Below are 44,074 nucleotides of genomic sequence, written 5' to 3'. Positions count from 1 at the left end.
TCCCCTGTGGGAGCTGTCGAGCCCCGGCGAGGCTGCGAAGGCGGTGGGTCAGGCGACATCTCTGTCGACTGTGCCGCCGTCATCATTGGCAAGCCCCGCCCCCACACAAGCCGGGTCCCACATTAGGTTGGTATAGCGCTCAACCGCGCTGCGCTTCTGCCTCTTCATGGGCATGGCGCAGTCGTTCGCGGCTGTTGGTCAGGTGCAGGCGCATGGCCGCGCGTGCCGCGTCCGAATCCTGGCGGGCAATCGCTTCGTAGATTTCTTCGTGCTCCCGGCTCAGGCGCCCCATGTAGTGTTGCTGGTCGTCGTGGGCCAGGCGCGCTGAATTCAGCCGGGTACGGGGAATGATGCTGGTGCCCAGGTGCGTCATGATGTCGGTGAAATAGCGATTGCCGGTGGACAGCGCAATTTCCAGGTGGAAGGCGAAGTCCGATGCCACGGCATCGCCGGCGTGGGCCGCACTTTCGTTCAAGGCATCGAGGGCTGCGCGCATGGCCGCCAGTTGTTCGTCGCTGCGGCGCAAGGCAGCCAGGCCTGCCGACTCCACTTCAAGGCTGATCCGCAGTTCCAGGATCGCCAGCACATCACGCAGTGTCACGACCGTGGCCGGATCAATCCGGAAACCGCTCGGGCTGGGCGTGTCCAACACGAAGGTGCCGATACCATGACGGGTTTCCACTTGCCCTGCCGCCTGCAAGCGCGAGATCGCTTCACGCACCACCGTGCGGCTGACCCCATGGGCATCCATGATCGCCGACTCCGTGGGCAGTTTGTCGCCCCGCTTGAGCTGGCCGTCGCGGATCTGCTCGGACAACACCGTGACCAATTCCTGGGCAAGGCTGCGGCGCTTGCGGGGAAGACGTGGGGCGGCGTTGGCGTTTTCCATGATGAATCATCTTTCTCGGTGAGCGTGAACACGCATCATAGCCCATGGCGGTTGTACGATCACCGTCCCGTCACGACTTTCATCCTTATCCTGCGCGCAAAAAAATGCCCCGACGCAGGTCGAGGCACGTTTACGGCCAGCGTGATGCGACAGCCTGTTACTTCACCACTTTCAGACTCGGCCGACCGCTCGGGCGCGGCGGTTCGGAATCCGGTGGCGGCACGTCATCGCCATCTTCGCCTTCGACCGTTTCGTCGTCCTCGAAAGGCGACTCCAGATCAAAGACCATGCCCTGACCGTTTTCCCGGGCGTAAATCCCCAGGATGGCGCCAATCGGCACGTATAGCGTATGGGGCACGCCCCCAAAACGCCCTTCGAAGCTTACCGCTTCGTTGTCCATGTGCAGGTGGCGCACGGCGCTGGGCGACACGTTCAGGACGATCTGCCCGTCGCTGGCAAAACCCTGCGGCACCTGAACCGCAGGAAATTCGGAATTGACCAGCACGTGCGGGGTGCAATCGTTGTCCACAATCCACTCATAGAGCGCGCGGACCAGGTAGGGTCGACTGGAGTTCATCAACGGCTCCTTAAGCCTTAGCGCATATCGCGTTCGACACCAGACAGACTCGCCTGGAAAGCCTCACGCGCAAACTGGCGCTCCATGTAATCAAGCAGCGGCTTGGCTGGCCGCGGCAGTTCAATGCCCAGTATCGGCAAGCGCCAGAGTATGGGTAATAGGCAGCAATCCACCAGGCTTTGTTCCTCACTGAGGAAAAAAGGTTTATCGGCGAACAGCGGCGAAACGCCGGTCAGGCTCTCGCGCAATTCCTTGCGCGCCTGCACGCGAACGGCTTCTTTTGTACGTGTATCCAGAATCACATCCACCAGCCCGCACCAGTCACGCTGGATCCTGTGGATCAGCAGACGGCTGTTGGCACGCGCCACCGGGTACACCGGCAGCAAAGGCGGATGCGGGTAACGCTCATCCAGGTATTCCATCACCACGGTCGACTCCCACAATGCCAGGTCACGATCGACCAGGGTGGGCAGGCTGCCGTAAGGGTTCACTTCGATCAGTTTCGGCGGCTGACGGCCCGCCTCCACACTGATGATCTCGGCGCTGACACCCTTCTCTGCAAGCACGATACGTACCCGGTGGGAATAGTGGTCGGCGGGGTCGGAGTAACAGGCCAACCGATTGGTCACGCCCATGGCGGTCCTCCTCGCTTGAAATTATCGAAAGCTCAAAAACGAGCGCGCCCAGGGAGCATCTCGGTAACGCCTGGTACAACCAGACTGCTACGTATTCAGAGATGCCGCTGGGCGCGCAAGATTAACAGCAATTGCCTTACGTTTGGATCAATGCACGTCCTTCCAGTATTCGCGTTTGAGCAGATAGGCGAATACGAAGAAGAACGCCAGGTACAGCAGCACATAAGTACCGATGCGCTGATGTTGCAGTTTGACCGGGTTGGCCGAGTAGGCCAGGAAGGTCACGAGATTTTTTACCTTCTCGTCGAACTGCTCTTCGTTCAGCGTACCGGTCTTGGGCACGATGGTCAGCTGGTCACACGCTTCGTGGGTCAACGGCGTACCGGTCAGCGGATCATATTGCTTCTTGCCATCTTCCACGACTTGAACCTGCTTGCACCCTACCACTTGACGTCCTTGCAGGCCGACCAGAACGTTAGGCATGCCGACGTTCGGGAAAACCTTGTTGTTCACACCCCATGGGCGCGTCGGGTCTTCGTAGAAGGACTTGAGGTAGCCGTAGAGCCAGTCGGTGCCACGCACGCGGGCCACCAGGGTCAAGTCGGGTGGCGCAGCACCGAACCAGACCTTGGCGTCAGCCGGCTGCATGCCGATGCTCATGTGGTCGCCGATCTTGGCACCGGTGAACACCAGCTTCTCCAGCATTACTTCATGGGGGATGCCCAGGTCATCGGCCACCCGCTCATAACGCTGGAACTTGGCGCTGTGGCACCCCATGCAATAGTTGGCGAATGTCCGCGCACCGTCTTGCATGGCGGCCTTGTCAGACACGTCGATGTCGACTTTTTCCAACTCGGGGCCACCATGCTCGGCAGCGAAGGACAGTAGCGGCAGGGCCGCAAGCATCAATGCAACGAATAATTTTTTCATCAGCCAGTCACCCTTTCCGGAACCGGTTTGGTCTTCTCGAGCCGGGTGTAGAACGGCATCAGAATGAAGTAGGCGAAGTACAGGAAGGTGCAGACCTGCGACAGCAACGTGCGCTCGGGGGTCGGCGCCAATACGCCCAGCACGCCCAGGATCACGAAGGAAATGCAGAACACCCACAGCCAGATCTTGCTCAGCCAGCCCTTGTAGCGCATGGATTTGACCGGGCTTCGGTCGAGCCAGGGCAGCACGAACAGCACCGCAATGGCCGCACCCATGGCCATCACGCCCATGAGCTTGTCGGGAATCGCCCGCAGGATTGCGTAGAACGGCGTGAAGTACCAGACCGGCGCAATGTGCTCAGGGGTCTTGAAAGCGTTGGCTTGCTCGAAGTTGGGCTTCTCCAGGAAATACCCACCCATCTCCGGGAAAAAGAACACGATCGAGCAGAACACGAACAGGAAGACCACCACGCCGACGATGTCTTTCACGGTGTAGTAAGGGTGGAACGGAATGCCGTCCAGCGGTACGCCGTTTTCGTCTTTATGCTTCTTGATGTCCACGCCATCCGGGTTGTTCGAACCCACTTCGTGGAGCGCCAGGATGTGTAGCACCACCAATCCCAGGATCACGATGGGCAGGGCCACGACGTGCAAGGCAAAAAAGCGGTTCAGGGTGATGCCGGAGATCAGGTAGTCGCCCCGGATCCACTGCGTCAGGTCGTTACCGATCACCGGAATCGCACCGAACAGCGAGATGATCACCTGTGCCCCCCAGTACGACATCTGGCCCCATGGCAGCAGGTAGCCCATAAAGGCTTCGGCCATCAGCGCCAGGTAGATCAGCATGCCGAAGATCCACACCAGTTCCCGCGGCTTCTGGTACGAACCGTAGAGCAGGCCACGGAACATGTGCAGGTAGACGACGATAAAGAACGCCGATGCGCCGGTGGAGTGCAACAGGCGCAGGATCGAGCCGTACTCGACGTCGCGCATGATGTATTCGACGGAGGCGAAGGCCTCTTCGGCCGACGGGGTGTAGCTCATGGTCAGCCAGACGCCGGTGACGATCTGGTTGACCAGCACCAGAAGTGCCAGGGAGCCGAAGAAGTAGAAGAAGTTGAAGTTCTTCGGGGCGTAGTACTTGCTGAGATGGTCTTCCCACATTTTGGTGGCGGGAAAGCGCGCATCGACCCAATCCATGAACTTGCTCATCAGGCTTTCTCCCCCTCGTCGACGCCAATGACAATGACACTGTCAGTCTCGTAGTGATGTGGCGGAACTGGCAGGTTCAAAGGTGCGGGTTGTGACTTGTAGACGCGACCGGCCAGGTCGTAATGGGAGCCGTGGCAAGGGCAGAAGTAGCCACCGACCCAGTCCTTGCCCAGGTCGGCAGGGGCGACTTCGGGACGGAAGGTAGGCGAGCAGCCCAGGTGGGTGCAGATACCGATCAGCAGCAGGATCTCTGGCTTGATCGAACGGATTTCCTTATCGACGTAGGCGGGTTGGTCGGAATTCTTCGAGTCGGGGTCGGACAGCTGACCTTCGATTTTCTTGAGATTTCCCAGGATTTCCTCGGTACGACGAACGATGAAGACGGGCTGGCCGCGCCATTCAGCAACCATCTGCTGCCCTGGCTCGATCTTGCTGACATTCACCTTCACCGGTGCACCTGCGGCTTTCGCCTTGGCACTGGGAAACCATGACCCCACGAACGGGACCGCAGCCCCCACCGCTCCTGCAGCACCCACCACGGATGTGGCTGCTACCAAGAAGCGACGCCGGCCTGCATTCACGCCGTCATTGCTCATTCAGTCCTCTCCCATCAGCTTTTTGGCCTGTTAAATCAGGCGTCTACTAAGTATTGAAGCTTTGCTTATAAAAATTTTGTCGGATGGTAATGAAAAGCCCCACGTCTGACAAGGGAATTGCCCGGCGCTCAGCCCCCAGGCCTTGTAGTATAGGGGGTCTACGGATGTGGCAAGTTGTCACGGCGAAATTTGTGCATAAATCGCAGGCAATAAAAAACGCCCAGCTCCATAAGGAGGCTGGGCGTTTTTGTGAAACGTAAAGCGAATTAACGCTTCGAGTACTGCGGACGCTTACGCGCTTTACGCAGACCGACTTTCTTACGTTCAACTTCACGGGCATCGCGAGTAACGAAGCCAGCTTTACGCAGGGTGCTGCGCAGGCCTTCGTCGTAGCTCATCAGTGCGCGAGTGATGCCGTGGCGGATTGCGCCAGCCTGGCCACTTACGCCGCCACCGATAACGGTGACGTAGATGTCGAACTTTTCAACGGTCTCGGTCAGTTCCAGCGGCTGACGAACTACCATGCGGGCAGTTTCGCGACCGAAGAAGTTGTCCAGGGAGCGGTTGTTGATCGAGATGTTACCAGTGCCCGGACGCAGGAAAACGCGTGCGGTTGCGGTTTTGCGACGGCCAGTGCCGTAATTTTGAGTCGCCGACATAATGAACTATTCCGTTAAAACTTCAGTTCTTGGGGCTGCTGAGCAGCATGAGGGTGGACAGCGCCCGCATAGACTTTCAGCTTGCGAAACATATCGCGACCCAGTGGGCCCTTCGGCAGCATGCCTTTGACCGCGATTTCGATCGGGGCTTCAGGCTTCTTGGCAATCAGGCCTTCGAAGTTGGAAGACTTGATACCGCCAGGGAAACCGGAGTGACGGTAGTACATTTTGTCGCTTGCTTTGTTGCCGGTTACACGAACCTGCTCAGCGTTGATGATCACGATGTAGTCACCGGTATCAACGTGCGGGGTGTACTCAGGCTTGTGCTTGCCACGCAGACGGCTGGCGACTTCAGTGGCCAGACGACCCAGGGTCTGACCAGCGGCGTCGACGACAAACCAGTCGCGCTGAACTGTTTCCGGTTTTGCAGTAAAAGTTGTCATTCTTTAATAGCCTCAGGGGCCGCCTGTAAAATAGACGGCGGATCTTACTGAATAGTGCGTACTTTGACAAGGTCAAAGGCAGCCGGATACAGACGCTATCGGGGGCTCGGGTCGGCGCGTCCGTTCAACGGCAAGATTCTTCGGCAGGCGGCGCATCACTTCCACTGCAGAAAGAGGTGGGCAATTATGCAGATTGCGAAAAAAAATTCAACCTGCTTTTATGAATGATTTCCCGGTAAGGAGTACTCGATGGACTACCGACAGTTGGGCCGTACCGACCTTGAAGTCAGCGCGATTGCCTTGGGCACCATGACCTGGGGCGAGCAGAACAGCGAGGCAGAGGCCTTCGCACAAATCGAGCGCGCCAAGGCCGCTGGAGTCAACTTCCTGGACACCGCCGAGATGTACCCCGTGCCACCCAAGGGCGAAACCTACGGCGACACCGAGCGCTGCATCGGCAATTACTTCAAGCGCAGCGGCGACCGAGCCGACTGGGTCCTCGCCACCAAGATCGCCAGCCCCGGCAACAATATCGGTCACATTCGCGGCGGCCATCTCAAGCTCAACCGCCAGCACATCGTCGAAGCCCTGGACGCCAGCCTCAAGCGCCTGCAAACCGACTATATCGACCTTTATCAACTGCACGCCCCCGAGCGCAGCACCAACTTTTTCGGGCAATTGGGGTATGTGCATAAAGTCGAAGATGATCTGACGCCGCTGGAAGAAACCCTTGAAGTACTGGACGAGCAGGTCCGCGCCGGCAAGATCCGCCACATCGGCCTGTCCAACGAAACCCCGTGGGGCGCGATGAAGTTCCTGGCCCTGGCCGAAGCCCGTGGCTGGCCGCGCGCGGTGTCGGTACAGAACCCCTACAGCCTGCTCAACCGCAGCTTCGAAGTGGGCCTGGCGGAAGTCGCCATGCGTGAACAGTGCGGGTTGCTGGCCTATTCGCCCCTGGCATTCGGGATGCTCAGCGGCAAGTACGAGGGCGGCGCCCGCCCGGCCAATGCGCGCTTGAGCCTGTTCAGCCGCTTCAGCCGTTACTTCAACCCGCAATCGGAGGCCGCGTGCAGCCGTTATGTGGCGCTGGCTCGGGAACACGGCCTGGATCCGGCACAAATGGCCCTGGCGTTCGTGACGCAGCAGCCGTTCGTGACCAGCAACATCATTGGCGCCACGACCCTGGAACAACTGGAGAGCAACTTGGCGAGCGCCGAGCTGAAGCTCGCGAAAGAGGTGCTGGACGGGATCGAGGCAATCCAGAAGGATCATCCGAACCCTGCGCCTTGATGGATCTTTAGGCCCCCATCGCAGGCAAGCCAGCTCCCACACTTGAAAGTGTTCACAAATCAAAATGTGGGAGGGGGCTTGCCCCCGATGAGGCCCTCAGCAACACCACAAGATCAGAGCGCTCGCGCAATAATCTCCTTCATGATCTCGTTGGTCCCCGCATAAATCCGCTGCACCCGCGCATCCGCCCAGGCCCGGGCAATCGGGTATTCCCACATGAAGCCGTAACCCCCGTGCAACTGCACGCACTCGTCGAGCACCTTGCATTGCAGGTCCGTGGCCCAGTACTTGGCCATCGCCGCCGTGGGCACATCCAGCTTGCCCTCCAGGTGCAACGCGATGCACTTATCCACGAACACACGCCCGATCTGAATCTCGGTCGCCATCTCCGCCAGCTTGAAGCGGGTGTTCTGGAAGTCGGCGATCGCCTGGCCGAACGCCTTGCGCTCGCGGGTGTACGCCAGCGTCCACTCCAACGCGGCCTCGGCGGAAGACACCGCGCCGATCGCCACGGTCAGCCGCTCTTGTGGCAGCTCCTGCATCAGGTACGCGAACCCCATCCCCGCCTGGCCCAGCAGGTTTTCCCGGGGCACTCGCACATCCTGGAAGAACAGCTCCGAGGTGTCCTGGGCCTTCATGCCAACCTTGTCCAGGCGCTTGCCCTTGGCGAAGCCCGGGGTGTCAGCCTCCACCAGAAACAGGCTGGTGCCTTTGGCGCCGGCCTTGGGGTCGGTCTTGGCCACCACGATTACCAGTTCGGCCAGGTAACCGTTGGTGATGAACGTCTTGGAGCCATTGATCACATACTCATCACCGTCCAGCACGGCAGTGGTCTTCACTCCTTGCAGGTCGGAGCCGGCGCCCGGCTCGGTCATCGCGATGGCCGTGACCCGCTCGCCGGAGATCAACTTGGGCAGGTACTTGTGCTTCAACGCCTCGCTGCCGTAATGCAGGATATAAGGCGCGACGATATCCGAATGCAGCGAAAAACCGATGCCGGTCAAGCCCAGGCGGCTGATCTCCTCGATCACCACCGCGCTGTAGAGAAAGTCCGCACCGAGCCCGCCATACGCTTCCGGCAGGTGCGAGCAGAGCATCCCCGCCTCGCCTGCCTTGCGCCATAAATCGCGGTCGATATAGCCCTGTTTCTCCCATTGCCCATGAAACGGCGCAGCGTCTCTTTCAAGGAAGGTGCGCACGCTCTCGCGAAAGAGCTCGTGCTCCGGGCTGTACAAGGTTCTGGGGATCATGGGTCACCTGCGTGGCGTGTCGGACAAGGGCTAACCCACAGAGCCTATGCCGCGAAGGTGTCACGGGACACTGGACACATGCGACAAAAAATAAGACGATCCAGCCGTCTGGTGACCACTTTCCCCTATAAGAATAAATGAAATTATGTCTAACCAAATCTCCACGCCGTTGCGGCGCGTCAGCATTTTGGCCATTGATCGGGTATTCGCTTCCACCCTCATGCAAGCCAAGGATTTCTTCCACCTCGCCAGCCTGCGTTACGGCAAACAACAAGGCCTGGGCCTGACGCCGGCGTTCGAAACACGCCTGGTCAGCCCCGACGGGCAATCGGTGCGCAGCTTCAGTGACGTGATCGTGCCGGTGGATGGCGGCCTGGAAAACGCCGACATCATCGTACTGCCCGCTTTCTGGGATGACTTCGACGCCCTCTGCACTCGCTACCCCCAAGTACTACCGTGGCTGCGTGAACAGCATGCGCGCGGCGCCGTGCTCTGCGGCGAAGCCACCGGCGTGTTCTGGCTGGCCGAAGCCGGGCTGCTCGATGGCAAGGAAGCGACCACCTATTGGCGCTTCTTCAACGCCTTCAGCGAACGTTTCCCCAAGGTCCAGCTCAACCAGGACAAACACCTCACCGACGCCGACAACCTGTATTGCGCGGGTGGCACCACCTCGGCGTGCGACCTCTACATCTATTTGATCGAACGCTTCTGCGGTGCCAACATCGCCCAGGCCGTGGCCCGGGACATCCTTTACGAAGTGCAGCGCAGCTATTCACCTGGGCGCATCGGGTTTGGCGGGCAGAAGCTGCATCAGGATGTGATCATCCTGCAGATCCAGCATTGGCTCGAAGAACACTTCGCCGACAAGTTCCGCTTCGAGGACGTCGCGCGGGAACACGGCATGAGCATTCGCAACTTCATGCGCCGTTTCCAGACCGCCACCGGCGACAAGCCTTTGCATTACCTGCAACGCCTGCGCATCGAAACGGCCAAGGGCCTGCTCTCGGGCAGCCGCAAGAGCATCAAGACCATCAGTTATGAGGTGGGCTACGACGATGCGAGCTTCTTTGCGCGGTTGTTCAGGCAGCACACAGAGCTGTCGCCGAACCAGTATCGGCAGCAGTTTCAGCAAGCGGCATAACCCCAGGCACACACAAACCTAATGTGGGAGCTGGCTTGCCTGCTCCCACAGTTTGATCTCCATTGTTCTGGAGATTGGCTTACGGCTTGTGCCCGCGCGACAGGAACTCGTGGGACTGCATTTCCAGCAGACGGCTCAGGGTGCGCTGGAACTCGAAGGTCAGGCGACCGCCGGTGTAGAGATCCTTGAGCTCGACTTCCGCCGAGATGATCAGCTTGACGTTACGGTCGTAGAACTCGTCGACCATGTTGATAAAGCGCCGGGCGATGTCGTCGGTGGTGACGCTCATCTGCTCCACACCGCTCAGGATCACCGCGTGGAAGATCTTGCCCAGTTCGATGTAGTCGTTCTGGCTGCGCGGACCGTCGCACAAGGCACGGAAGTCGAACCAGGCGACGTCATCGCAGGTACGCAAGGCAATGATTTCGCGGTTTTCGATCACCAACCTGTCGTTTTCCACCGCCTTCGTGCATTCCGGCGTCAAGGCGCGGAAGCTTTTCTTGAGGCTTTCGTGGGCCGCTTCGTTCAGCGGGAAGTGGAACAGCTCCGCCTGCTCCAGGTGACGCAGGCGGTAGTCGACGCCGCTGTCGACGTTGACGATCTCGGTATTCTGCTTGATCAGCGCAATGGCCGGCAGGAAGCGCGCGCGTTGCAGGCCGTCTTTGTACAGGCCGTCGGGCACGATGTTCGAGGTGGCGACCAGGGTCACACCGTTCTTGAACAGCTCTTCCATCAGGGTGCCGAGGATCATTGCGTCGGTGATGTCGGAAACGAAAAACTCATCGAAGCAGATCACCCGCGCCTCTTCGGAGAAACGCTTGGCGATGATGGTCAGCGGGTTTTTCTCGCCCGGAAGGGTCTTCATCTCTTCGTGCACACGCTTCATGAAGCGGTGGAAGTGCGTCCGGACCTTTTCCTTGAACGGCAGCGCTTCGAAGAAAGTGTCCACCAGGTAAGTCTTGCCCCGGCCCACGCCGCCCCAGAAATACAGGCCTTTGACCGGGGTGTGGTCTTTCTTGCCAAACAGTTTGCTGAACATCCCTGGCTTGTTTTGCGAGGCCGCGATCAGGTCGTCATACAGGCGCTGCAAATGACGCACTGCATTTTCCTGGGCCGCATCATGGAAGAATTCCGGGCGTTTCAGATCAGCTTGATATCGTTCTAGGGGCGTCATAATTCGTTAGCAAGGCAACAAAAACGGGCCGTCACTGTAACGACGGCCCTGGATAATGGCAATCAACCCTTGGTCGGGTTAATCCTCGGTGGGTGTCAACGCAACACGCAAGGCGGCGATGGCGGCGTCGCGCGACACTTCGTCGGCAAACGCAGCGCTGTCGGCCACTGCGGCACCGTCCAGCCATACGCTGAAACTCAAGGCATCGGTATGTACGTCCAGCGCATCACCGCTTTGCAGTTGCTTGGTCACCGCGCCGGCCGCCTTGCCATCGGCGAAGTTGCGCGAGAGCAGCAATTGCTCGCCGTCAGCGGCCAGCAGGCGGAAGCGGAAACTGCCATCGTCTTCGCGGAAGCTCACGAAGCGCGCGATTTTTGCGGCTTTTTTCTTGGCCGCGACCGGCGCCGTGGCCTGCTCGACGAACGAACGCAGGCCAACCGCTTCACGCAGCTCTGCCAGGAACGGCGCCGCCGACGCGCGAGCCTTCCTGGCACCGACCTGCAGCAGGTCTTCCATGTCCGACGGACGCGACATCAATTGGTGATAACGCTCGCGCGCTTCGCCCAACTGGCCGTCCAGCAGTTGGAACAGACGGTTCTTCGCCTCGCCCCAGCCCAGGCCTTGCAGCAGCTCGTCGCGGAACTCGGCTTCCTGGGCCTTGCTGGCGAACGCCTGGTACAGGGTGAACAGGTGCGAGTTGTCCGGGTCCTTGGCTTCGCCCGGCGCTCGGGAGTCGGTGACGATCCGCGAGATTGCGTCTTTCATGTCCTTGGCGCTGGTGAACAACGGGATGGTGTTGTCGTAGCTTTTGGACATCTTGCGGCCATCCAGGCCCGGCAAGGTGGCGACGCTTTCTTCGATCAGCGCCTCGGGCATGGTGAAAAATTCTTTACCCTTGCCGAACAGGTGGTTGAAGCGCTGGCCAATGTCGCGAGCCATTTCGACGTGCTGGATCTGGTCGCGGCCGACCGGCACCTTGTGCGCGTTGAACATCAGGATGTCCGCCGCCATCAGCACGGGGTAGCTGTACAGGCCCATGCTGATGCCCGCATCGGGGTCTTCGCCGGCTTCCACGTTCTTGTCCACCGACGCCTTGTAGGCATGCGCGCGGTTGAGCAAGCCCTTGGCCGCGACGCAGGTGAGCAGCCAGGTCAGCTCGGGAATTTCCGGAATGTCGGACTGGCGGTAGAAAGTCACCCGGTTCACATCGAGGCCACCGGCCAGCCAGGTCGCGGCGATTTCCATGCGCGAGCGCTGGATGCGCTGCGGGTCATCACACTTGATCAGGGCGTGGTAGTCGGCCAGGAAGTAGAAGGAGTCGGCATTGGCATCCTGGCTGGCGAGGATCGCCGGGCGGATCGCACCGGCGTAGTTGCCCAGGTGCGGCGTGCCGGTGGTAGTGATGCCGGTGAGGATACGGGTACGAGTCGTCATGGGTAATCGCTTGTCAGACTGCTATCAATTCGAAAGGCGCGGCAACACCAGATCCTTCAGATCGGTGAGCTTGCCATGAAAAAAGTGCCCGCATTCTGCCACTTTCAGCAGCTCATGGGGGCGATTCAAGGCGCCAGACCAGTCGTAAACCAGCTGCGGGTCAACCACTTCGTCGGTTTCCGGCTGGATCAGGGTCAGCGGACAGCCTTGGGGCAGCACGTCGGTATCGCGCAGGCGCATCACCGCAGCGGCCACCATGAACAGGTGCGCGAGTTGTTCGCCCTTGGCTTCCAGGCGGCCGCCGAGGCTGGCTGCGACATAGCCACCGAAGGAAAAGCCAAGCAACGTGATCGGCAAATCCGGGTGTTTTTCCCGCAGCCAGGTGGCGGCCGCTTCGGCGTCGTCCACTTCACCGGTGCCCATGTCGTGGGTGCCGGCACTGGCGCCCACACCCCGGTAATTGAAACGCAGCGTGATCAAACCGGCATCACGGGCAGTACGTTGCAAGGTCGAAACGACTTTGTTGAGCATGGTTCCGCCCTGCACCGGGTTAGGGTGGCAGATCAGCGCCAGGCCACGTGGCTCGGGGTGATCCAGGTACAGGGCTTCCAGTTGGCCTACCGGGCCATCGATCAAAACAGGGGTTTCACGCATGAGCAAGAGATGAACTCCGTGACCTCTCAAAGGGTCGACTCGTCTAGCTAAAAGTCTGTGCTTGGCATCATTGCGAGCTTAATCGCGGTATACAGCGCAGGTCCGAGCCGTTAACGTAAAGCAAAGCCGTTTATAGAGGAAGGACTCGTGGAACACTCGCTCTTAGTTTGGTTGTTGCCGACTCTTGCCCTGGTTGCCGGTGTCGCCATTGGATTCCTGGTTGCCCGCTTGCTGCCGAATGCCGCGCCTAACCGCACGCAGCGTCAGCTGGATGACATTCAGGAACGTTTTGACAGTTATCAGAACGAGGTTGTTACCCACTTCAACAGCACCGCGACCCTGGTCAAGAAACTCACCCAGAGTTACCAGGAAGTACAGGACCATCTCGCCGATGGCGCCAACCGCCTGGCCCTCGACGACATCACTCGTCAACGCCTGCTGGCTGCGCTGCATTCCGATGCGCCGCAAACCCCACGGGAACGCCTGACCCCACCTCGGGAAAATCAGGAGCCACCAAGGGACTACGCGCCAAAAACGCCGAACGCCCCCGGTATGCTGGATGAGCATTACGGCTTGAAGAAGTAAGTTTTCTTCATCCAACCAAAAGCCCGGCTGATCGATGATCAGCCGGGCTTTTTATTGGTCGGATGCAAACGACACCGCTGGTCGTCACTGTCACTTCTGACAGTAGACCACGCGACTCGAACTCAAGAAGCTTGGAGGTGCAGTCGTACCTAAACCAGACATTGGATTCGAGGACATGGAAATGCAAACACCAAAACGTGCATCGCTTTTGCCCCCTACCAGCAGCGACGTGCAGGAAGGTGGAGAATTGAAAGTCAGCCAGTTGAACCCAAACTTTCATCTCACCATTCAGAATTTGAAAAATGGCGACTTCATCCAATACACCTTTGACATCAAGGCAGATCGCTTCTCGCCATCACAACGTTGGGTCGGCGAACTGAAGGCGAGCCAGGATGGTCGCCAAACGTTTGAGTTTCCGCCAAAGCCCATATTCGGCTACAACTTCAACAACGGCTCCGCAGTGATTGCCTACGCCATTCAAAACGAAGCATCCGACCCGTTAACCTTCACCATCAATAACTAATGCAAAAAGCCCGGCTGATCGCCGATCAGCCGGGCTTTTTGTTACCTGCTCATTCTCAAGAATACTGGAGACCCACAGTTTTGACCGCATACGACCTTAAGCCACGGGTTGCTCCTGCAACAACCCGCTCTCGATCCGCACATGCCGCCCATGGAAGCGCTTGAGGCTGCTGCGATGGCCGACGCTGACGATACTCAGCCCCGGCAACTCATCGATCAGCGCTTGATACAGCGTTGCCTCATCCTCTTCATCCATGGCCGAGGTGGCTTCGTCCATGTACAGCCATTGCGGCGCGAACAGCAACGCGCGAGCAAACGCCAGGCGCTGTTGCTCACCTGGCGAAAGCATGCGCTGCCAGTGATTGGCTTCGTCCAGGCGTGCGACCAGATGCGGCAAGCGACAGGTTTCCAGGACCTGTGCATAACGTTCTGCCGGGTAAACGCTGTCGTCCTGTGGATAGCTCAACACTGCCTTGAGGGTGCCGATCGGCAGATAAGGTTTCTGCGGCAGGAACAGGTAACGCGCCGCCGGCAAACGAATGCTGCCATGCCCCGCCGGCCACAACTGGCCCATCGCCCGCAGCAGCGTACTTTTGCCGCTGCCGGAGCGCCCGCTCAGCATCACACGCTGGCCCGGTTCCACGGTCATGTCCGCATCGGTGAGCAAGTGGCGACCATCGGCCAGGTCCATGCCCAGGTTCTGCACCACCAGCCGCTCGCCCTCGGGACGCACATCGATAGCCGGCGCACGTTGCTCGTTTTCGCCCATGGCCTGATGAAAGCTCAACAGACGGTCACTGGTCGCACGCCATGACGCCAGTTCCGAATACGCGCTGATGAACCAACTGAAGTTCTCTTGCACGTTGCCGAATGCCGAGTTGATTTGCATCAGCTCGCCCAGTTCGATCTTGCCGGTAAAGTAGCGCGGTGCAGCAACGATAAACGGGAAGATGATAGCGATCTGGCTGTAACCGGCAGTGAAGAAAGTCAGGCGCTTGGACACTTTCATGATGTCCCAGAAGTTGTGCCAGACCTTGCCGAAGCGGGCGCTCAATCGATGGTTTTCGTTGGGTTCGCCGTTGTACAGGGCGATGCTTTCGGCATTTTCGCGCACCCGTACCATGGAGAAACGCAGGTCCGCCTCAAAGCGTTGTTGTTGGTTGCTCAGGCCGATCAAACGTCGGCCAATCAGATGCGTCAACCAACTGCCGACGGCGGCGTACAGCAGCGCGCACCAGAACATGTAGCCGGGGATGGTGATGCCAAACACTTCGATGCTGCCCGACACGCCCCACAGGATGATGGAGAACGACACCAGGCTGACCACATTGCGCAGCAACCCGAGCCCCAGGCTCAAGGTGCTGGAAGTGAAGTTGTTGAGGTCTTCGGAAATCCGCTGGTCCGGGTTATCCGTGTAGCCGCCCTGCTCCAGCTGGTAGTAGTTCTTGTGGGCGAGCCAGCGCGCGAAATGCCGCTCGGTGAGCCAGGCCCGCCAGCGAATGGTCAGCATCTGGGTCAGGTACAGGCGGTACACGGCGCCGAGGATGGCCACGGCGGCAATACCGCCGAAATAGCCGATCAACTGCCAGAACGCCTCGGTGTCCTTCTTCTCCAGGGCGTTGTAGAAGTCCTTGTACCAGTGGTTGATCCACACGGAGATCGCCACGCTGAACAGCGACAGGCCAATCACTGCCAACAGCAGCAACCAGGCCTTGCCCTTCTCCTCACTGCGCCAATAGGGCGTGATCATTGCCCAGGTTCGTCGAAAGAATTGCCCACGCACCGCGTCGTTGACCGCGGAGTACTCAGCGTTCTGATTCATCGTTCAGGCTCGGTAGGGAAAGAATCACGGGTTTGAGCCGATCATAGACGATCGGGTCAGCGCGTCGTACACCCCCGGGCAGATTATTCAGACATTGTTCAGCCCCGTAGCGGGTGCTGTTGCAAACGGACGGTACACCCAGTGAGGCACTTGTCTTACTCAGAAAAAAAGGGCGGCACAAGCAATGGAACGTTACCTACACCCTCACCACACAAGAGACCGCCAATAAACGTTCCTGTCCGAGACTTGCCCTATGCAGATTGCCACCCAACGTTTCAGCCTGTATCCCGCGCCTGACGCCCCCCTTTCGCAGCAGGAAAACAACAATGTTCGTCAGAAACGCTCGATTGACGCCAGCGAACCGAAAGACCAAGAGGTCGTGCAGACAGTCAAATCGACACCCTCAGGGGATGGCTATGAAGAAGTGAGCGTCAATCCTGACCCGGGCAAGCGGGTCGGTGTGGGTGAAAAAACACCCGCGTCGGTCGACCTGGGTGTCAACATCAATATCGACCCCATCGCGCAAGACATCAGTAACTCGTTCAACAGCGCCGAGCAGGAAGCTTCAAGCTTCTTAAAGACTCTATTCGCGAGTCTTGTACAAAAGGCCCTATCCCCCGAAGACAAAAAAAAGTGGGGCGTCGACCCCGATAACACTTACCTGGTGACGTTCGAATACAACACCACCGGAGAAAAACCTTACCCCGCGAAAGTCATTCAACGCATCTCGTTGCCCCAGGCGCTTATACAGAACACGCAGGAGGCGCCCTCGGGACAAGGTTTTTCAGTGCCCTACTTCGCGGGAGGCCCGGACGTCATCGTCAAACCGGACCTGGATATCCGCACACCAGGCACGTTCGACTTTTCCAGCCGGCTCAATCCCGGCACGGAAAAGGCCGACATCACCCATACCTTTCAAGGCATTTATAAAGAGTCCCCCGGAGAGCCTGCAAAAGCCTACAACGCAAGCAACGAAAGCGGCATCAGGCCGGCAGAGCTCAGGCAACTGATCAAAACGGCTGATTATCAAAAGCCGTACAAAGAGTATCTGGACGACTTCTGGAGCCGGCACCGGGAAAAATACCCCGTGCTGGCCAAAGCCTCTTTCGTCAAATCCGCCATGGCCCAACACCAGGAAGGCACGCTGACAGAGCAAGGTCGCGAGCTGATCATGCGGGCTGCGGGGTTGTCCGGTCATCAGGAATCGTGGCCGGACGTGAAATATGAGGACTTGCAGAAGAATCCGCCCAAGGACCCCAACATTGAAATGGGCTTGCTCAAAGTCGGTCATTATCAGTCCACCGACCTCATGTACATCACGGATACCAAGAGCACGCCGGCGTTGACCTTGCTCTACATCCCCGGAAATTCCTCGCCGCTGCACAGCTTCAACAGCCAGGCCGAGATGAAGACCTGGCTGGCAGAGCAAATGGCCGACCCGGCCAAACGTGATGCCATGGCGTTGCACTTTGCCTTGAAAGACAAACCCAACGGGTTGGCCAGGGCCGGTGTCGACGAAACCCTGGCAGGGCTCGGCACCTGGCCGCAAAAGCGTGAAACCCCGGGCGGGCTGTTCAACTACGATCACCGGGCCTTTTCCGGCTTCTGGGACCCGCAAACCTACATCACCACAGAGCCCAGTAACCTGCCGTTCGATGAAATCACGAAGCGCCAGAAAGATCGCTCTTATGCCGATGCCGATGTCGAGATCACCAGTAATGCGGATGTCGCCAAAAACAGCATTCTGTCGGGCCTGGACAAAACCAAGAAATTCGCCTTGTTTCTAACCCCGTTGGCGTTGGTGATGCCCGAGGTTGGCTTGGCGCTGGATCTGTTCTCCCTGGCTGACGGGGGTACTACCACCATCATCGGTATTGACGACAAGGCACACGGAAAACCCCAGGGCACTGAACGAATCGTGTTCGGGACTTTCAATGCCGCCACCGCTGTGATTCCTCATATTGCGAGAGCGGGCAAGGCAACGGAAGGCGCCGCCGGCAATATCGAGTCAGAGACCGTAACCATCAACGACAAGCCCGCGATGAACCGCCCCGAAGTGTCATATACACAGCTCTCCAGCGCAGAATCCCGCGTACCGGCGCCTCGCCAGCCGCTGCCTGACTTCAGCGCCCACGCGCTGCCTGACTCACTGCTTGAAGGTCGCGCTCTGAGAGGGGACGGTACGTATCAAGTAGGGGAAAAGTTCTATGTTCACTACACCGACGGCACCGGCATCAGCCGCGTATTTGAAATAGACCGCAACTATAAAATCGCGAATGGATACGTTCGGGTCATTGATCCCGCTACCCAGAAAACCGTGATGTTTTTGGAATCGGCTGGTCACGGCGAATGGCGATTAAACACGCTGAAAGGCGGTGGCAAGAAAGTCATCAAATCCGCGCAACCAAAAGGCCCGTTCGCAAAGGAAAATGCGGCGCCGGGCATTTCAGCAAAAGCGCCATTGATCAACCATCAGGATTGGCAATCCATCCTGGATTCGGGCACTTACAATGGGCAGCCCGTTTACATTCACTACACCGACAAGGCCGGCGCGGAGGCGATCGCCCAAGGGCAAGCCATTACGGATGCGACACGAGGCGCAACGCGTGCAGGCTCGAAGGGCGGTATCTACGTGAACCCTCCAGGCCAGCAGTTCAATGGTGAAAACGTCGAAGACCTGTTGTTTCTGGGGAACGAACGCTACGTGGGCAGGGGGGATTACATGGTGATATTCAGCACTGACCAGGCTCCCGAGGAGCTCGGCGCCATCACCGCCGGCAGCCCGTTCGTCGAGCTGAGGATGCCAAAGGAGATCAAGCTGAAACCGTCGAACTTCCTGTACCTTGGCCCTAACACATTTCCCAACTACTTCAGTTGAGGACCTCTCGAAATAGCCGGGTCCCCCGGCTATTTCGCTTTGTATCAGGCAACCCGATCAGCGCCGTACCGGACGCTTCTGCAATTTACGTTGCAACGTACGGCGGTGCATGCCCAGGGCACGGGCAGTGGCGGAGATATTGCCCTCATGTTCGGTCAACACCCGCTGGATGTGTTCCCATTGCAGGCGGTCCACCGACATCGGGTTTTCCGGCACCAGCGTATCGAGGTCAGCATGCTCGGAGAGCAAGGCGGCCAGCACGTCGTCGGCATCCGCCGGCTTGCACAGGTAGTTGCAGGCACCGCGCTTGATGGCCTCGACGGCGGTGGCGATGCTGGAATAACCGGTGAGGATCACCACCCGCATTTCCGGGTCGAGTTCCAGCAGCTTGGGCAACAGCACCAGGCCCGAGTCGCCGTCCATTTTCAGATCAAGCGCGGCATAGTCCGGCAAGTCCTGCTGAGCCAGGATCAAGCCTTCTTCGGCGGAGCCAGCGGTGCTCACGCGGAAACCGCGACGGCTCATGGCTCGCGCCATCACGCGGGTAAAGGTGGCGTCGTCATCTACCAGCAACAGGTGCGGCAGTTCTTCGCCTTCGACTTGGATCTCGTCACTCATCGATATCTCCTCGTGCGACACGGGGCAGGCGCAGCTCGGTGAGCGTGCCGCCTTCCTCATGACTATAGAGCTTCACTGAGCCGCCCGCGCGGGTCACGCTGGCCTTGCTCAAGAACAGGCCCAGGCCGAAGCCTTTGCCCTTGGTGGTAAAGAAGGGTTTGCCAATCTGCTCGGCAATGGCCAGTGGCACGCCCGCGCCGTGGTCGCGAATACTGATGGTCACATTTTCCGCGTCCCAGTCCAGCTGTACGCCCAACCCTTCGGGACAGGCGTCGGCAGCATTGTTCAGCAGGTTGAGTAATGCCTGGGTCAGATCCGGCGGCGGCGCCAGACGCGGCACGCTGCCTTGGCCCACTAGATGAAAACGGTAACTGGCTTCAGGACGCATCAGGTGCCAGCGGTTCAGGGCTTCGTCGAGCCACCGGGTCACGTCCTGCATTTCCACGGCCAGGCGGCGATTGGCTTCGGCGGCACGCACCAGCTGTTGCAAAGTCTGTTTGCACTGCTTGACCTGTTCCTGCAACACACTCAGATCGTCCTGCAAGGCCGGGTCGTGGTGGTCCTGGGTCATTTCCTTGAGCAACACGCTCATGGTCGCCAGCGGTGTGCCCAACTCATGGGCCGCGCCGGCAGCCTGGGTGGCAACGGCAAGCAACTGCTGATCGCGCAGGCCTTCTTCGCGGCGGATGGCGCGCAACTCTTCCTGGCGGCGCAGCTCTTCGGCCATGCGCGCGGCAAAGAACGTGATGACCGCCGCGGACAGAGCAAAGCTCAGCCACATCCCGTAGATCTGCAGGTTTTCCCGCGCGATGGGAAAGGTCTGCAACGGGTAGAAGCGCGCTAGCAACAAGGTGTAGAGCGTCAGGGCGATGCCCGAGAGCACCACCGAATAACGCCACGGCAAAGTCACGGCGGCGATGGTCAGCGGCACCAGGTAATACGAAACGAACGGGTTGGTGGAACCGCCGGAGAAATACAGCAACACACTGTGGATAAACAGGTCGCAGGCCAGTTGCAGGGCATATTCCAACTCGGTCACCGGCCAGGTCGTGCGCAGGCGGATGGCCGTGAACACACAGAGCACGATGGAGAAACCGAGGGTCACGGCCAGTTGCAGCCAGGGCAGCGGCAACAGGTCGAACCAATAGGCAAGCCCGACAGAACCAGCCTGGGCGGCCAGTACCAGGGTGCGGATGAACGTCAGGCGCCAGAGGTTCTGGCGAGTGGCGGAAGTCAGTTTTACGGCGGCGAGCATGGGCTCTCCCGATGAGCGCTGCAGGCGGATCGGCAGGAGTATAAACGAAGCAGCCCCCTTCCCACGGCCTGTGTGGCTCTTTGCCGCAGGCTAGGCGGATGACCGTTCGTCGGGCCCACCAAAACTTGTTGGTAATGTGTAAACCCGAAGAACCCGACACCACCGTCTACAGTCATACCGAACACGCACAACCCCAAGGAGCTTCCATGTCTCGTTTCACTCGCAGTGCAGCCGTTATCACCCTCGGTGTCGCCACCCTCGCCAGCCTCCCGGCGCTGGCTGCCGATGCACTGAATTACAACCAGATTTCCCTGCGGGCCGAGGTCAGCCAGGAGGTGGCTCGCGACAAGATGATCGTCACCCTCTACACCGAATCCCAGAACAGCGACCCGGCCAAGCTCGCTGCCGAAATCACCAATACCATGAACAAAGCCCTCGCTGAAGCCCGCGAAGTCAAAGGCGTGACCCTGCGCCAGGGCAGCCGCAACAGTTACCCGATCTACGACAGCAAGAATCAGAAGATCACCGGCTGGCGCGAACGGGCCGAACTGCGCCTGGAAAGCGCGGACTTCCCGGCGCTGTCCAAGCTCACCGGCGAACTGCTGAACACCCTGAAAATGGAAAACATGGACTTCGCCATCGCCGACGCCACGCGCAAGGCCAGCGAAGATGCGCTGCTCAAGGACGCCGTCGCTGCCTTCAAGGCCCGCGCGCAACTGGCCACCGACGCACTGGGCGGCAAGGGTTACAAGATCGTCAACCTGAACTTCAACACCAACGGTTACCCGATGCCCTACGCGCGTAATGGCGGGATGATGATGAAAGCCGCCATGGCCGATTCGGCGCCCACGCCTGAAGTGGAGGCCGGCACCAGCCAGGTGAACATGAGTGCCGACGGCGTGATTGAAGTCCTGCAATAATTTCCGAATCCTGCGGTGAAAAAGGCGCACTCCGAAAAGGACTGCGCCTTTTTTGTAGGAAGCTTTACCTTTCGAAGTAATGCTTCGCAGCATATCGGCTGGAATCAATCATCGGGTTTTCGCGACACACACAACGGAGCAGTCACAGGGAGTGCTGCATAGACGTTGTTTACTTCACGAGAACCCGCTTTATGCTTATTCCCCCTTATTACACAGACGCCAACCAACCGCGCTCTGCCATCGGTTTGCCCAACCAACCTGCTACGGTAAAGGCGCCAACAACCGACTCCGCCCCTTCATCTCCCCATGAGACCGCGTTGCTCAACGCCTATCTTGAAGCAGTGCAAAACAAAACCCAGAACAAAACGCCCGGCCTGATCACGGTTCCTGCGCAGAGCACGTTGGGGCAATGGCTGGAACTGTATCGGGCCCAAGTGGAGCACCCAGTGGTTAAGTCCTGGTTGCGCGATCAAAAGATCGGCGCATCCACCGTGCTTACAGTTGACCCGTTCAAAGGCACGCTTTCGGTCGAAGAGGATGGAAAAACCAGAACCTTTACCCTGTCGGACACATCGGGCTGGGGCCAGATTTCAGGCCCGTTGCTGGCCGCTGCAAAAGTGATTGCCCCCGAAAACAGAGACCCTCTGCGCGTGAGGCTAGCGGATGGTTCAACCCGGGTCAGCGCGAAGGTGGTCGCCAACTTCCAGGGAATACCGCTGCCTGAAACCCCCTCCCAGGCCAACGAGCAAATCAAGCATCTGCGGCTCCAGAACGCCTTCGACCCCATTCCAGCCGATGACCCCATACGCCCGGCCAGCAAGCGCTCGACTCACGCGCTGGCGGTACAAAGACAAGATGCCGCCAGGTTCTACCTCGGCGCACCCCACGCCCTGGAATACAAACGCTTGGCGGTCAACGTTGCCACCCAACTGCCCAATACTCGGGAAGAAGCCAAGAAATGGGCAGAAAAGCTTATTTTCCAATTGACCGGCAAGCACGTCGATGCAGATACGATCTTCCTGAACCGCTTCAAGACCGCCAGCACGCCCCTCAGCGCAGACTCGGCCACCGTGACCGGCTGGGAGCATCCCGGTGAAGAGCCTTACTCTTCGCTGCGCCTGCCCGATGCACTGCTGAAAAACTTCAACGAACATGACGGGGTGCCGGGCAACCTGGACCTGGACGCCGGTTTATACCTGGATGGCCCCGGTCAAAGCACAAAAGGCGGGTACGGCGCTCACAACCAGTTCCCGCTGGCGCCATCCGCCCTCATGCACGCGAGCTGGAAAACCGACTTCCAGGCCGAGATGACCCAGAAAATCGATCATTTCTGGAGCACCCAATCCGAGAACTACGAAGTCGCAATCAAGGGCGAATTCGTTTACCAGGCTCGCAAGCAACTCAAGGCCAACGACGCCAGGTCGCCTGCCGAGCGAGCACTGCAAGCCCCCGAGCATAAATTCACCCGCGACGACTACCGCCTGGTGATGGGCGCCGCGTCCAATCTGCCAGTCGATGAGTATGCACCGCTCACTATCGAGCAACTCAAGGCCGGCAATCCCGACAAAGGCACCACCCGGGCACATGCCTTCAGCCTCCATGGTTTTACCTCCAGCGACATGGTCCGATTCAGCGCTGCCGATGGCCGGCAGGTACTGTCCATGCCAGGTGCCGAACCCGCTTTTTTGAGGTTTGACTCCCTGGAAAAGCTGAACCAATGGGTCGTGGACCAAACCAAAGATCCCAAGAAACGCGAAGACTTGCTCTCCCATTTCCCGCTGATTTATCGCCAGGACCATGAAGCCGGCTTCGGCGCGCGCGCGGCCAAAGTACTCATGCCCATCCTTTGGTTTACCCACGTTGGTGAGAAAACCGAGGGTTTGAGTACGTTGTTCGACAAAATGTCGACCGGAAAACTGAAAGACCCGGCGATCGATGACAGCCACTCGAAAATCGAAGGGGACGTGTTCCACACCGTCACGACCAGCACCAAAGAACGCATGAAAAGCGATGCCGACACGGTGATCAAGTCCAACAGCGAAGTGATCAGGGACACGTGGCTGAACGACATTACCGTGGCGGCGGGCCTGTTGGCGAAACTTGCGCCCATCGCGCCGCCGGTAGCAGTTGCAGCCGTCATCACCGGGTTGACCGAACTGACACTGGGCGCGGAAAAGGCATCGTCCGGCGACACCGAGGCCGAGCGCAAGGACGGTGCGTCCAAGGCGTTCGATGGCGTGCTGAATACGTTGTTTTCGGTCGGGGCCAGCGGGCGCGTGGAGGATCCTTTCAAACTATCGGAGGAAAACCCGGCCGCCCCACCCCCTGGTGAGTCCCCTCAGGTAGAAAATCCGCAGCCCAGAGGCCCAAAATCGCTCTCTGACGCAAACCGGTTGCAACCCAGCCAGGCGGGCAACATCAGCGCATACGCGGTGCCGGATGGCGAAAGCCTCATTGAAAACGCCACACGCAATGGCAAAGGCATTTATCAGGTTAAAGATGATGTGTCCGGAGAGGACCATTGGTTTATTCGCTATACCGATACCAGCGGTATTCGCCAGGTATTCGAGATCAAAGGCGACTTCAAGCTGAGTAATGACTATGTACAGATCATCAACCGTGATACGGGTAAGCCGGTGATGACCGTACACGCCACACCTGACGGAGAATGGGCACGCGGCCTCGGCCCGGGTGGAAAGTGGCCTTGGACGCGGCTTTCGGCATCGCCGACAGAAACGGCCAAGCCAGCGCCAAAAATTTCCGACGCATTTATTGATTTGGAGGGCAAAAAACTCGACGGTGCCGAACAGATCGATGAATTCCTGTCCGTGGACGACCGCGTCAGCTACGAGTACTCCATACGCAATATCGAAGAGAGCGGTGTCATAAAAGCCAAACTCGGTATTTCATGGGTCTTGCCAGAGGACAACTTCGAGGTCGGCCTGACGGAAACTGCCGGACCATCAGATTTCAGCTCGAGCCAATACTCGGAACAATTTACCAAGGACCTGTCCCGCTTCAATTATTCAGTCGTCGTCAGGGACGGCACGAATGAAACGCGCACCGTACTCAAGAGCACCGCAAACGATGGCCTTGAAATAACGGCGGAAAGACTTCGCCAATTTGAGGCGCTCATCCCTGACCCGGTATTGCGGGCACGTATTTCCGAAGTGGCTCACCAAGGCTCTCTGGCGCCGGCCTCGAACTACCTGAACCAGGACTCAGGCGGGTTGAAGGACGGATTTTACCTGGGCGGAAAAGATACGGAGGTCACCATCGAATACGACGCGCAGACGAAACGCGCCAAGGTTCATTTTGTGAGTACGAACACTATCAGCCAACCAGACGCTGAGCGTTACAAAATCCCGGGAGTTGAGATCACCACCAAACGGACCTTCAGCATCACCGAAAGCAACGAGATCTACGACGCCGACAATACTTACGTGATTGATAAACACGCACCGTCCAACATTGAACTCACACTCGTAGTGAAATGATTATTTAAACATCCCCTGGAACGGCGGTAACCTCGGTTCCGCCGTTTTCGTCTGGGCAGCCTTTATGCCTGCCACTTCAGGGGTCTCCATGGAAAGAATCGCCTTCAAACCGCTCCTCCTCGCTGCCGGCCTCCTGGCCTTTACGCCGATGGCCCATGCGGCCAGCACCCTGGTCTACTGCTCCGAAGCCAGCCCCGCCGGTTTCGACCCCAGCCAGTACACCAGCGGCACCGACTTCGATGCCTCGGCCGAAACCGTGTTCAACCGCCTGACGCAGTTCAAGCGCGGCGGCACCGAAGTCGAACCTGGCCTGGCCACGCGCTGGGACATCTCCCAAGACGGCCTGACCTACACCTTCCACCTGCGGGATGGCGTCAAGTTCCACACCACCGATTTCTTCACCCCTACCCGCGACTTCAACGCGGATGATGTGCTGTTCACCTTCAATCGCCTGCTGGACGCCGAAAGTCCATTCCGCAAGGCTTACCCTTCCGAGTCGCCGTACTTCACCGACATGGGCTTGAACACCACAATCAAGAGCGTCGAAAAACTTGACGACCACACCGTGCGTTTCAACCTGAACAATGTGGATGCGTCGTTCGTGCAGAACCTGGCCATGAGTTTCGCTTCGGTGCAGTCTGCCGAATATGCAGCCCAGCTATTAAAGGAAGGCAACGCCGAACAGATCAACCAGAAACCGGTGGGCACCGGCCCGTTCGTGTTCAAGCGCTACCAGAAGGACTCGCAGATTCGCTACGCCGCCAATAAACAGTATTGGAAGCCCGAAGACGTGAAGCTCGACAACCTGGTGTTCGCCATCACCCCGGACGCCGCCGCTCGCCTGCAGAAGCTCAAGGCCGGTGAGTGTCAGGTCAGCGGCTACCCGCGCCCGGCGGACATCGACGTGATGAAACAGGACCCGAACCTGCGAGTGCAGCAACAAGCCGGGTTCAACCTGGGCTTTCTCGCCTACAACGTGACGCACCCACCGCTGGACCAGCTCAAGGTGCGCCAGGCCCTGGACATGGCCATCGACAAGCCGGCGATCATCAAGGCCGTGTACCAGAGCGCCGGACAATTGGCGCAGAACGCCCTGCCGCCGGCCCAGTGGTCTTATGACCCAAACATCAAGGACGCGCCCTACGACCCGACCAAGGCGCGGGCGCTACTGAAAGAAGCAGGCATCGCTCCCGGCACCACCATCAACCTGTGGGCGATGACCGTGCAACGCGCGTCGAACCCCAACGCACGCATGTCGGCGCAGATGATCCAGCAGGATTGGGAAAAGGTCGGTATCAAAGCCAATATCGTCAGCTATGAATGGGGCGAATACATCAAACGCGCCAAAAATGGCGAGCACGACGCGATGATTTATGGCTGGACCGGCGACAATGGCGACCCGGATAACTGGCTCGGCGTGCTCTACAGTTGTGCCGCGGTCAAAGGCAGCAACTACGCCAAGTGGTGTAACCCGGCCTACGACAAGCTGGTGCAGCAGGCCAAGGTCAGCAATGACCGCGAGCAACGCATCAAGTGGTATCAACAGGCACAAAAAATCCTTAAGGAACAAGTACCTATAACACCTATTGCGAACTCGACGGTTTTCCAGCCCCTGCGCAAGGAAGTCCGGGACTTCAAAATCAGCCCATTCGGCCTGACACCCTTCTATGGCGTGAGTCTAGATAAGTAACAACCTCGCCCCAATCGGGTGCGCCAGACGCCTCGATTGGGCTTTTTTGGTGCGCGCCACGCACCGAAAAAAACCTCTATATATATGCATTTATGTAGAAACTTTCATAAATGCGACATTCCTGTACGTTCGTACCACTGTTTCAGCCTCCTAACGGTTCAGCATCTTGCAATGGGTATGGCCCCTGCATAAGTATCCGCAGGCCGACTCACGAGGTCGCCCTCACCACCAAAAATGACAACAAATCATGAGGCCAACATGCTTAAACACGCAGTCCTTCCGTTACTCGTTAGCGCTGGCCTTATGGCCGCAGCCCCTTTCGCCCACGCGGCGACTAACCTGGTGTTCTGCTCCGAAGGGAGCCCGGCCGGTTTCGATCCAGGCCAGTACACTACCGGAACAGACTTCGATGCCTCGGCCGAAACCGTGTTCAACCGTCTGAGCCAGTTCGAACGTGGCGGCACCGCCGTGATTCCTGGCCTGGCCACCAGTTGGGACGTTTCCCCGGATGGCCTGACGTACACCTTCCACCTGCGCGAAGGCGTCAAGTTCCACACCACCCCGTACTTCAAGCCGACGCGTGAATTCAATGCCGATGACGTGCTCTTCACGTTCAACCGCATGATCAACAAGGACGATCCGTTCCGCAAAGCCTACCCTACCGAGTTCCCGTACTTCTCCGACATGGAGATGGACAAGAACATCAAGAACATCGAGAAAGTCGACGACCACACCGTCAAGTTCACCCTGGGCACCGTGGACGCCGCCTTTATCCAGAACCTGGCGATGAGCTTCGCGTCCATCCAGTCGGCCGAATACGCGGCCCAGCTGCTGAAGGAAGGCAAAGCCTCGGACATCAACCAGAAGCCAATCGGCACTGGCCCGTTCGTGTTCAAGAGCTACCAGAAAGACTCCAACATCCGCTTCACCGGCAACAAGGACTACTGGAAGCCTGAAGACGTCAAGGTCGATAACCTGATCTTCTCGATCTCCACCGACGCCTCGGTGCGCATCCAGAAGCTGAAGAAGAATGAGTGCCAGATCACGGCCTATCCTCGCCCGGCGGACATCAAGCCCCTGGAAGCGGACAAGGACATGCTGATGCCGCACCAGGCCGGCTTCAATCTGGGCTACATCGCCTACAACGTGATGCCGGTGCTCAAGGGCCAGACCGCACCGAACCCATTGGCCGACCTGCGGGTACGCCAGGCGCTGGACATGTCGGTGAACAAGCAGCAGATCATCGACTCGGTGTACCAGGGCGCGGGCCAATTGGCCGTGAATGCCATGCCGCCAACCCAATGGTCGTATGACACCACCATCAAGGATGCCAAGTACGATCCTGCAAAAGCCAAGGAACTGCTCAAGGAAGCCGGCATCAAGGAAGGCACCGAGATCACCCTGTGGGCCATGCCGGTTCAGCGTCCGTACAACCCGAACGCCAAGCTGATGGCCGAGATGCTGCAAAGCGACTGGAAACAGATCGGCTTGAAGGTCAACATCGTCAGCTACGAGTGGGGCGAGTACATCAAGCGTTCCAAAGGTGGCGAGAACCAGGCCATGATCATTGGCTGGAGCGGTGACAATGGTGACCCGGACAACTGGTTGGGCACCCTCTTTGCCACCTCGGCACTGAACGGCAACAACTTCTCCAAGTTCAGCAACAAGCAATACGACGACCTGATCAGTCAGGCCAAGTCGACCACGGACGTCGCCAAGCGCACCGATCTGTACAAACAGGCGCAGCAACTCCTCAAGAAAGAACTGCCTTACACACCTATCGCGCACTCGACGGTGTATCAACCCATGCGCAACACCGTACAGGACTTCAAGATCAGCCCGTTTGGCTTGAACTCCTTCTACGGCGTCAGCGTCAGCGGCAAGTAAGAATCCTCGACGGCGACGCCCATGGCGTCGCCGTTGTTGCATTCGCCTTGACCGTAGGAAACCAGCCACATCCGTATTCGCTACTGTCCTACAGCAACGAACCGCGATCCCTGACTCCGTTACCTACAAAGTCAATCAGATTTGATGCATTTACTGTGAAGTCCACGACCCATAACGTCGTCGGATAACAGCCGCATCCGTCTGTTAAGGCATTTGCCGAGCGTGGGATCAGTGGTGTCTCCCTGTGGGAACAGGGTGATTGTTCACTGATGACAACTACAAACAAGGATTGGGATCGTCATGCGCCATACCACCGTTCTATCCGCGATGTTCGCCACCAGCCTGCTGGCTGTGGCCACCCTGGGCCAGGCCGCCGACAAGAAGAGCCTGGTGTTCTGCTCCGAAGGCAGCCCGGCCGGCTTCGACACCGCGCAATACACCACCGCCACCGATAACGATGCGGCCGAGCCGCTGTACAACCGCCTGGTGGAGTTTGAAAAAGGTGCGACCAATGTGGTGCCCGGGTTGGCGACCAAGTGGGATATTTCGCCAGACGGCCTGACCTACACCTTTCATCTGCGTGAAGGGGTGAAGTTCCACAGCAACAAGGAGTTCAAGCCGACGCGCGACTTCAACGCCGACGACGTGCTGTTCACCTTCAATCGCATGCTTGACCCCGACCATCCGTTTCGCAAGGCCTACCCCACCGAGTTTCCGTACTTCAACGGGATGAGCCTGAACAAGAACATTGCCAAGGTCGAAAAAACCGACCCGCACACCGTGGTGATCACCCTCAACTCGGTCGACGCCGCGTTTGTCCAGAACATCGCCATGAGCTTCGCCTCGATCCTGTCGGCCGAGTACGCCGCGCAGTTGCTCAAGGAAGGCAAGCCGAGCGACATCAACCAGAAGCCGATCGGCACTGGCCCCTTTGTGTTTCAGCGCTACCAGAAAGACTCGCAGATCCGCTATGTGGCCAACAAACAGTACTGGGACCCGAGCCGGGTAAAGCTGGACCAGCTGATTTTCGCGATCAACACCGACGCCTCGGTGCGGGTACAGAAGCTCAAGGCGAACGAGTGCCAGGTGACCCTGCACCCGCGCCCGGCCGACGTCGACGCGCTCAAGGCCGACCCCAACCTGCAACTGCTGACCAAGCCCGGTTTCAACCTCGGCTACATCGCCTACAACGTGCGCCACAAGCCATTCGACCAGCTCGAAGTGCGCCAGGCGCTGGATATGGCGGTGAACAAGCAGAGCATCCTCAATGCCGTGTACCAGGGCGCGGGGCAACTGGCGGTCAACGCCATGCCGCCGACCCAGTGGTCTTACGACGACACCATCAAGGACGCCGCCTATAACCCGGAAAAAGCCAAGGAACTGCTCAAGGCCGCCGGTGTGAAGGAAGGCACCGAGATCACCCTGTGGGCGATGCCGGTGCAACGTCCGTACAACCCGAACGCCAAGCTGATGGCCGAAATGCTGCAGAACGACTGGGCCAAGATCGGCCTCAAGGTCAAGATCGTCAGCTACGAATGGGGTGAGTACATCAAGCGCACCAAAAACGGTGAGCACGATATCAGCCTGATCGGCTGGACCGGCGACAACGGTGACCCGGACAACTGGCTGGGCACCCTCTACAGCTGCGACGCCATCGGCGGGAACAACTACTCCATGTGGTGTGACCCGGCGTACGACAAGCTGATCAAGCAAGCCAAGGTCGTGACCGACCGCGAACAAAGGACGGTTCTGTACAAACAGGCGCAGCAACTGCTTAAAGCACAGGTGCCGATCACGCCAGTCGCCCACTCGACGGTCAACCAGCCGTTAAGCGCCAAAGTCGAAGGTTTCAAAGTGAGCCCCTTCGGCCGCAACGTGTTCTCGGGCGTCAGTATCACCCCATAAGAAAATAACCGGATTGCGGAGAGCGAAGTGGGCTCTCCCGCAAACGTGCAGCCTTGTGTTGGGAATTTTCCGACAGCAAACGTTTGCAAAAGCTTGAGCGAGTTACACACCCAATAGCCGGTTCACCTAAAAAGACCGGCATTAAAAAAGAGAACCAAAGGAGCTTCACACATGAAACTGAGCAGCACCGCGCTTCTGGCCTTGGCCATCAGCAGCATCACGGCGACCGCCTATGCTGAATCCCAGAGTCAGGAATTCGTTCCGACCACTCTGGCCGGCACCAGCGCCCAAAGCGAGGCCAAAGGCTTTATCGAAGATTTCAGCCTGGGCGGCACCACACGTAACTGGTACTCCCACGAAAGCAAGTACCGTGGGGGCACCTTTTCCTACCAGAAGCACGGCCAGACCCTGACCGACCGTAACCGTACCAACTGGGTACAGGGCACCATCCTCAACGCCAGCTCGGGTTTCACCCAGGGCACCGTGGGCGTGAAGACTGAAGTGGCGGTGTACAACGCACTGGTCCTGGACCGCAGCAAGCGTGATATCAAGGGCGGCTCCAACCGTACCCTGGCGGACTCCGACGGTGATGCAGTCGGCCAATGGAGCAAACTGGGCCTGGCCAACGTGCAGTTCCGTGTGTCCAACACCACGCTGACCGCCGGTCGCCAGAACTTCAGCAGCGGCATCGTCGACACCATCGGCAACCGTGCACTGCCTTCGAGCTTCGAAGGTGTGAGCTTCAACAGCGAAGAGTTCAGCAACCTGTCCTTCCAGGGCGGCGTGTTTGACCGCGTTTCGCCACGTTCCGAGCAGAGCCTGTCGAAATTCCGTACCGAATACGGCAATGGCGCGGAAACCGACAAGGTGTCCACCCTGGGCGTGAACTACCAGCCGCTGAAAAGCCTGAAAACCAGCTTCTTCGCCGCCAACGTGAAGGACTTCTGGAACCAGTACTACTTCGGCGCGACCCACGAGTTGGGCGATGCCCAGCAACTGGGCCTGACCACTGGCTTCAACTACTACAAGACAGTGGATGAAGGCAAAAAAGAGATGGGGAAAATCGACAACGATACCTACTCCCTCTCCCTGGGCCTGACTCACCAGGCTCACAGCCTGACCTTCTCGTACCAGCAAGTGAACGGCAACGAGTACTTCGACTACCTGCACGAAACCAACGGCATCTACCTGGCCAACTCCTTGACCTCTGACTTCAACGGTCCGAACGAGAAGTCCTTCCAGATCGCCTACGCCATCAACATGGCCGAATACGGCGTGCCAGGCCTGAAGTTCAACGCCTACTCGGCACGCGGCTGGGACATCGACGGCACTCACTACACCGGCAACGGTGGCCGTGCCAAGTTCGCCTATGACGGCATCCAGACTCAAGACGGCGAAAAACACCAGGAATACGGTGTAGGCGCCGCTTATGCCATCCAGAGCGGCCCGCTCAAGGCCACCACCGTGCGTGCAACCTATGTTGAGCACCGTGGCAGCGAGTTCCAGTCCGACGGCAGCATCAAAGAGTTCCGTCTGGTCACCACCATCCCGTTCAAAGTTCTTTAATTAGCACCAGGTAGACGGCAGGCTCAGGACGAGCCTGCCGTCTACGCTTGTCTGGTTCCATCGACTGCAGAGGGCCCTGAATGAAAATGCTCCCGTTACAAGCCGCCGTTGCCGCCGCGCTGTTGAGCGTCGCGATCGGTGTTTCGGCCAAACCGCTGGTGGTCTGCACCGAAGCCAGCCCGGAAGGTTTCGATCCGGTGCTGTACACCACCGCCGTCACCGCTGACGCCGCCGCTGAAACCATGTTCAGCCGACTGGTAGACTTCAAGCCCGGCACCACCGAAGTGATCCCGGCACTGGCCGAGGCCCTGCCCGAGATCAGCGCAGACGGCCTGACCTACACGTTCCACCTGCGTAAAGACATCAAGTTCCACACTACCGACTACTTCAAACCCACGCGCAACCTGAATGCCGACGACGTGCTCTGGAGCTTCCAGCGCCAGCTGGACCCGAATCACCCGTGGCATAAAAAGTCCACCGTGGGCTACCCATACTTCGAAAGCATGGGCTTCAAGGAACTGCTCAAGAGCGTGGAAAAGACTGACGATCACACCGTCGTCTTCACCCTGACCCGTCCTGAAGCCCCTTTCCTGGCCGACCTGGCCATGGCGTTCTCCTCGATCCACTCCGCCGAATACGCCGACCAGTTGCTCAAGTCCGGCAAGACCGATGACCTGAACGCCAAGCCTATCGGCACCGGGCCGTTCATCTTCACGCGGTACGCCAAAGACGCCCAGGTGCGCTTCAAGGCCAACCCGGACTATTTCCGTGGCAAGCCGCCGGCCGACCCGCTGATCCTGGCGATCACCACCGACAACAACGTGCGCCTGCAAAAGCTCAAGGCCAACGAGTGCCAGATCGCGCTGTATCCGAAACCGGATGACGTGCCGAGCATGAAGGCCGACCCGAACCTGAAAGTCGCGGAACTGGCGGCGATGACCACCGCCTATACCGCGATGAACACCACCCACAAGTACATGAGCGACGCGCGGGTGCGTCACGCGATCAACATTGCGTTCGACAAAAAAGGCTACAACGAGTCCCTGTACGGCAAAGGCAACGCTGTGGATGCCACCGGCCCGTATCCCAACACCCTGCTGGGCTTCAGCGACAAGCTGAAGAACCCGCCCCGTGACCTGGACAAGGCCCGCGCCCTGCTCAAGGAAGCCGGCGTACCGGAAGGCACCGAATTCACCCTGTTCACCCGCAACGGCGGCGGCCCGACCAACCCCAACCCGATGCTCGGCGCCCAGCGCATGCAGGCGGACCTGGCGCAGATCGGCTTGAAGGTGAATATCAAAGTCATGGAATGGGGCGAAATGCTCAAGCGTGCTAAAAACGGCGAGCACGACATGGTTTCCGCCGGCTGGGCCGGTGACAACGGCGACCCGGACAACTTCCTCACGCCAAACCTGAGTTGCGATGCAGCGAAAAACGGCGAAAACTACGCCCGCTGGTGTAACAAGGAATTTCAAGACTTGATCGACAAGGCACGCGCCGTCGCTGAACCGACCCAACGCGCGGCACTCTATGAACAAGCACTGGACGTTTTCGACAAGGACCAACCGTGGATCCCCATGGCCTATCCGAAAATGTTCACCGCCATGCGCAAGAACGTCGAGGGTTATACCCAAAGCCCTCTGACCACAAATAACTTCGCCACTACCCAGGTGAAGTAAATAAGAGAAACGCTCGGCACCACCCACCAGGGCGGTGCCGAACCTGCCTAACCGGCTGATTGAGGTACACAACAAGATGTTTAGTTTTATTGCCCGCCGACTGGGGTTACTGATCCCCACGTTTTTCGGCATCACGTTGCTGACGTTTGCGTTGATTCGCATGATTCCCGGCGACCCCGTAGAAGTCATGATGGGCGAACGCCGCGTCGACCCCGAGATGCACGCACAGGCAATGGAACGCCTTGGCCTTAACAAGCCGCTGTATGCGCAATACCTGGACTACGTAGGCAAACTTGCCCACGGCGACCTCGGCGAATCGCTGCGCACACGCACCAGCGTGTGGACCGAATTCACCGCCCTCTTCCCGGCGACCCTGGAACTGTCCATGGCCGCCCTGTTGTTCGCCGGCATCCTGGGCCTGTTGGCCGGGGTGATCGCGGCCCTGAAGCGAGGATCCCTGTTCGACCATGGGGTGATGGGCGTCTCCCTGGCGGGCTATTCGATGCCGATCTTCTGGTGGGGCCTGATCCTGATCATGTTCTTCTCGGTCAGCCTGGGCTGGACCCCGGTTTCCGGGCGTATCGACCTGCTTTACGACATCGAGCCGCGCACCGGCTTCATGCTGATCGACACCCTGCTGGCCGACGAGCCGGACGCGTTCTTCGATGCCCTGCACCACCTGATCCTGCCGGCCATCGTGCTCGGCACCATCCCGCTGGCGGTGATCGCGCGGATGACCCGTTCGTCGATGCTCGAAGTGCTGCGTGAAGACTACATCCGCACCGCCAAGGCCAAAGGCCTGTCGCCAACCCGCGTCGTGTTCGTGCACGGCCTGCGTAACGCGCTGATCCCGGTACTGACCGTGGTGGGCCTGCAAGTGGGCACGCTGCTGGCCGGTGCGGTCCTGACCGAAACCATCTTCTCGTGGCCCGGCATCGGCAAATGGCTGATCGAAGCCATTGGCGCGCGGGACTACCCGGTGGTGCAAAACGGCATCCTGCTGATCGCCTGCCTGGTGATCCTGGTGAACTTCGTGGTGGACATCCTCTACGGCTTCGCCAACCCACGCATCCGTCACCAGCGCTGAGATCAAGACCATGACCACACCTACTCCCGTGTCAGCAGTCGATCAAAGCCTGCTGTATCCGTCCCCGTACAAAGAATTCTGGCAAGCCTTCTCCCGGAACAAAGGCGCCGTTGCCGGCCTGTTGTTCATGCTGGTGATCGTGTTCTGCGCGATCTTCGCGCCGTGGGTCACCCCGCATAACCCAAGCGAGCAATACCGTGACTTCCTGCTGACCCCGCCGTCGTGGCTGGAAGGCGGGCAGATCCAATTCTTGCTGGGTACCGACGAATTGGGCCGTGATTTGCTCTCGCGCCTGATCCAGGGCTCGCGCCTCTCCCTGCTGATCGGCTTGTCGTCGGTGGTGATGTCGCTGATCCCGGGCATCCTGCTGGGCCTGTTCGCCGGGTTCTTCCCGCGCTTGCTCGGCCCGACCATCATGCGCCTGATGGACATCATGCTGGCCCTGCCGTCGCTGCTGCTGGCCGTGGCCATCGTCGCCATCCTCGGCCCAGGCCTGATCAACACCGTGATTGCGATTGCCATCGTGTCGCTGCCGTCCTATGTCCGCCTGACCCGCGCTGCGGTGATGGGCGAACTGAACCGCGACTACGTGACTGCCGCCCGCCTCGCCGGCGCCGGCCTGCCCCGCCTGATGTTCATCACCGTGCTGCCCAACTGCATGGCGCCGCTGATCGTCCAGGCCACCTTGAGTTTCTCTTCGGCGATCCTCGATGCCGCCGCACTGGGCTTCCTGGGCCTTGGCGTACAACCGCCAACCCCTGAGTGGGGCACCATGCTGGCGTCAGCCCGCGACTACATCGAACGCGCCTGGTGGGTAGTGAGCCTGCCTGGTTTGACCATTTTGCTCAGCGTGCTGGCAATCAACTTGATGGGCGACGGCCTGCGCGATGCGCTGGACCCGAAACTCAAGAACGCCGCCTGAGGAGATTCCCATGTCACTGTTAGAAATCAAGAATCTCAACGTCCGCTTCGGCGACAAGACCGCCGTGCCGGTGGTCGATGGCCTGGACCTGTCGGTCGACAAAGGCGAAGTACTGGCAATCGTTGGCGAGTCGGGCTCGGGTAAATCCGTGACCATGATGGCGCTGATGGGCCTGATCGAGCACCCCGGCATCGTCACCGCCGACGCACTGACCTTCGACGGCAAGGACATGCTCAAACTGAGCGCCCGCCAGCGCCGCCAGATCGTCGGCAAAGACCTGGCGATGGTGTTCCAGGACCCGATGACCGCGTTGAACCCCAGCTACACCGTGGGTTTCCAGATTGAAGAAGTGCTGCGCCTGCACCTGAAGATGTCCGGCAAGCAAGCGCGTAAACGCGCCATCGAACTGCTGGAAAAAGTCGAGATCCCTGGCGCCGCCAGCCGTATGGACGCCTACCCGCACCAGTTGTCCGGTGGTATGAGCCAGCGTGTGGCCATCGCCATGGCGATTGCCGGCGAGCCGAAACTGCTGATCGCGGACGAGCCGACCACGGCATTGGACGTGACCATCCAGGCGCAGATCATGGAACTGCTGCTGGCCCTGCAGAAAGAACAGAACATGGGCCTGGTGCTGATCACTCACGACCTTGCCGTCGTGGCCGAAACCGCCCAGCGCGTGTGCGTGATGTATGCCGGCCAGGCAGTTGAAGTCGGCCAGGTGCCGCAGCTGTTCGACATTCCGGCGCACCCGTACAGCGAAGCGTTGCTCAAGGCGATCCCCGAGCACAGCCTGGGCGCCACGCGCCTGGCCACGCTGCCGGGTATCGTTCCGGGTCGTTACGACCGCCCGCAAGGTTGCCTGCTGTCGCCACGCTGCCCGTATGTGCAGGAATCCTGCCGCGCCCAGCGCCCGGCCCTTGACCCGAAAACCAACAGCCTTGCGCGCTGCTTCTACCCCTTGAACCAGGAGGTGGCGTAATGGCCGTCGTTCTTACCGCCCGCGACCTCACCCGTCACTACGAAGTGTCCCGTGGCCTGTTCAAGGGCCACGCCACCGTGCGTGCCCTCAATGGCGTGTCCTTCGAACTGGAAGCCGGCAAGACCCTCGCCGTGGTAGGCGAGTCGGGTTGCGGCAAATCCACCCTGGCCCGCGCCCTCACGCTGATCGAAGAGCCGTCTTCGGGTTCCTTGAAAATCGCCGGCCAGGAAGTGGCCGGTGCCGACAAGGCCCAACGCAAGCAATTGCGCAAAGACGTGCAGATGGTGTTCCAGAGCCCGTACGCCTCGTTGAACCCACGCCAGAAAATCGGTGACCAACTGGCCGAGCCGCTGCTGATCAACACCAACCTGTCCGCCACCGAACGCCGCGAGAAAGTGCAGGCGATGATGAAGCAAGTGGGTCTGCGCCCCGAGCATTATCAGCGCTACCCGCACATGTTCTCCGGGGGGCAGCGCCAGCGCATCGCCCTGGCCCGCGCCATGATGCTGCAACCCAAGGTGCTGGTGGCGGACGAACCGACCTCGGCGCTCGACGTATCGATCCAGGCCCAGGTGCTCAACCTGTTCATGGATTTGCAGCAGGAGTTCAACACGGCCTACGTGTTCATTTCTCACAACCTGGCGGTGGTGCAACACGTTGCCGATGACGTGATGGTGATGTACCTCGGTCGCCCAGTGGAAGTCGGCCCCAAGGAAGACATCTACGCCCGTCCGCTGCACCCGTACACTCAGGCGCTGCTGTCGGCCACCCCGACCATTCACCCGGACCCGAACAAGCCGAAGATCAAGATCGTCGGCGAGTTGCCCAACCCACTGAACCCGCCGCCGGGCTGTGCGTTCCACAAACGCTGCCCGTACGCCACGGCGCGGTGCAGCACCGAGGAGCCGGTATTGCGGCCGCTGGATAACCGCCAAGTGGCGTGCCACTACGCGGAGCAGTTCGTCGCATAAGGAGAGTTCCCACACGCGTGGGAGCGATCAGTGTTCTACAGCCCTTCTCGCCCGGTTGCGCATCAGCCGGGCGGGAGGGGCTTTCTTTTGGGCCGGTGACTACGTCTGGCTGTCGCCGTCGTCGTCATCCGGGTCATCGCTGTCGGGCTCCTTGCTGGTGGAGTCATCGTTATCCTTGTCTTCACCCTGGGCCTCGGACTTGGCCAGTTGCAGCCCTTGCCCCTGTTCACTCTGCACCGCCGACACGCCCGCCGGACCGTGCGCCGGGCTATTTGCCCAGGCCGTCGACATCCCCAGCGACAACAACACCAGCACTTTGATCAACAGCACGACTCGTTGAAAAATACTCATGGTGGACTCCGTCCAGTCAGTCAGTAAAAACCGCACGACAGCCGTTCACGACCGCCAGCGTTGACGCTAGCCCCGTTGCCGGGTTTGCGCCAGGCGTCAGGTCTCGCCGTCGTCGTAGGTTTCGCTGTCTTCACCTTCGTTGTAAGGGTTTTCCTGGTCTTCCTTCGGCGCAGGCTGGGCCTGAGGCTGCCAACTGCCCGAGTTGACCTCGTTCTGCTTGCGCTTGGTGACCGGGCCGGTGTCTTTCCATTGGGCCTTGCCCGCTTCGGCCAGGGCCGATGAAGCAGGCAACACCAAAGCCCCCAGCAACACCAGTTGAAGGGCGCGTTGAATTAAACGCATCAGGAACTCCTATTCCGTCGGTAAATGGGTGAACCAGTTGAAACGCTAGACCGGATATGGGCCTCTCGCCAATTCATTGCCAAATGGAGATAAAACTGTGGGAGCGGGCTTGCTCGCGAATGCGGTGTGTCATTCACAGCATAGGGTGACTGATCCAGCGCTTTCGCGAGCCCGCTCCCACATTTGGTTTTGCATCGCCCATGAAAAAGGGTGAAGCCATGACAGCTTCACCCTTTTTTACCGCTCAGACCTTAATGATGCTCGCGGGTCGCGCGGAATTTCACATCCGGCCAGCGCTCTTCCATCAGCGCCAGGTTCACCCGGGTCGGGGCCAGGTAGGTCAGGTGACCACCGCCGTCGACCGCGAGGTTTTCCACGGCCTTGTTCTTGAACTCTTCCAGCTTCTTCTTATCGTCGCATTCGATCCAGCGCGCGGAGTACACGGTGATGGCCTCGTAGGCGCACTCGACCTTGTATTCCTCTTTGAGGCGGCTGGCCACCACGTCGAACTGCAGCACACCGACCGCTCCGAGGATGATGTCGTTGCTGCGCTCGGGGAAGAACACCTGGGTCGCGCCCTCTTCCGCCAGCTGCTGCAAGCCCTGGCGCAATTGCTTGGATTTGAGCGGGTCTTTCAGGCGCACGCGGCGGAACAGTTCCGGGGCGAAGTGCGGAATGCCGGTGAAGCCCAGCGCCTCGCCTTCGGTGAACGTGTCACCGATCTGGATGGTGCCGTGGTTATGCAGGCCGATGATGTCGCCGGCGTAGGCTTCTTCGAGCTGTTCACGCTCGGAAGAGAAGAAGGTCAGGGCGTCGCCGATGCGCACGTCCTTGCCGGTGCGCACGTGGCGCATCTTCATGCCTTTTTCGTACTTGCCCGAACAGATGCGCATGAAGGCGATACGGTCGCGGTGCTTGGGGTCCATGTTCGCCTGGATCTTGAACACGAAGCCCGAGAACTTCTCTTCCTGCGGCTCCACGGTACGCTCGTTGGCCACCCGGGCCAGCGGCAGCGGGGCCCAGTCCACCACGGCGTCCAGCACATGGTCGACACCGAAGTTGCCCAGTGCGGTACCGAAGAACACCGGCGTCAACTGGCCGTCGAGGAACTCCTGCTGGTTGAACTCATGGCAGGCGCCTTGTACCAGTTCCAGTTGCTCGATGAAACGCTCGTACTCGTCGCCCAGGTGAGCGCGGGCCTCGTCGGAATCCAGCTTCTGGATGATCTTGGTTTCGGTGCGCTCATGGCCGTGGCCCGGGGTGTAGACGATGATGTAGTCGTCCGCCAGGTGGTACACGCCTTTGAAGTCGCGGTAGCAACCGATAGGCCAGGTGATCGGCGCGGCCTTGATCTTCAGGACCGCTTCGATTTCGTCCAGCAACTCGATGGGGTCGCGGATATCGCGGTCGAGTTTGTTGATGAAGCTGACGATGGGCGTGTCACGCAGACGGCACACGTCCATCAGCGCGATGGTGCGTGGCTCGACGCCTTTACCGCCGTCGAGGACCATCAGCGCCGAGTCCACCGCGGTCAGGGTGCGGTAGGTGTCTTCGGAGAAGTCTTCGTGGCCCGGGGTGTCGAGCAGGTTGACCATGTGGTCGCGATACGGGAACTGCATGACCGACGTGGTAATGGAGATACCCCGTTGTTTTTCCATTTCCATCCAGTCGGAAGTGGCATGACGGTCGGACTTGCGGGATTTCACCGTGCCGGCCACCGCGATTGCCTTGCCCATCAGCAACAGCTTCTCGGTGATGGTGGTTTTACCGGCATCGGGGTGGGAAATAATGGCGAAAGTGCGGCGTTTCGCGACTTCGGCGGCCTGGTGGGTCATGGGAAATCGCCTGGCAGGTGAGTCAAAAAAGGGCGGCGAGTATAGCGCAAACCCCGGCGCCCGGACCACCGTTCACCCGATCAGGGGTGGCTAAATGCTGCCAAGTATGGAACCTTTTAAAAGGTCGAGACGTCCACTCCCCTGCTACCGCACTCGGAACAGGGGCTGATAAATCAGCAAGTTAGCCTGACGAGGCTGCGCTCATGGCTTGACCTCCCGTCGTCTGACCGACAGGGGCGAGCTGCTTTTCGCGAACCCATTCCCAGGCAGCCAGAAATGGCCTTGCCACCGGGAAATGCGTTCGCCGACAAAAGAAAAAAAGGAGTCCGCCTGTGGCTATCCGCTATGGCAAAGGGCTGACAGGGGCTGCGATCGTCGTCGCACTCCTGGCCCTGCTGGTCCACTGGATCGGCATCAGTACGATTGAGCTCTACCGCGACGATTTATGGTTCTACCTGCAAGCCCACCTGGTGCTGGTGCTTGCTTCCATGCTGGCGGCCCTGATCGTGGGGATCCCTGCCGGTATCCTGCTCAGCCGACCGAAGATGGTCGGGCGCGCAGAACGCTTCATGCAGATCTTCAATATCGGCAACACCGTCCCGCCCCTGGCCGTATTGGCCATCGCCCTCGGCGTCCTCGGCATCGGCAGTGGCCCGGCCATCTTCGCCCTGTTCCTTGCCTCCCTCCTGCCCATCGTGCGCAACACCTACGAGGGCCTTAAAAACGTCCAGGGCTCCCTGAAGGAAGCCGCCACCGGCATCGGCATGACCCCGCGCCAGGTGCTGTTTCGCGTGGAACTGCCGAACGCCGTGCCCATCATCATTGGCGGCGTGCGTGTGGCGCTGGCGATCAACGTGGGCACCGCGCCGCTGGCGTTCCTGATCGGCGCCAACAGCCTGGGCAGCCTGATTTTCCCCGGCATAGCCCTGAACAATCAGCCGCAACTGCTGCTCGGCGCCGCGTGTACCGCGCTGCTGGCACTGCTGCTCGATGGTTTGGTGACCCTGGCCAGCCGACTCTGGCTGGAACGTGGACTGCGCCCGTCGTAAGGCATGGCTGAGGAAAAACGATGAAAAAACTGACGCTGATAACGGCTTGTGTCCTGCTGCTGGCAGGTTTTGCACAGGCCGCCGAAAAACCGCTGGTGCGCATCGGCGCCCGGGTGTTCACCGAACAGACCCTGCTCGCCGAAATCACCTCCCAATACCTGCGCACCAAAGGCTATGACACCCGCGTGACGGGCGGCCTGGGCAGCAACCTGGCGCGCAGTGCCCAGGAAAGCGGGCAACTGGACCTGCTCTGGGAATACACCGGCGTGTCACTGGTGGCCTACAACCATGTGGACGAAAAGCTCGACAGCGAACAGTCCTACGCCCGGGTAAAAGAACTCGATGCAAAAAAAGGCCTGGTCTGGCTGTCACCTTCTCGATTCAGCAATACCTACGCCCTGGCGCTGCCGGAGAAAGTGGCCAAGGAACACCCGGACATCCACAGCATCAGCGACCTGACCCGGGCCATGGCCGAGGACACCCGGGAAAACCGCCTGGTCGCCCTGGACACCGAGTTCGCCAACCGCTCCGACGGCCTGGCCGGCATGGTCAAGCTGTATGACATGAACCTGACCCGCAAAAACACGCGCCAGATGGACGCCGGCCTGGTCTACACCGCGCTGCGCAATAGCCAGGTGTTCGCCGGCCTGGTCTACACCACCGACGGTCGCCTGAACGCCTTCAAACTGAAGCTGCTGGAAGACGACAGGCACTACTTCCCGGACTACACCGCCGCGCCGGTGATCCGCCAGCAGTACCTCGACCAGCACCCGCAACTGGCCGCCGACCTCAAGCCGCTGGCCGCGCTGTTCGACGACGAAACCATGCGCCAGCTCAATGCGCGGGTCGACGTCGACCATGAAAGCCCGTCCGCCGTGGCCGCAGATTTCCTGCGCCAGCATCCCATCACCCCATAAGAGGAGAAGACATGGAATTTCTGAACGCCTTTTCCCACCTGGATTGGGCCCAGGTCCTGCACCTGACCTGGCAACACATCACCCTGGTCGGCGTCGCCGTGCTGCTGGCGATCTTCATCGGCGTGCCCCTGGGTATCCTGATGACGCGCTTCGAGGCCCTTGCCGGCCCCCTGCAAGCCAGCGCCACTGTGCTGCTCACGGTGCCGTCCATCGCGCTGTTCGGCCTGCTGCTGCCGTTCTACTCCAAGTTCGGCCAGGGCCTGGGGCCGATGCCGGCGATCACCGCCGTGTTCCTCTATTCCCTGCTGCCGATCATGCGTAACACCTACCTGGCCCTCACGGGCGTGGAACCGGGCATTCGCGAAGCCGCACGCGGCATCGGCATGACCTTCGGCCAGCGCCTGCGCATGGTCGAGCTGCCGATTGCGGTGCCGGTGATCCTTGCCGGTGTACGCACCGCCGTGGTGATGAACATCGGCGTGATGACCATCGCCGCCACCATCGGCGCCGGTGGCCTGGGTGTATTGATTCTGGCCTCCATCAGCCGCAGCGACATGTCGATGCTGATCGTCGGCGCCGTGCTGGTCAGCCTCCTGGCCATCTTCGCTGACCTGCTCCTGCAATGGCTGCAACGCTCGCTGACTCCAAAAGGATTGCTCAAATGATCGAACTTCAGAACCTGTCCAAGACCTTTCAAAGCAACGGCAAGACCGTTACCGCCGTGAACGATGTGAGCCTGACCGTCAATGAAGGCGAAATCTGCGTATTCCTAGGCCCTTCGGGTTGCGGCAAGAGCACCACGTTGAAAATGATCAACCGCCTGATCAAGCCCACCTCGGGCAAGATCCTGATCAACGGCGAAGACACCACCGACCTCGATGAAGTGACCCTGCGCCGCAACATCGGCTACGTGATCCAGCAGATCGGCCTGTTCCCCAACATGACCATCGAGGAAAACATCGTGGTCGTGCCCAAGTTGCTGGGCTGGGACAAGCAGAAATGCCACGACCGCGCCCGCGAGCTGATGAGCATGATCAAGCTGGAGCCCAAGCAGTACCTGCACCGCTATCCGCGCGAATTGTCCGGTGGACAGCAACAGCGCATCGGCGTGATCCGCGCACTGGCGGCCGAGGCGCCGCTGTTGCTGATGGACGAACCGTTCGGCGCGGTCGACCCGATCAACCGCGAAATGATCCAGAACGAGTTCTTCGAGATGCAGCGCGCCCTGAACAAGACCGTGATCATGGTCAGCCACGACATCGACGAGGCCATCAAGCTGGGGGACAAGATTGCCATCTTCCGCGCCGGCAAACTCTTGCAGCTCGATCACCCGGACACCTTGCTGGCGCATCCGGCGGATGATTTCGTCAGCAACTTTGTCGGCCAGGACAGCACCCTCAAGCGCCTGCTGCTGGTGAAGGCCGAAGACGCGGCGGACAACGCGCCGTCGGTCAGCCCTGAAACCCCGGTGGCCGAAGCCCTGGAACTGATGGACGAACATGACCGCCGCTACGTGGTGGTCACCTGCGCCGAGAACAAGGCGCTGGGCTATGTACGACGCCGTGACCTGCACCGTCAGACCGGTGCCTGCGGCCAGTACCTGCGCGAGTTCAACGCCACGGCGGCGTATGACGAGCATTTGCGCATCCTGCTGTCGCGCATGTACGAATTCAACCGTTCATGGTTGCCGGTAATGGATGCGGAGCGCGTGTTCCTGGGTGAAGTGACCCAGGAGTCGATCGCCGAATACCTGAGCTCGGGCAAATCCCGCGGGGGCAAGACCAGCATCGTTTCGCCTGCCGAGACGGCCCTGGCCTGATAGACCGCTATCGCAGGCAAGCCAGCCCCCAAAGAGGAGTGCAGTTGCCGGTTGAAATGCCTTCCCTGTGGGAGCTGGCCTGCCTGCGATAAGTA

General features: G+C 59.5%; 38 protein-coding genes. 20 read left to right on the top strand and 18 right to left on the bottom strand.

What is annotated here, in order from left to right; translation table 11 throughout:
• Positions 1-139: 139 nt before the first annotated feature.
• The 8 genes from ACW9IB_RS22230 to rplM all read right to left on the bottom strand — a co-directional run bounded on the left by ACW9IB_RS22230 (position 140) and on the right by rplM (position 5,940).
• A complete protein-coding gene (locus ACW9IB_RS22230; protein WP_016971564.1) occupies positions 140-889 on the bottom strand; it encodes a FadR/GntR family transcriptional regulator in 750 nt (249 codons plus the stop codon).
• A 157-nt stretch (positions 890-1,046) separates the two neighbouring features.
• Positions 1,047-1,466 (bottom strand): ClpXP protease specificity-enhancing factor, encoded by a 420-nt coding sequence (locus tag ACW9IB_RS22225; protein WP_457365363.1) that lies wholly within the window; start codon positions 1,464-1,466, stop codon positions 1,047-1,049.
• A 17-nt stretch (positions 1,467-1,483) separates the two neighbouring features.
• Entirely contained in the window at positions 1,484-2,101 is a 618-nt protein-coding gene (locus ACW9IB_RS22220) for a glutathione S-transferase N-terminal domain-containing protein (protein ID WP_457365362.1), read from the bottom strand.
• 147 nt (positions 2,102-2,248) lie between these two features.
• Positions 2,249-3,031, bottom strand: a complete 783-nt coding sequence (locus ACW9IB_RS22215) for a cytochrome c1 (RefSeq protein WP_457415557.1) — start codon at positions 3,029-3,031, stop codon at positions 2,249-2,251.
• Positions 3,031-4,242, bottom strand: a complete 1,212-nt coding sequence (locus tag ACW9IB_RS22210) for a cytochrome b (RefSeq protein ID WP_457365360.1) — start codon at positions 4,240-4,242, stop codon at positions 3,031-3,033. The genes ACW9IB_RS22215 and ACW9IB_RS22210 overlap by 1 nt, the downstream gene beginning before the upstream one ends.
• A complete protein-coding gene (gene petA, locus ACW9IB_RS22205) occupies positions 4,242-4,838 on the bottom strand; it encodes a ubiquinol-cytochrome c reductase iron-sulfur subunit (protein WP_457365359.1) in 597 nt (198 codons plus the stop codon). The genes ACW9IB_RS22210 and petA overlap by 1 nt, the downstream gene beginning before the upstream one ends.
• A 266-nt stretch (positions 4,839-5,104) precedes the next feature.
• Positions 5,105-5,497, bottom strand: coding sequence for a 30S ribosomal protein S9 (rpsI, locus tag ACW9IB_RS22200; RefSeq protein ID WP_457365358.1), 393 nt, complete (start codon positions 5,495-5,497; stop codon positions 5,105-5,107).
• A gap of 14 nt (positions 5,498-5,511) precedes the next feature.
• Positions 5,512-5,940 carry a 50S ribosomal protein L13 gene (gene rplM, locus ACW9IB_RS22195; RefSeq protein ID WP_003188508.1) on the bottom strand — a complete coding sequence of 143 codons (429 nt, stop codon included), beginning with the start codon at positions 5,938-5,940 and terminating at the stop codon, positions 5,512-5,514.
• Positions 5,941-6,189: 249 nt separating this feature from the next.
• Between rplM and ACW9IB_RS22190 the strand changes: the two genes are divergently transcribed.
• Positions 6,190-7,230 carry an NADP(H)-dependent aldo-keto reductase gene (locus tag ACW9IB_RS22190; protein WP_457415556.1) on the top strand — a complete coding sequence of 347 codons (1,041 nt, stop codon included), beginning with the start codon at positions 6,190-6,192 and terminating at the stop codon, positions 7,228-7,230.
• A gap of 113 nt (positions 7,231-7,343) precedes the next feature.
• Here ACW9IB_RS22190 and ACW9IB_RS22185 read toward each other — a convergent pair whose 3' ends face one another.
• Entirely contained in the window at positions 7,344-8,480 is a 1,137-nt protein-coding gene (locus ACW9IB_RS22185) for an acyl-CoA dehydrogenase family protein (protein ID WP_457365356.1), read from the bottom strand.
• A gap of 220 nt (positions 8,481-8,700) precedes the next feature.
• Here ACW9IB_RS22185 and ACW9IB_RS22180 point away from each other — a divergent pair, with 220 nt between their 5' ends.
• A complete protein-coding gene (locus tag ACW9IB_RS22180) occupies positions 8,701-9,621 on the top strand; it encodes a GlxA family transcriptional regulator (RefSeq protein WP_457365451.1) in 921 nt (306 codons plus the stop codon).
• 79 nt (positions 9,622-9,700) lie between these two features.
• Here the strand turns inward: ACW9IB_RS22180 and zapE are convergent, their stop codons facing one another.
• From zapE to ACW9IB_RS22165, 3 genes are all read right to left on the bottom strand, one after another.
• A complete protein-coding gene (zapE, locus tag ACW9IB_RS22175) occupies positions 9,701-10,795 on the bottom strand; it encodes a cell division protein ZapE (RefSeq protein ID WP_457365355.1) in 1,095 nt (364 codons plus the stop codon).
• Positions 10,796-10,873: 78 nt separating this feature from the next.
• Entirely contained in the window at positions 10,874-12,229 is a 1,356-nt protein-coding gene (locus ACW9IB_RS22170) for a tryptophan--tRNA ligase (RefSeq protein WP_457415555.1), read from the bottom strand.
• Positions 12,230-12,253: 24 nt separating this feature from the next.
• Positions 12,254-12,883, bottom strand: a complete 630-nt coding sequence (locus ACW9IB_RS22165; RefSeq protein WP_457365353.1) for an alpha/beta hydrolase — start codon at positions 12,881-12,883, stop codon at positions 12,254-12,256.
• Between the two features lie 147 nt (positions 12,884-13,030).
• On the opposite strand from ACW9IB_RS22165, the gene ACW9IB_RS22160 reads away from it, so the two are divergent.
• Together ACW9IB_RS22160 and ACW9IB_RS22155 are read left to right on the top strand one after the other, a co-directional pair.
• A complete protein-coding gene (locus tag ACW9IB_RS22160; protein ID WP_003171734.1) occupies positions 13,031-13,468 on the top strand; it encodes a YhcB family protein in 438 nt (145 codons plus the stop codon).
• Positions 13,469-13,643: 175 nt separating this feature from the next.
• On the top strand, positions 13,644-13,991 hold the full coding sequence (locus ACW9IB_RS22155; protein ID WP_457415553.1) for a hypothetical protein: 348 nt from the start codon (positions 13,644-13,646) through the stop codon (positions 13,989-13,991).
• Positions 13,992-14,087: 96 nt separating this feature from the next.
• On the opposite strand, the gene ACW9IB_RS22150 is transcribed toward ACW9IB_RS22155, so the two are convergent.
• Positions 14,088-15,812, bottom strand: a complete 1,725-nt coding sequence (locus ACW9IB_RS22150) for an ABC transporter ATP-binding protein/permease (protein ID WP_457415551.1) — start codon at positions 15,810-15,812, stop codon at positions 14,088-14,090.
• Between the two features lie 253 nt (positions 15,813-16,065).
• On the opposite strand from ACW9IB_RS22150, the gene ACW9IB_RS22145 reads away from it, so the two are divergent.
• A complete protein-coding gene (locus ACW9IB_RS22145) occupies positions 16,066-18,690 on the top strand; it encodes a dermonecrotic toxin domain-containing protein (protein WP_457415550.1) in 2,625 nt (874 codons plus the stop codon).
• Between the two features lie 57 nt (positions 18,691-18,747).
• Here ACW9IB_RS22145 and ACW9IB_RS22140 read toward each other — a convergent pair whose 3' ends face one another.
• The gene (locus ACW9IB_RS22140) at positions 18,748-19,308 is read right to left on the bottom strand and encodes a response regulator transcription factor (RefSeq protein WP_457365350.1); all 561 of its coding nucleotides are present in this window, start codon (positions 19,306-19,308) and stop codon (positions 18,748-18,750) included.
• Positions 19,301-20,563 carry an ATP-binding protein gene (locus tag ACW9IB_RS22135; RefSeq protein WP_457415548.1) on the bottom strand — a complete coding sequence of 421 codons (1,263 nt, stop codon included), beginning with the start codon at positions 20,561-20,563 and terminating at the stop codon, positions 19,301-19,303. The genes ACW9IB_RS22140 and ACW9IB_RS22135 overlap by 8 nt, the downstream gene beginning before the upstream one ends.
• A gap of 206 nt (positions 20,564-20,769) precedes the next feature.
• Here ACW9IB_RS22135 and ACW9IB_RS22130 point away from each other — a divergent pair, with 206 nt between their 5' ends.
• From ACW9IB_RS22130 to ACW9IB_RS22080, 11 genes are all read left to right on the top strand, one after another.
• Complete coding sequence (locus ACW9IB_RS22130) at positions 20,770-21,483, top strand: SIMPL domain-containing protein (protein ID WP_457365348.1); 714 nt, start codon at positions 20,770-20,772, stop codon at positions 21,481-21,483.
• Between the two features lie 317 nt (positions 21,484-21,800).
• On the top strand, positions 21,801-24,980 hold the full coding sequence (locus tag ACW9IB_RS22125) for a dermonecrotic toxin domain-containing protein (protein WP_457415546.1): 3,180 nt from the start codon (positions 21,801-21,803) through the stop codon (positions 24,978-24,980).
• Positions 24,981-25,068: 88 nt separating this feature from the next.
• The gene (locus ACW9IB_RS22120) at positions 25,069-26,670 is read left to right on the top strand and encodes an ABC transporter substrate-binding protein (RefSeq protein WP_457415544.1); all 1,602 of its coding nucleotides are present in this window, start codon (positions 25,069-25,071) and stop codon (positions 26,668-26,670) included.
• A 258-nt stretch (positions 26,671-26,928) separates the two neighbouring features.
• Positions 26,929-28,557, top strand: a complete 1,629-nt coding sequence (locus tag ACW9IB_RS22115; RefSeq protein WP_457365345.1) for an ABC transporter substrate-binding protein — start codon at positions 26,929-26,931, stop codon at positions 28,555-28,557.
• Between the two features lie 327 nt (positions 28,558-28,884).
• Positions 28,885-30,462, top strand: a complete 1,578-nt coding sequence (locus ACW9IB_RS22110; RefSeq protein ID WP_457365450.1) for an ABC transporter substrate-binding protein — start codon at positions 28,885-28,887, stop codon at positions 30,460-30,462.
• A 171-nt stretch (positions 30,463-30,633) separates the two neighbouring features.
• On the top strand, positions 30,634-32,028 hold the full coding sequence (locus ACW9IB_RS22105) for an OprD family outer membrane porin (protein WP_457365344.1): 1,395 nt from the start codon (positions 30,634-30,636) through the stop codon (positions 32,026-32,028).
• A gap of 80 nt (positions 32,029-32,108) precedes the next feature.
• Positions 32,109-33,707, top strand: coding sequence for an ABC transporter substrate-binding protein (locus ACW9IB_RS22100; protein ID WP_457415543.1), 1,599 nt, complete (start codon positions 32,109-32,111; stop codon positions 33,705-33,707).
• Between the two features lie 76 nt (positions 33,708-33,783).
• Positions 33,784-34,794, top strand: coding sequence for an ABC transporter permease subunit (locus tag ACW9IB_RS22095; protein WP_457365342.1), 1,011 nt, complete (start codon positions 33,784-33,786; stop codon positions 34,792-34,794).
• A 10-nt stretch (positions 34,795-34,804) separates the two neighbouring features.
• A complete protein-coding gene (locus tag ACW9IB_RS22090; protein WP_457365341.1) occupies positions 34,805-35,716 on the top strand; it encodes an ABC transporter permease subunit in 912 nt (303 codons plus the stop codon).
• A 10-nt stretch (positions 35,717-35,726) separates the two neighbouring features.
• Positions 35,727-36,695 carry an ABC transporter ATP-binding protein gene (locus tag ACW9IB_RS22085; protein ID WP_457415542.1) on the top strand — a complete coding sequence of 323 codons (969 nt, stop codon included), beginning with the start codon at positions 35,727-35,729 and terminating at the stop codon, positions 36,693-36,695.
• Entirely contained in the window at positions 36,695-37,666 is a 972-nt protein-coding gene (locus tag ACW9IB_RS22080) for a peptide ABC transporter ATP-binding protein (RefSeq protein WP_457365339.1), read from the top strand. Before ACW9IB_RS22085 ends, ACW9IB_RS22080 begins: the two co-directional genes overlap by 1 nt.
• Before the next feature lie 99 nt (positions 37,667-37,765).
• Here ACW9IB_RS22080 and ACW9IB_RS22075 read toward each other — a convergent pair whose 3' ends face one another.
• The 3 genes from ACW9IB_RS22075 to ACW9IB_RS22065 all read right to left on the bottom strand — a co-directional run bounded on the left by ACW9IB_RS22075 (position 37,766) and on the right by ACW9IB_RS22065 (position 40,194).
• On the bottom strand, positions 37,766-38,017 hold the full coding sequence (locus ACW9IB_RS22075; RefSeq protein WP_457415541.1) for a hypothetical protein: 252 nt from the start codon (positions 38,015-38,017) through the stop codon (positions 37,766-37,768).
• Positions 38,018-38,113: 96 nt separating this feature from the next.
• Positions 38,114-38,359: a hypothetical protein gene (locus ACW9IB_RS22070; RefSeq protein WP_457365337.1), complete on the bottom strand. Its 246-nt coding sequence runs from the start codon at positions 38,357-38,359 to the stop codon at positions 38,114-38,116.
• A 251-nt stretch (positions 38,360-38,610) separates the two neighbouring features.
• On the bottom strand, positions 38,611-40,194 hold the full coding sequence (locus ACW9IB_RS22065) for a peptide chain release factor 3 (protein WP_457365336.1): 1,584 nt from the start codon (positions 40,192-40,194) through the stop codon (positions 38,611-38,613).
• 332 nt (positions 40,195-40,526) lie between these two features.
• Here ACW9IB_RS22065 and ACW9IB_RS22060 point away from each other — a divergent pair, with 332 nt between their 5' ends.
• Genes ACW9IB_RS22060 through ACW9IB_RS22045 form a run of 4 tightly spaced genes read left to right on the top strand, consistent with a single transcriptional unit; the run spans position 40,527 to position 43,979 of the window.
• Entirely contained in the window at positions 40,527-41,243 is a 717-nt protein-coding gene (locus ACW9IB_RS22060) for an ABC transporter permease (protein ID WP_457365335.1), read from the top strand.
• 20 nt (positions 41,244-41,263) lie between these two features.
• Positions 41,264-42,160, top strand: a complete 897-nt coding sequence (locus tag ACW9IB_RS22055; protein WP_457415539.1) for a glycine betaine ABC transporter substrate-binding protein — start codon at positions 41,264-41,266, stop codon at positions 42,158-42,160.
• A gap of 11 nt (positions 42,161-42,171) precedes the next feature.
• A complete protein-coding gene (locus ACW9IB_RS22050; RefSeq protein WP_457365333.1) occupies positions 42,172-42,825 on the top strand; it encodes an ABC transporter permease in 654 nt (217 codons plus the stop codon).
• Positions 42,822-43,979, top strand: a complete 1,158-nt coding sequence (locus tag ACW9IB_RS22045) for an osmoprotectant ABC transporter ATP-binding protein OsmV (RefSeq protein WP_457365332.1) — start codon at positions 42,822-42,824, stop codon at positions 43,977-43,979. Before ACW9IB_RS22050 ends, ACW9IB_RS22045 begins: the two co-directional genes overlap by 4 nt.
• Positions 43,980-44,074 lie beyond the last annotated feature (95 nt).

It is taken from the genome of Pseudomonas sp. SDO524_S393, from assembly GCF_054071875.1.
Note: the sequence above shows the minus strand (reverse complement) of the source record. Positions and strands in the feature narration are given on the sequence as shown.

Coding starts and splice junctions, on each gene's coding strand:
- ACW9IB_RS22230 (WP_016971564.1), bottom strand. CDS start 889: ATGGAAAACGCCAACGCCGCCCCACGTCTTCCCCGCAAGCGCCGCAGC.
- ACW9IB_RS22225 (WP_457365363.1), bottom strand. CDS start 1,466: ATGAACTCCAGTCGACCCTACCTGGTCCGCGCGCTCTATGAGTGGATT.
- ACW9IB_RS22220 (WP_457365362.1), bottom strand. CDS start 2,101: ATGGGCGTGACCAATCGGTTGGCCTGTTACTCCGACCCCGCCGACCAC.
- ACW9IB_RS22215 (WP_457415557.1), bottom strand. CDS start 3,031: ATGAAAAAATTATTCGTTGCATTGATGCTTGCGGCCCTGCCGCTACTG.
- ACW9IB_RS22210 (WP_457365360.1), bottom strand. CDS start 4,242: ATGAGCAAGTTCATGGATTGGGTCGATGCGCGCTTTCCCGCCACCAAA.
- petA (WP_457365359.1), bottom strand. CDS start 4,838: ATGAGCAATGACGGCGTGAATGCAGGCCGGCGTCGCTTCTTGGTAGCA.
- rpsI (WP_457365358.1), bottom strand. CDS start 5,497: ATGTCGGCGACTCAAAATTACGGCACTGGCCGTCGCAAAACCGCAACC.
- rplM (WP_003188508.1), bottom strand. CDS start 5,940: ATGACAACTTTTACTGCAAAACCGGAAACAGTTCAGCGCGACTGGTTT.
- ACW9IB_RS22190 (WP_457415556.1), top strand. CDS start 6,190: ATGGACTACCGACAGTTGGGCCGTACCGACCTTGAAGTCAGCGCGATT.
- ACW9IB_RS22185 (WP_457365356.1), bottom strand. CDS start 8,480: ATGATCCCCAGAACCTTGTACAGCCCGGAGCACGAGCTCTTTCGCGAG.
- ACW9IB_RS22180 (WP_457365451.1), top strand. CDS start 8,701: ATGCAAGCCAAGGATTTCTTCCACCTCGCCAGCCTGCGTTACGGCAAA.
- zapE (WP_457365355.1), bottom strand. CDS start 10,795: ATGACGCCCCTAGAACGATATCAAGCTGATCTGAAACGCCCGGAATTC.
- ACW9IB_RS22170 (WP_457415555.1), bottom strand. CDS start 12,229: ATGACGACTCGTACCCGTATCCTCACCGGCATCACTACCACCGGCACG.
- ACW9IB_RS22165 (WP_457365353.1), bottom strand. CDS start 12,883: ATGCGTGAAACCCCTGTTTTGATCGATGGCCCGGTAGGCCAACTGGAA.
- ACW9IB_RS22155 (WP_457415553.1), top strand. CDS start 13,644: ATGGAAATGCAAACACCAAAACGTGCATCGCTTTTGCCCCCTACCAGC.
- ACW9IB_RS22150 (WP_457415551.1), bottom strand. CDS start 15,812: ATGAATCAGAACGCTGAGTACTCCGCGGTCAACGACGCGGTGCGTGGG.
- ACW9IB_RS22145 (WP_457415550.1), top strand. CDS start 16,066: ATGCAGATTGCCACCCAACGTTTCAGCCTGTATCCCGCGCCTGACGCC.
- ACW9IB_RS22140 (WP_457365350.1), bottom strand. CDS start 19,308: ATGAGTGACGAGATCCAAGTCGAAGGCGAAGAACTGCCGCACCTGTTG.
- ACW9IB_RS22135 (WP_457415548.1), bottom strand. CDS start 20,563: ATGCTCGCCGCCGTAAAACTGACTTCCGCCACTCGCCAGAACCTCTGG.
- ACW9IB_RS22130 (WP_457365348.1), top strand. CDS start 20,770: ATGTCTCGTTTCACTCGCAGTGCAGCCGTTATCACCCTCGGTGTCGCC.
- ACW9IB_RS22120 (WP_457415544.1), top strand. CDS start 25,069: ATGGAAAGAATCGCCTTCAAACCGCTCCTCCTCGCTGCCGGCCTCCTG.
- ACW9IB_RS22115 (WP_457365345.1), top strand. CDS start 26,929: ATGCTTAAACACGCAGTCCTTCCGTTACTCGTTAGCGCTGGCCTTATG.
- ACW9IB_RS22110 (WP_457365450.1), top strand. CDS start 28,885: ATGTTCGCCACCAGCCTGCTGGCTGTGGCCACCCTGGGCCAGGCCGCC.
- ACW9IB_RS22105 (WP_457365344.1), top strand. CDS start 30,634: ATGAAACTGAGCAGCACCGCGCTTCTGGCCTTGGCCATCAGCAGCATC.
- ACW9IB_RS22100 (WP_457415543.1), top strand. CDS start 32,109: ATGAAAATGCTCCCGTTACAAGCCGCCGTTGCCGCCGCGCTGTTGAGC.
- ACW9IB_RS22095 (WP_457365342.1), top strand. CDS start 33,784: ATGTTTAGTTTTATTGCCCGCCGACTGGGGTTACTGATCCCCACGTTT.
- ACW9IB_RS22090 (WP_457365341.1), top strand. CDS start 34,805: ATGACCACACCTACTCCCGTGTCAGCAGTCGATCAAAGCCTGCTGTAT.
- ACW9IB_RS22085 (WP_457415542.1), top strand. CDS start 35,727: ATGTCACTGTTAGAAATCAAGAATCTCAACGTCCGCTTCGGCGACAAG.
- ACW9IB_RS22080 (WP_457365339.1), top strand. CDS start 36,695: ATGGCCGTCGTTCTTACCGCCCGCGACCTCACCCGTCACTACGAAGTG.
- ACW9IB_RS22075 (WP_457415541.1), bottom strand. CDS start 38,017: ATGAGTATTTTTCAACGAGTCGTGCTGTTGATCAAAGTGCTGGTGTTG.
- ACW9IB_RS22070 (WP_457365337.1), bottom strand. CDS start 38,359: ATGCGTTTAATTCAACGCGCCCTTCAACTGGTGTTGCTGGGGGCTTTG.
- ACW9IB_RS22065 (WP_457365336.1), bottom strand. CDS start 40,194: ATGACCCACCAGGCCGCCGAAGTCGCGAAACGCCGCACTTTCGCCATT.
- ACW9IB_RS22055 (WP_457415539.1), top strand. CDS start 41,264: ATGAAAAAACTGACGCTGATAACGGCTTGTGTCCTGCTGCTGGCAGGT.
- ACW9IB_RS22050 (WP_457365333.1), top strand. CDS start 42,172: ATGGAATTTCTGAACGCCTTTTCCCACCTGGATTGGGCCCAGGTCCTG.
- ACW9IB_RS22045 (WP_457365332.1), top strand. CDS start 42,822: ATGATCGAACTTCAGAACCTGTCCAAGACCTTTCAAAGCAACGGCAAG.